59 protein-coding genes, 2 tRNA genes and 1 other annotated feature (2 of these 62 cut by a window edge) are annotated in these 54819 nt (G+C 72.9%); of the genes, 23 read left to right on the forward strand and 38 right to left on the reverse strand.

The annotated features are described in order from the left end of the window. The 3 genes from H508_RS15080 to H508_RS15085 form a co-directional block, all read left to right on the forward strand. Positions 1–338, forward strand: partial view of an alpha/beta fold hydrolase gene (locus tag H508_RS15080; RefSeq protein ID WP_051222916.1) — the final stretch only. The gene continues 493 nt to the left of window position 1, outside the view; only the last 338 of its 831 coding nucleotides appear in the window; its start codon lies off the left edge, out of view; its stop codon occupies positions 336–338. Beyond that, entirely contained in the window at positions 331–867 is a 537-nt protein-coding gene (locus H508_RS0106930; protein ID WP_026373519.1) for a TetR/AcrR family transcriptional regulator, read from the forward strand. The genes H508_RS15080 and H508_RS0106930 overlap by 8 nt, the downstream gene beginning before the upstream one ends. Positions 868–967: 100 nt before the next feature. Then, the gene (locus tag H508_RS15085; protein ID WP_021010050.1) at positions 968–2203 is read left to right on the forward strand and encodes a YihY/virulence factor BrkB family protein; all 1236 of its coding nucleotides are present in this window, start codon (positions 968–970) and stop codon (positions 2201–2203) included. 4 nt (positions 2204–2207) lie between these two features. Here H508_RS15085 and H508_RS0106940 read toward each other — a convergent pair whose 3' ends face one another. Further along, complete coding sequence (locus H508_RS0106940) at positions 2208–2609, reverse strand: DoxX family protein (protein ID WP_021010049.1); 402 nt, start codon at positions 2607–2609, stop codon at positions 2208–2210. Beyond that, positions 2609–3007: a DUF1304 domain-containing protein gene (locus tag H508_RS0106945; RefSeq protein ID WP_035254220.1), complete on the reverse strand. Its 399-nt coding sequence runs from the start codon at positions 3005–3007 to the stop codon at positions 2609–2611. Before H508_RS0106945 ends, H508_RS0106940 begins: the two co-directional genes overlap by 1 nt. A gap of 131 nt (positions 3008–3138) precedes the next feature. Here H508_RS0106945 and H508_RS0106950 point away from each other — a divergent pair, with 131 nt between their 5' ends. Beyond that, complete coding sequence (locus H508_RS0106950; RefSeq protein ID WP_026373521.1) at positions 3139–4089, forward strand: PLP-dependent cysteine synthase family protein; 951 nt, start codon at positions 3139–3141, stop codon at positions 4087–4089. A gap of 52 nt (positions 4090–4141) precedes the next feature. Here H508_RS0106950 and H508_RS0106955 read toward each other — a convergent pair. The 4 genes from H508_RS0106955 to gltX form a co-directional block, all read right to left on the reverse strand. Then, positions 4142–4213, reverse strand: a tRNA-Gln gene (locus H508_RS0106955). 102 nt (positions 4214–4315) lie between these two features. Continuing rightward, positions 4316–5062, reverse strand: a complete 747-nt coding sequence (locus H508_RS0106960) for a hypothetical protein (RefSeq protein ID WP_026373522.1) — start codon at positions 5060–5062, stop codon at positions 4316–4318. Positions 5063–5173: 111 nt separating this feature from the next. Beyond that, positions 5174–6091, reverse strand: coding sequence for an NAD(P)/FAD-dependent oxidoreductase (locus tag H508_RS0106965; RefSeq protein WP_026373523.1), 918 nt, complete (start codon positions 6089–6091; stop codon positions 5174–5176). After that, entirely contained in the window at positions 6091–7581 is a 1491-nt protein-coding gene (gene gltX / locus H508_RS0106970) for a glutamate--tRNA ligase (protein WP_245569473.1), read from the reverse strand. Before gltX ends, H508_RS0106965 begins: the two co-directional genes overlap by 1 nt. A 35-nt stretch (positions 7582–7616) precedes the next feature. On the opposite strand from gltX, the gene H508_RS0106975 reads away from it, so the two are divergent. Next, entirely contained in the window at positions 7617–8321 is a 705-nt protein-coding gene (locus tag H508_RS0106975; protein ID WP_026373525.1) for a permease prefix domain 1-containing protein, read from the forward strand. On the opposite strand, the gene H508_RS0106980 is transcribed toward H508_RS0106975, so the two are convergent. Genes H508_RS0106980 through H508_RS0106995 form a run of 4 tightly spaced genes read right to left on the reverse strand, consistent with a single transcriptional unit; the run spans position 8290 to position 11593 of the window. After that, complete coding sequence (locus H508_RS0106980; protein WP_026373526.1) at positions 8290–8616, reverse strand: helix-turn-helix transcriptional regulator; 327 nt, start codon at positions 8614–8616, stop codon at positions 8290–8292. The genes H508_RS0106975 and H508_RS0106980 overlap by 32 nt on opposite strands. A gap of 54 nt (positions 8617–8670) precedes the next feature. Next, positions 8671–9447, reverse strand: coding sequence for a fumarylacetoacetate hydrolase family protein (locus H508_RS0106985; protein WP_021010041.1), 777 nt, complete (start codon positions 9445–9447; stop codon positions 8671–8673). Next, positions 9447–10535 (reverse strand): branched-chain amino acid aminotransferase, encoded by a 1089-nt coding sequence (locus H508_RS0106990; protein WP_021010040.1) that lies wholly within the window; start codon positions 10533–10535, stop codon positions 9447–9449. Before H508_RS0106990 ends, H508_RS0106985 begins: the two co-directional genes overlap by 1 nt. Then, positions 10532–11593: a 3-isopropylmalate dehydrogenase gene (locus H508_RS0106995; protein ID WP_035254222.1), complete on the reverse strand. Its 1062-nt coding sequence runs from the start codon at positions 11591–11593 to the stop codon at positions 10532–10534. The genes H508_RS0106990 and H508_RS0106995 overlap by 4 nt, the downstream gene beginning before the upstream one ends. A gap of 171 nt (positions 11594–11764) precedes the next feature. Here H508_RS0106995 and H508_RS0107000 point away from each other — a divergent pair, with 171 nt between their 5' ends. Further along, positions 11765–12022 (forward strand): DUF6458 family protein, encoded by a 258-nt coding sequence (locus H508_RS0107000; protein WP_021010038.1) that lies wholly within the window; start codon positions 11765–11767, stop codon positions 12020–12022. 110 nt (positions 12023–12132) lie between these two features. Next, the gene (locus H508_RS0107005; RefSeq protein ID WP_021010037.1) at positions 12133–13332 is read left to right on the forward strand and encodes a sensor histidine kinase; all 1200 of its coding nucleotides are present in this window, start codon (positions 12133–12135) and stop codon (positions 13330–13332) included. 21 nt (positions 13333–13353) lie between these two features. Here H508_RS0107005 and H508_RS0107010 read toward each other — a convergent pair whose 3' ends face one another. Both H508_RS0107010 and H508_RS0107015 read right to left on the reverse strand, forming a co-directional pair. Further along, on the reverse strand, positions 13354–14079 hold the full coding sequence (locus H508_RS0107010) for an alpha/beta fold hydrolase (RefSeq protein WP_035254223.1): 726 nt from the start codon (positions 14077–14079) through the stop codon (positions 13354–13356). A 54-nt stretch (positions 14080–14133) separates the two neighbouring features. Beyond that, complete coding sequence (locus H508_RS0107015; protein ID WP_035254224.1) at positions 14134–15657, reverse strand: MFS transporter; 1524 nt, start codon at positions 15655–15657, stop codon at positions 14134–14136. A 49-nt stretch (positions 15658–15706) separates the two neighbouring features. Here H508_RS0107015 and H508_RS17915 point away from each other — a divergent pair, with 49 nt between their 5' ends. Beyond that, entirely contained in the window at positions 15707–16243 is a 537-nt protein-coding gene (locus H508_RS17915; RefSeq protein ID WP_026373530.1) for a TetR/AcrR family transcriptional regulator, read from the forward strand. Between the two features lie 18 nt (positions 16244–16261). Here the strand turns inward: H508_RS17915 and serA are convergent, their stop codons facing one another. Continuing rightward, positions 16262–17854, reverse strand: a complete 1593-nt coding sequence (serA, locus tag H508_RS0107025) for a phosphoglycerate dehydrogenase (RefSeq protein WP_026373531.1) — start codon at positions 17852–17854, stop codon at positions 16262–16264. 148 nt (positions 17855–18002) lie between these two features. On the opposite strand from serA, the gene H508_RS0107030 reads away from it, so the two are divergent. Next, a complete protein-coding gene (locus H508_RS0107030; RefSeq protein WP_026373532.1) occupies positions 18003–18398 on the forward strand; it encodes a DoxX family protein in 396 nt (131 codons plus the stop codon). Between the two features lie 18 nt (positions 18399–18416). Here H508_RS0107030 and H508_RS16690 read toward each other — a convergent pair whose 3' ends face one another. The 8 genes from H508_RS16690 to ilvD form a co-directional block, all read right to left on the reverse strand. Next, positions 18417–18764 (reverse strand): hypothetical protein, encoded by a 348-nt coding sequence (locus H508_RS16690; protein WP_051222918.1) that lies wholly within the window; start codon positions 18762–18764, stop codon positions 18417–18419. Continuing rightward, complete coding sequence (locus H508_RS16695; protein ID WP_021010030.1) at positions 18761–19153, reverse strand: hypothetical protein; 393 nt, start codon at positions 19151–19153, stop codon at positions 18761–18763. Before H508_RS16695 ends, H508_RS16690 begins: the two co-directional genes overlap by 4 nt. A 22-nt stretch (positions 19154–19175) precedes the next feature. After that, positions 19176–20162 (reverse strand): DUF2332 domain-containing protein, encoded by a 987-nt coding sequence (locus H508_RS0107040; protein WP_026373533.1) that lies wholly within the window; start codon positions 20160–20162, stop codon positions 19176–19178. Between the two features lie 36 nt (positions 20163–20198). Beyond that, positions 20199–21695, reverse strand: a complete 1497-nt coding sequence (locus H508_RS0107045; RefSeq protein WP_026373534.1) for an FAD-dependent oxidoreductase — start codon at positions 21693–21695, stop codon at positions 20199–20201. A gap of 194 nt (positions 21696–21889) precedes the next feature. Further along, positions 21890–22915 (reverse strand): ketol-acid reductoisomerase, encoded by a 1026-nt coding sequence (ilvC, locus tag H508_RS0107050; RefSeq protein WP_021010027.1) that lies wholly within the window; start codon positions 22913–22915, stop codon positions 21890–21892. A 27-nt stretch (positions 22916–22942) separates the two neighbouring features. After that, a complete protein-coding gene (ilvN, locus tag H508_RS0107055; RefSeq protein WP_021010026.1) occupies positions 22943–23458 on the reverse strand; it encodes an acetolactate synthase small subunit in 516 nt (171 codons plus the stop codon). After that, entirely contained in the window at positions 23458–25245 is a 1788-nt protein-coding gene (locus H508_RS0107060; RefSeq protein ID WP_021010025.1) for an acetolactate synthase large subunit, read from the reverse strand. The genes ilvN and H508_RS0107060 overlap by 1 nt, the downstream gene beginning before the upstream one ends. 29 nt (positions 25246–25274) lie before the next feature. Beyond that, positions 25275–26972, reverse strand: coding sequence for a dihydroxy-acid dehydratase (gene ilvD, locus H508_RS0107065; RefSeq protein WP_021010024.1), 1698 nt, complete (start codon positions 26970–26972; stop codon positions 25275–25277). Between the two features lie 91 nt (positions 26973–27063). Here ilvD and H508_RS15095 point away from each other — a divergent pair, with 91 nt between their 5' ends. Beyond that, positions 27064–27909 carry a sugar phosphate isomerase/epimerase family protein gene (locus H508_RS15095; protein WP_021010023.1) on the forward strand — a complete coding sequence of 282 codons (846 nt, stop codon included), beginning with the start codon at positions 27064–27066 and terminating at the stop codon, positions 27907–27909. 8 nt (positions 27910–27917) lie between these two features. Here H508_RS15095 and H508_RS0107075 read toward each other — a convergent pair whose 3' ends face one another. The 5 genes from H508_RS0107075 to H508_RS0107095 form a co-directional block, all read right to left on the reverse strand. Further along, positions 27918–29594 carry a long-chain-fatty-acid--CoA ligase gene (locus tag H508_RS0107075; RefSeq protein ID WP_026373536.1) on the reverse strand — a complete coding sequence of 559 codons (1677 nt, stop codon included), beginning with the start codon at positions 29592–29594 and terminating at the stop codon, positions 27918–27920. Positions 29595–29605: 11 nt separating this feature from the next. Next, positions 29606–31789: a hypothetical protein gene (locus tag H508_RS0107080; protein ID WP_026373537.1), complete on the reverse strand. Its 2184-nt coding sequence runs from the start codon at positions 31787–31789 to the stop codon at positions 29606–29608. Continuing rightward, positions 31786–34707: an MMPL family transporter gene (locus H508_RS15100; RefSeq protein ID WP_051222920.1), complete on the reverse strand. Its 2922-nt coding sequence runs from the start codon at positions 34705–34707 to the stop codon at positions 31786–31788. The genes H508_RS0107080 and H508_RS15100 overlap by 4 nt, the downstream gene beginning before the upstream one ends. Continuing rightward, on the reverse strand, positions 34707–35279 hold the full coding sequence (locus tag H508_RS17400; protein WP_051222921.1) for a TetR/AcrR family transcriptional regulator: 573 nt from the start codon (positions 35277–35279) through the stop codon (positions 34707–34709). The genes H508_RS15100 and H508_RS17400 overlap by 1 nt, the downstream gene beginning before the upstream one ends. Positions 35280–35359: 80 nt before the next feature. Beyond that, a complete protein-coding gene (locus tag H508_RS0107095) occupies positions 35360–36997 on the reverse strand; it encodes an HNH endonuclease signature motif containing protein (RefSeq protein ID WP_026373538.1) in 1638 nt (545 codons plus the stop codon). Between the two features lie 128 nt (positions 36998–37125). Here H508_RS0107095 and H508_RS0107100 point away from each other — a divergent pair, with 128 nt between their 5' ends. From H508_RS0107100 to H508_RS0107110, 3 genes are read left to right on the forward strand one after another with little or no spacing between them, the layout of a single operon-like run. Next, positions 37126–37353, forward strand: a complete 228-nt coding sequence (locus tag H508_RS0107100; RefSeq protein WP_026373539.1) for a hypothetical protein — start codon at positions 37126–37128, stop codon at positions 37351–37353. A gap of 4 nt (positions 37354–37357) precedes the next feature. Next, positions 37358–38236: a PfkB family carbohydrate kinase gene (locus H508_RS0107105; protein ID WP_026373540.1), complete on the forward strand. Its 879-nt coding sequence runs from the start codon at positions 37358–37360 to the stop codon at positions 38234–38236. Positions 38237–38271: 35 nt separating this feature from the next. Continuing rightward, positions 38272–39495 (forward strand): pyridoxal phosphate-dependent aminotransferase, encoded by a 1224-nt coding sequence (locus H508_RS0107110; protein WP_026373541.1) that lies wholly within the window; start codon positions 38272–38274, stop codon positions 39493–39495. Between the two features lie 231 nt (positions 39496–39726). On the opposite strand, the gene H508_RS16705 is transcribed toward H508_RS0107110, so the two are convergent. Both H508_RS16705 and H508_RS0107120 read right to left on the reverse strand, forming a co-directional pair. Next, on the reverse strand, positions 39727–40572 hold the full coding sequence (locus H508_RS16705; RefSeq protein ID WP_084155184.1) for a transposase: 846 nt from the start codon (positions 40570–40572) through the stop codon (positions 39727–39729). Further along, a complete protein-coding gene (locus tag H508_RS0107120) occupies positions 40532–41623 on the reverse strand; it encodes a hypothetical protein (RefSeq protein ID WP_026373542.1) in 1092 nt (363 codons plus the stop codon). The genes H508_RS16705 and H508_RS0107120 overlap by 41 nt, the downstream gene beginning before the upstream one ends. Positions 41624–41918: 295 nt before the next feature. Here H508_RS0107120 and H508_RS0107125 point away from each other — a divergent pair, with 295 nt between their 5' ends. The 3 genes from H508_RS0107125 (at position 41919) to H508_RS17150 (ending at position 43182) form a co-directional block, all read left to right on the forward strand. After that, positions 41919–42239, forward strand: coding sequence for a transposase (locus tag H508_RS0107125; protein ID WP_026373543.1), 321 nt, complete (start codon positions 41919–41921; stop codon positions 42237–42239). Beyond that, positions 42181–42588, forward strand: a complete 408-nt coding sequence (locus H508_RS18010) for an IS3 family transposase (RefSeq protein ID WP_425393453.1) — start codon at positions 42181–42183, stop codon at positions 42586–42588. Before H508_RS0107125 ends, H508_RS18010 begins: the two co-directional genes overlap by 59 nt. After that, positions 42203–42333 (forward strand) — a sequence feature (AL1L pseudoknot). It overlaps the preceding gene by 131 nt. Before the next feature lie 24 nt (positions 42589–42612). Next, positions 42613–43182, forward strand: coding sequence for an IS3 family transposase (locus H508_RS17150; protein ID WP_281168372.1), 570 nt, complete (start codon positions 42613–42615; stop codon positions 43180–43182). Between the two features lie 197 nt (positions 43183–43379). Here H508_RS17150 and H508_RS0107135 read toward each other — a convergent pair. Next, a tRNA-Lys gene (locus H508_RS0107135) sits at positions 43380–43452 on the reverse strand. Between the two features lie 107 nt (positions 43453–43559). Between H508_RS0107135 and bcp the strand changes: the two genes are divergently transcribed. Then, entirely contained in the window at positions 43560–44030 is a 471-nt protein-coding gene (bcp, locus tag H508_RS0107140; RefSeq protein ID WP_026373545.1) for a thioredoxin-dependent thiol peroxidase, read from the forward strand. A 9-nt stretch (positions 44031–44039) separates the two neighbouring features. On the opposite strand, the gene H508_RS15115 is transcribed toward bcp, so the two are convergent. Then, positions 44040–44438, reverse strand: a complete 399-nt coding sequence (locus H508_RS15115; RefSeq protein ID WP_035254229.1) for a hypothetical protein — start codon at positions 44436–44438, stop codon at positions 44040–44042. Positions 44439–44576: 138 nt separating this feature from the next. Between H508_RS15115 and H508_RS0107150 the strand changes: the two genes are divergently transcribed. Beyond that, positions 44577–44825, forward strand: a complete 249-nt coding sequence (locus H508_RS0107150; protein WP_021010012.1) for a WhiB family transcriptional regulator — start codon at positions 44577–44579, stop codon at positions 44823–44825. 69 nt (positions 44826–44894) lie between these two features. Here the strand turns inward: H508_RS0107150 and H508_RS0107155 are convergent, their stop codons facing one another. From H508_RS0107155 to H508_RS15125, 3 genes are read right to left on the reverse strand one after another with little or no spacing between them, the layout of a single operon-like run. Beyond that, positions 44895–46403, reverse strand: a complete 1509-nt coding sequence (locus tag H508_RS0107155; RefSeq protein WP_026373546.1) for a sensor histidine kinase — start codon at positions 46401–46403, stop codon at positions 44895–44897. Positions 46404–46407: 4 nt separating this feature from the next. Beyond that, positions 46408–47661, reverse strand: a complete 1254-nt coding sequence (locus tag H508_RS15120; protein WP_051222925.1) for a nucleotide-binding protein — start codon at positions 47659–47661, stop codon at positions 46408–46410. Next, on the reverse strand, positions 47658–48269 hold the full coding sequence (locus H508_RS15125; RefSeq protein WP_035254231.1) for an SAF domain-containing protein: 612 nt from the start codon (positions 48267–48269) through the stop codon (positions 47658–47660). The genes H508_RS15120 and H508_RS15125 overlap by 4 nt, the downstream gene beginning before the upstream one ends. Positions 48270–48378: 109 nt before the next feature. Between H508_RS15125 and H508_RS15130 the strand changes: the two genes are divergently transcribed. Continuing rightward, on the forward strand, positions 48379–48627 hold the full coding sequence (locus H508_RS15130) for a helix-turn-helix domain-containing protein (protein ID WP_035254233.1): 249 nt from the start codon (positions 48379–48381) through the stop codon (positions 48625–48627). A gap of 10 nt (positions 48628–48637) precedes the next feature. Here H508_RS15130 and H508_RS0107175 read toward each other — a convergent pair whose 3' ends face one another. Continuing rightward, complete coding sequence (locus tag H508_RS0107175; RefSeq protein WP_026373547.1) at positions 48638–49207, reverse strand: hypothetical protein; 570 nt, start codon at positions 49205–49207, stop codon at positions 48638–48640. A gap of 179 nt (positions 49208–49386) precedes the next feature. Between H508_RS0107175 and H508_RS0107180 the strand changes: the two genes are divergently transcribed. Next, a complete protein-coding gene (locus H508_RS0107180; RefSeq protein ID WP_211220848.1) occupies positions 49387–49779 on the forward strand; it encodes an Rv3235 family protein in 393 nt (130 codons plus the stop codon). 6 nt (positions 49780–49785) lie between these two features. Here H508_RS0107180 and H508_RS16710 read toward each other — a convergent pair whose 3' ends face one another. Continuing rightward, on the reverse strand, positions 49786–50097 hold the full coding sequence (locus H508_RS16710) for a hypothetical protein (RefSeq protein WP_051222929.1): 312 nt from the start codon (positions 50095–50097) through the stop codon (positions 49786–49788). Further along, the gene (gene mca, locus H508_RS0107190; protein ID WP_084155187.1) at positions 50097–51026 is read right to left on the reverse strand and encodes a mycothiol conjugate amidase Mca; all 930 of its coding nucleotides are present in this window, start codon (positions 51024–51026) and stop codon (positions 50097–50099) included. The genes H508_RS16710 and mca overlap by 1 nt, the downstream gene beginning before the upstream one ends. A gap of 19 nt (positions 51027–51045) precedes the next feature. On the opposite strand from mca, the gene H508_RS0107195 reads away from it, so the two are divergent. Both H508_RS0107195 and greA read left to right on the forward strand, forming a co-directional pair. After that, positions 51046–51438, forward strand: a complete 393-nt coding sequence (locus tag H508_RS0107195; protein ID WP_035254235.1) for a DUF4307 domain-containing protein — start codon at positions 51046–51048, stop codon at positions 51436–51438. A 55-nt stretch (positions 51439–51493) separates the two neighbouring features. Beyond that, the gene (gene greA, locus H508_RS0107200) at positions 51494–51982 is read left to right on the forward strand and encodes a transcription elongation factor GreA (protein WP_026373551.1); all 489 of its coding nucleotides are present in this window, start codon (positions 51494–51496) and stop codon (positions 51980–51982) included. Between the two features lie 40 nt (positions 51983–52022). Here greA and ilvA read toward each other — a convergent pair whose 3' ends face one another. Continuing rightward, a complete protein-coding gene (gene ilvA, locus H508_RS0107205; RefSeq protein ID WP_026373552.1) occupies positions 52023–53255 on the reverse strand; it encodes a threonine ammonia-lyase in 1233 nt (410 codons plus the stop codon). Then, positions 53242–54399, reverse strand: a complete 1158-nt coding sequence (locus H508_RS0107210) for an AI-2E family transporter (protein WP_026373553.1) — start codon at positions 54397–54399, stop codon at positions 53242–53244. The genes ilvA and H508_RS0107210 overlap by 14 nt, the downstream gene beginning before the upstream one ends. 70 nt (positions 54400–54469) lie before the next feature. On the opposite strand from H508_RS0107210, the gene H508_RS15140 reads away from it, so the two are divergent. Then, positions 54470–54819: the beginning of a winged helix-turn-helix domain-containing protein gene (locus tag H508_RS15140; RefSeq protein ID WP_035254237.1), read on the forward strand. 877 nt of this gene lie beyond the right edge of the window; 350 of the gene's 1227 nt are visible here — the first part of the coding sequence; the start codon lies at positions 54470–54472; the stop codon falls past the right edge of the window.

Here is a 54819-nt window from a genome sequence, read left to right on the forward strand (position 1 = left end):
GCGACCACCGCCGCCACATCGTCGCCTCGATGCGGCGTCCCCACGGCACCGCCGCGCTCCGGGCGATGGGCGAGGGCAGCGGGAAGGACGCGCGCGACGCCCGAGCGACGCAGACCGCCCCCGTCGCGGTCGTGATGGGCGAGCGCGACCCCGACTTCCGCGACCCCGCGGCCGAGGCGAATGCGTACGCCGAGGCCTTGCCCGCGGGCGTCGCCGAGGTGCGCACGGTCGCCGGCGCGGGGCACTACCCGCACGCGGAGCGACCGGTCGAGACGGCGGATGCGGTGCTCGCCCTCGCGCGCCGCGTCGGGTGGGCCGTGGGCTCGGCGCGTGCCTAGGGCGGGCCTCTCCCCCGCCGCGCTCGTCGACGTCGCGCTCGAGGAGCTCGACGCGGGCGGCGGTCCGCTGTCGATCGGCGCGATCGCCGCGCGCGCGGGGGTCAAGCCGCCCTCGATCTACAAGCACGTCGCGGGCCTCGCCGAGCTCGAGGCGCTCGTCGGCGCGCGCATCTACGACGACCTCGGCCACGAGCTCGAGGCGGCGACGGCAGGGCTCGAGCGGGCGGATGCCGCGCGGGCGTTCCTGCACGCGTACCGCGCCTTCGCCGTGCGGCACCCGGAGCGCTACCGGGCCCTCCCGGTGCATCCCCTCGGCCATCCGCTGCTCGAGGCGGCGGGCGAGCGCGTGCTCGGGATCGCCGCGCGCGCCGTCGACGGCCTCTCGGGCGACGACGCGATCCACGCGCTCCGGGCGCTCCGCGCGGCCGCGCACGGCTTCGCGACGCTCGAGGCCGCGGGCGGCTTCGGCCTCGCGACCGACGTCGACGCATCCTTCGACCGCCTCGTCGACCGCCTCGTGGCGCCCTGACGCCTCTCGCGCGACGTCCTGTCGACTCCCAAGTTCGGGCCGGTTCGCTGGGGTACAGTCGCCCGCACCGGGGGCTCCCGGAGGACGATGGGAGAACCGCATGTCGGACAGCAGCGACCGCCTCGACGCGACACTCGATGCCGCAGACGCGCCGGCGCCGGATCACGACGCGAAGCCCGACTCCCCGCCCAAGCTCGAGGGCGCGAGCTGGAAGTACGCGCTCAAGCGGGCCATCAAGGAGTTCGGCACCGACGGCGGCACCGACCTCGCCGCGATGCTCACCTACTACATGGTGCTCTCGCTCGCGCCGGGACTGCTCGCCGTCTTCTCGATCATCGCGCTCGTGCTCGCCAACAACGCGAGCACCGTCACGAGCCTCGTCGACGACCTCGCTCAGCGCGTGCCGGAGGACTACCGATCGCTCGTCGTCGACCTCGTCGAGACGATGACGAGCTCGGCCACCGGCGGCGTGATCGCGCTCATCATCGGCATCGCGACGGCCGTGTGGTCGGCCTCCGCCTACGTCAAGGCGTTCTCGCGCTCGATGAACATCATCTACGGCATGGAGGAGGGTCGCGGCCTCATCAAGCAGACCGCGACGATGCTCCTCATCACGATCGCGCTGCTCGTGGGCGTCGTGCTGCTGCTCGTCTCGCTCGCCCTCAACGAGTCGCTCGTCGAGGGCGTGCTCGGGCCGATCGCCGAGCCGCTCGGCCTCGGCGGGCTGCTCGCCTTCATGCTGCAGACCTTCCTGCCGATCTGGGCATGGGTGAAGTGGCCCGTGATGCTCGCGATCGTGATCGCGATGATCGCGCTGCTCTACTACCTCGCCCCGAACGTGCAGCAGCCGAAGTTCACGTGGGTGAGCCTCGGCTCGATCTTCGCGATCGTCGGCATCGCGATCGCTGCAGTGGGCCTCTACCTCTACTTCACGCTCCTCACCGGCTACAGCGCCTACGGCACGATCGGCACGGTCATGGCGCTGCTGTTCGCGCTCTGGATCTTCAACATCGTGCTGATCCTCGGCGCCGAGGTCGACGCCGAGACCGAGCGCGCGCGGCAGCTGCAGACCGGCATCGAGGCGGAGGCGACCATCCAGCTGCCGCCCCGCTCGACGAAGAAGGTCGAGAAGAAGGCCGAGGCGCGCGACAAGCTCGAGGCCGAGGGCCGCGAGATCCGCGAGGAGCACAGCGACGACACCGAGGACGACGATCGGGCGGATGCGCGGGGTCGCGACGACGACGGCGGTCGCGGCGATCGCGCCGGCGTCCGCGCCTCGAGCGAGGCGCGTCCCGCCAAGCGCAAGTTCCTCGGGATCTTCCCCCGGAAGGACTGACCGGTCAGCGGCGCGGAGGCCGCGTCGACCACAGCGCCCACGCGATGAGCACGGGCTGGAAGAGCAGTCGCGTGAAGCGCTTGTCGTCGGTGTCGAGCCCGAACGCATCCCGCCGGTGCAGCCACTGGGAGATGTTGCCGGGGAAAACGGCGGCGAAGAACGCCGCCGCGACGCGGCCGACGGCGCGGCGCCGCCCGTGCGGGGCGAGCAGCAGCGCGCCGCCGAGCGCGACCTCGGCGACGCCGGAGCCGAGCACGACCGCGTCCTCGCTCACGGGCGCGAGCTCGGTGACGAGCTCTGGCACCTGGGCGCGGAACTCGTCTCGCGCGAACGTGAGGTGGCTGACGCCGGCGAAGACGAGCGAGGCGCCGAGCAGCACGCGAGCGGCGGTGCGGATGCCGGCCATCAGACGCTCTGACCGAGGGCGACGAGGCCGGTGACGACCGCGACGAGCGGGAAGAAGCCCTGCACGACGGCGGCCCTCCCCTTCGAGCGGTCGCTCACGACGAGGTAGAGCGCTGCGGCGAGCATGATGCCCGTGATCGTCAGCAGCAGCGTGAGTCCCGGGCCGCGGAGGCCCGTGACGATGAGGATGACGCTCGCGACCGCGGCGATGCCGAGCAGCAGGTTGTAGACGCCCTGGTTGGCGGCGAGCTGCTTCGAGAGCGCCGCCTGCTCGGGCGTCGTGCCGAAGACGCGGCGCGTGCCCGGCTCCTCCCAGCGGAGCGTCTCGAGCACGAAGATGTAGCCGTGCACGGCTGCGGCGAGCGCGGCCGCGATGCACGCGATGACGGCGAGGTCCATGCGCCGCAGTCTAGGCAGTCGGGCTCGGATCGTGGCCGAGCGAAGCGCAGGCTTGCCGCGGACGCGCTCGTGTGGCATGACTGGAGCGAGCGCCGCGCTCGAGTGGCGCACACTCGCGGGAAGCAGGGCGCATGGGCGAGCACGGCATCCTCTCCTCGCCGCTCGATGCGATCGGCGGCACGCCGCTCGTGCAGCTGCGCCGCCTCGTGCCGCCGCGGGCGGCGCGCGTGCTCGTGAAGCTCGAGGGCGGCAACCCGACCGGCAGCTACAAGGACCGGATGGCGAGGGCGATCGTCGAGGCGGCCGAGCGGCGCGGCGACCTGCGGCCGGGCAGGCGCCTCGTCGAGTACTCCGGCGGCAGCACCGGTTCGTCGCTCGCCTTCGTGTGCGCGGTCAAGGGCTACGCGCTCTCGATCGTCTCGTCCGACGCCTTCGCGAAGGAGAAGCTCGACACCATGCGCGCGCTCGGCGCCGAGGTCACGCTCGTCGACAGCGACGGCGGGCGCATCACCCCCGACCTGTTCGTGCGGATGCGCGAGGAGGTCGAGCGCATCGTCGAGCGCGAGGACGCGTGGTGGGTCGACCAGTTCCACAACGCGGATGCGCTCACGGGCTACGCGGCGCTCGGCCGGGAGATCCTCGAGGCGGTGGGCGCGAGCGGCGGTCGCGTCGACGCGTTCTGCGCGGGCGTCGGCACCGCGGGCATGCTCGTCGGCGCCGCCGGCGCGCTGCGGCGGCAGTCCGCGCCCGTGCGGGTCGTCGCGCTCGAACCGACGACCTCGCCGATGCTCACCGAGGGCAGAGCGGGGCCGCACCGCGTCGAGGGCATCGCGACGGGCATCGTCCCGCCGCTGCTCGCGCCCGGCACCTACGACGCGGCGGCGACGGTCGACGAGGCCGAGGCGCGCGCGCTCGCACGTCGGCTCGCGCGCGAGGAGGGCGTCTTCGCCGGCACGTCGAGCGCGGTCAACGTGGCGGGAGCGCTGCGCCTCGCCGAGCGGATCGGTGAGGGCGGCACCGTCGTGACGGTCGCGACCGACTCGGGGCTGAAGTACCTCGCCGGGGACCTCTACCGCGCCTGAGGAACCGTGCCGCGATAACGGAAGAAGCCCCGCTTCCGCGGGGCTCCGAACGCTGGGGTACCTGGACTCGAACCAAGAACAAAGGTACCAGAAACCTCCGTGTTGCCAATTACACCATACCCCAATGGTCGCGCGCCGAGGCACTGCGAACCAAGAGTCGAGCATAGCAACTCCCGCCGCCGAGCGCGAATCCCGGTCGGCCGCGACCGCGGTCGGCGCGCCGGCGTCAGTCGCCGACGGACTGCCCCGAGACGTCGACCGAGTAGCTCACGACGCACAGTCCCTCGCCCGAGCAGCTGACCGCGCCGCTGACGGGGACGCCCATGGCGCCGGCCGCGCCGATCTCCCACGAGATGGGCTCGCCCTGCCGCACCGACTCCGCGGTGCGCGTCGTGAAGGCGTCGATGTCGGCCTGGTCGACGTCCCAGCCGAAGGCGACCGCGCCGAGCTCGACGGCGTTCATCGCGCTCGGGAACTCCGCCCAGCCCACGGGCGCGCGCTGCATGTCGATGCGGGTCACGGTGCCGCGCTCGGTGGTCGCCGCGACCGACGACATCATCTCCGAGAAGTAGCCCTGGCCGTTGATGCCGCCGCCCTCGCCGACGTACATCGTCGTGTCGAGGAAGCCGTAGCCCGGCGCGATGACCGCTTGGGCGTCGTCGGCCATCGACAGGTCGGCGGCGGCGATGGGCCGCTCGCTCAGGTTGAGGGTCACGACCTGGTACTGCACGGCGTACGAGGTTCCCGCCTCGCCGAACTGGGTCGTGTTGTTCGCCGAGACCTCCTCGGGCAGCGCCTCGCGGGGCTGGCCGAGGCCGTTCGCGAGCAGGTGCTGCGTGAGGAGGAAGAGGCCGGCGATGAGGGCGACGCCGATCGCGGGCAGCACCCACGACAGGATGCGCTTGCGGCGCGCCTTCCGCTCGGGCGGCGAGAGCTTCGTCGCCGACGAGGGTCGCTCCTCGGTGATCGTCATCGGTGGCCTCCTCAGCGGCGGTGGCCGCGCGCTCACCAGGGTACAACCGGGGCCCGTCATCTCGATACGGCCCTTCGGGCCTACTCGATGAGCGGAGGAGGAGCGAGGAGGCTAGAGCTCGCGCGCGATGAGGTCGCGGTTGATGACCGACGCGGCGATCGTGCCCGCGCCCGCGGCGACCGAGAGCTGCCGGAAGCCCGGCGTGATGTCGCCGGCCGCGTAGATGCCCTCGACGGAGGCCCGCTGGGCCCGGTCGACGACGACGAGCCCGTCGTCGTCGGTGTCGAGGCCGAGCGGCTCGGCGAACTCGAGCTGCGGGTGCCACCACGGGCGCACGAAGCCGCCGGTGCGCTCGCTCCGCCGGCCGTCCTCGAGCACGATCGCGCGCATGCCGTCGCGGTCGCCCTCGATCGCGGCGATGGGCGTGCGCTCGAGCGCGACCCCGTGCGCGGCGAGCCGCTCCGCGCCCGCCTCGCTCACCGCATCCGACCCGTTCGTGAACACCGCGAGGTCGTCGGTGTGGCGGCGGATGACCATGGCGCGGTCGACGAGGTCGGGCGTCTCGCCGATGAGCGCGAGCGCCTGGCCGCGCTTGTCGTACGCGTCGCAGTCCATGCACGAGTGCAGGCTCGTGCCGTACCAGGGGCGCACGTGCTGCGACGCGGGCAGCGTCTCCGACAGCCCCGTCGCGATGAGCACGGCCGACGCCCGGGTCTCGCTCTCGGCGCTCGCGCCGCGCTGCTCGGCCTGCACGGCGAAGCCGCCGTCGACGCGCACGACCTGGCGCACCGTCGTGCGCTCGAACGACACGGTCGGGTAGCGCAGCACCTCCTCGCGGCCCATGCCGCGCAGCTCGAGCGGCGAGATGCCGTCGCGCGTGATGAAGCCGTGCGACTGGAGCGTCGCCGCGTGCCGCGGCCGGTTCGAGTCGAGCAGCGCCACCGAGCGCTGCGCGCGCGCGAGGTTGAGCGTCGCGGCGAGGCCCGCGGGGCCAGCGCCGATGACGACGACGTCGACGTCGGGCTGCATCAGGCGCTCGCGGCCAGCCGCTCGATGCGGCGCAGCGTCGACTCGCGGCCGAGCAGCTCGATCGACTCGAACAGCGGCGGCGAGATGCGCCGGCCGGTGACCGCGACGCGCAGCGGCGTGAAGGCGAAGCGGGGCTTGATGCCGAGGCCGTCGATCAGCACCTCGCGGAGGACCGCTTCGATCGACGCGGTGTCGAACGACTCGAGCTCCGCGAGCGCGCGGCGCGACGCCTCGAGCACCGCGAGCGCGTCGTCGCCGAGGCTCGCGACCGCGTCGGCGTCGTGGCGGATGTCCTCGTCGTCGAGGAAGAGGAAGCCGAGCATGTCCTCGGCCTGGCCGATGAGCTGCATGCGCTCCTGCACGAGCGGCGCTGCCTTCGCGAGCAGGGCGCGCTGCTCGTCGCTCGGTGCGCCGTCGAAGACGCGGCCGAGGTAGGGCTCGAGGCGGGCGGCGAAGTCGTCGGGCGCGAGCATGCGCACGTGGTCGCCGTTGATCGACTCGGCCTTCTTCGGGTCGAAGCGCGAGGGGTTCGGGTTGACGTCGGCGACGTCGAAGGCGGCGATGAGCTCGTCGCGCGAGAAGACGTCGCGGTCGGGCGCGATCGACCAGCCGAGCAGCGCGAGGTAGTTCAGCAGCCCCTCGGGGATGAAGCCCGCCTCGCGCAGCAGGAAGAGGTTCGACTGCGGGTCGCGCTTCGAGAGCTTCTTGTTGCCCTCCCCCATGACGTACGGCAGGTGGCCGAAGCGCGGGATCGCGGTCGCGACGCCGATGTCGGCGAGCGCGCGGTAGAGCGCGATCTGGCGCGGCGTCGACGAGAGGAGGTCCTCGCCGCGGAGGACGTGCGTGACCCCCATGAGCGCGTCGTCGACGGGGTTCACGAACGTGTAGAGCGGCGCGCCGTTCGGTCGCACGACGACGAAGTCGGAGAACGAGCCCGCCGGGAAGGTGATCTCGCCGCGCACGAGGTCGTCGAACGAGAGGTCCTCGTCGGGCACCCGCAAGCGCAGGCTCGGCTGGCGCCCCTCGGCACGGAGCGCGGCGCGCTCGGCGTCGGAGAGGTCGCGCTCGAAGTTGTCGTAGCCCTGGCGCGGATCGCGGCCGCGCTCGACGTTGCGCGCCTCGATCTCCTCCGCGGTCGCGAACGACTCGTAGAGGTGACCGGCGGCCTGCAGCCGCTCGATGAGCTCGGCGTAGATCTCGCCGCGCTGCGACTGCCGGTAGGGCTCGTGCGGGCCGCCCGTCTCGACGCCCTCGTCCCAGTCGATGCCGAGCCAGCGCATCGCCTCGAGCAGCTGCTCGTACGACTCCTGGCTGTCGCGCGCCGTGTCGGTGTCCTCGATGCGGAAGACCATCTTCCCGCCGTGGTGGCGCGCGTACGCCCAGTTGAACAGCGCCGTGCGGATGAGTCCGACGTGCGGTGTGCCGGTGGGCGAGGGGCAGAAGCGGACGACGACGTCGCCGCCCGTGGCGGTCGAGAAGGGGACGCTCATGATGCCTCCCATCCTAGGCGTGGGAGGATCGATCGGTGCCCCGCTCCCGCCCGGTCTCCCGCGCCGCGGCCGACCCCGTCGGCGAGCTCGTCGACCGCCTCGAGCGCGCCGTCGTCGCGTCGCCGCGCCGGCGCGCCGAGCTCGCTCGAGAGATCGAGGGCGACCTGCGCGAGGCCGTCGCCGATCGCGTCGTCGCCGGCGCGGCGGAGCCAGCGGCAGCCGCCGCCGTCGTCGCGGAGTTCGGCGACCCGCGCGCGATCGCCGCGGAGCTCTCGCGGGAGCTGCTCGCGGCGCACGGCCGCCGCTTCGCCCCGCTCGCCGCCCTCGCCGCGGTCGCGCTGCTCGCCGCGTGGTTCGCGGGCATGACGTCGCTCGCCGCGATGCCGGGCTTCGGCGTGCCCGTCGAGGCGGGGTGGATGCTGCGGGTCTCGCGCGCGCTCGACGTCGCGGGGCCGTTCGTGGCGGCTGCCGCGCTCGCCGGCTGGGTCGCGCTGCGCCGCGCCGATTCGCTCGCAGCGCTCGTCGCGGTCGCGGCGCTCCAGCTCGCCTTCGCGGTCGCGCTCGTCGCGGGCGCGATCGCGATGGTCGGCGCCGTCGCGGTACCGCCCGCTGGGGTCGGCCTGCTCGTCGCGCTCGTGGCGCTCACGCTGACGCTCGGCGGCGCGCTCGCGGCCGCCGCGGCGGCGCTGCTCGTGCGGTGGGGCGCCGTCAGGCTCGCGCCGCGCCGAGCACTCGGCTGATCACCGTCGACGTCGCGGCCCAGTCGCTGCGCTCGTCGGCGAGGGCGCGCGTGCCCGCCGGCGTCAGCCGGTAGACGCGCTTCGAGCGGCCGCTCGAGGCCCACTCCCCCTCGATGAGCCCGCGGCCCTCGAGCCGCTTGAGCGCGGGGTAGACCGTGCCGCTCGGGAAGTCGAGCGTGCCGTCGGAGCGCTCGCGGATGCGCTCGATCGCACCGTAGCCGTGCACGGGCCCGTCGGCGAGCACCGACAGCAGCATCGCGTCGACGTGGCCGCGGAGGGCATCAGGGGAAGCCATGCGGGCAGTCTAGCCGTGGGCTGCCTCCATATGGAGACAGCCTGCACGCAGGCATCAGCCCGCGACGGCCTGCGCGACGACGGGGTTCCGCAGCGTGCCGACGCCCGGCACCTCGACCTCGACGGTCTCGCCGGCGCGGAGCGGCCCGACGCCCTCGGGCGTGCCCATGAGCACGACGTCGCCGGGCAGCAGCGTCATCGACGCGGTGATCCACTCGAGCACCGTCGGCGCGTCGAAGATCCAGTCGCTCGAGACGCCGTCCTGCTTCACGTCGCCGTCGACGCGCGTGATGAGCCGCAGCGCGTCGTAGTCGGGCTCCGTCTCGATCGCCGGGCCGAGCGGGCAGAAGGTGTCGAAGCCCTTCGCGCGCGCCCACTGCGGCTCGCGCTGCTGGAGGTCGCGCGCGGTGACGTCGTTCGCGACCGTGACGCCGAAGACGGCGTGCATCGCGTTCGCGCGCGTGAGGCGGCGCGCGACCCGGCCGATCACGAGCGCGATCTCGCCCTCGAAGTGCACGTCGGTCGACTCGGGCGGCAGCACGATCGCGTCGTTCGGCCCGATGACGGAGGTGTTGGGCTTGAGGAAGACGAGCGGCTCGCTCGGCACCTCGTTGCCGAGCTCGGCGGCGTGCTTCGCGTAGTTGCGGCCGACGGCGACGACCTTCGAGCGCGGGATGACCGGCGCGAGCAGCCGCGCCTCGGCGAGCGGCACGCGCTCGCCGGTCGTGTCGAAGCCGGCGACGATCGGGTCGCCGACGAGCACGACGAGCGCGTCGTCGTCGACGACGCCGTAGCCGATGCGCTCCCCGTGGGCGAAGCGGGCGACGCGCATCAGCGGGCCTCCACCATCTGCACCATCCAGCCGTGCGGGTCCTCGGCGCGGCCGTACTGGATGTCGGTGAGCTGCTTGCGGAGCGCGAGCGCGACGGGCCCCGCGGGCGCGTCCGGGTCGCCGATCGTCTCGGTCGGGCTCTTGAGCGCGGCGATCGGCGTGAGCACCGCGGCGGTGCCGCACGCGAACGCCTCGGTGATCGAACCGTCGGCGATGCCCTCGCGCCACTCCGCGAGCGTCACGGCGCGGCGCTCGACGGCGTGCCCCGCGTCGGCGGCGAGCTGCAGCAGCGAGTTGCGCGTGATGCCGTCGAGGATCGAGTCCGACTCCGGCGTCACGAGCGTGCCGTCGGCCTTCACGAGCACGACGTTCATGCCGCCGAGCTCCTCGAGGTCGCTGCCCGACTCGTCGAGGAACAGCACCTGGGCGCAGCCGTGCTCGGCCGCCTGCTGCGTCGGCAGCAGGCTCGCGGCGTAGTTGCCGCCGCACTTCGCGGCCCCCGTGCCGCCCTTGCCGGCGCGGTTGTACTCGGTCGAGAGCCAGATCGAGACCGGCTTGACGCCGCTCGCGAAGTAGGGGCCCGCGGGGCTCGCGATGACCATGAACCGCACGGTCTGCGCGGCGCGGACGCCGAGGAACACCTCGTTCGCGATCATGAATGGCCGCAGGTAGAGCGAGTCCTCGCCGCCCGCGGGCACCCACGCCTCATCGACCTCGACGAGCTGGCGGACCGCCTCGACGAAGAGCTCGACCGGCAGCTGCGGCAGCGCGAGCCGCGCCGCCGAGCGCTGCATGCGCTTCGCGTTCTCCTCCGGCCGGAACGCCCACACCGAGCCGTCGGCGCGGCGGTAGGCCTTCATCCCCTCGAAGATCTCCTGGCCGTAGTGCAGCACCGCCGAGGCGGGGTCGAGCTGCAGGGGGCCGTACGGCTCGACGCGCGCGTCGCTCCAGCCGCCCTCGAGCGTCCAGTCGATCGAGACCATGTGGTCGGTGAAGTGGCGGCCGAAGCCGGGCTCGGCGACCACCGCCGCGCGCGCCTCGGCGGAGGCGGGGCTCGGGTTGCGCGTGAGGGTGAACTCGAGGGTCATGCGTGCTCCTTCGCGGTGGCGCGGATGCGGTCGGCGATGGCGTCGCCGACCTCGCTCGTGGTGCGGCGGCTCCCGTCGCGCGCGTCGATGTCGGCGTCGACGGCGTCGCGGATGCGCTGGGCCGCGTCGCGCAGGCCCGAGTGCTCGAGCAGCAGGCCGGCCGAGAGGATCGCCGCGGTGGGATCGGCGATGCCGCGCCCCGCGATGTCGGGCGCGGAGCCGTGCACGGGCTCGAACATGCTCGGGAAGGCGCCGGACGGGTTGAGGTTGCCGGAGGCCGCGAGCCCGATGCCGCCGCCGACGGCGCCCGCGAGGTCGGTGAGGATGTCGCCGAAGAGGTTGTCGGTCACGATGACGTCGAAGCGGCTGGGGTCGTCGACGAGGAAGATCGTCGCGGCGTCGACGTGGAGGTAGTCGACCGACACCTCCGGGTGGTCGACCGCGACCTCGTCGACGATCCGCTGCCAGAGCGCGCCGGCGTGCACGAGCACGTTCTTCTTGTGCACGAGCGTGAGGCGGCGACGGCGCTGCTCGGCGAGCTCGAACGCGAAGCGCACGACCCGCTCGACGCCGAAGGCGGTGTTGACGCTCGTCTCGTTCGCGATCTCGTGCTCGGTGCCGACCCGCAGGGCGCCGCCGTTGCCGACGTAGGGGCCCTCGGTGCCCTCGCGCACGACGACGAAGTCGATGTCGCCCGGCTCGCGGAGCGGGCTGCCGATCTTGGGGTGCAGGCGCGTCGGGCGGAGGTTGACGTGGTGGTCGAAGGCGAAGCGCAGGCGCAGCAGCAGTCCGCGCTCGATGATGCCGCCCGCGAGCCGCGGGTCGGCCGGGTCGCCGCCGACGGCGCCGAGGAGGATCGCGTCGTGCTCGGCGAGCGACGCGAGGGTCGCATCGTCGAGGATCTCGCCCGTCGCGAGGTAGTGCGCCGCCCCGAGGTCGTACTCGGTCTCGACGAGCTCGACGCCGTCGAGCGCGGCGCGCATCGCCTTCCGGGCCTCGAGCGTGACCTCCTGCCCGATGCCGTCCCCACCGATCACCGCGAGCCGCAGCTGCTGCACAGTTCCTCCCAGGCGCACGCGAGGTGCGCGTCGACCGGCGCCGCACCCGCGCGGAGCCGTGCTCCCCAGCCTACTGGCGGCCTCGGATCCCCCACGACGCTCGCAGGTTCGGTCGGTATGTTCCGCGGCAGGCGCGCTGGTCCCGGGGCGCCCGGACGAATGGAGAGCACCTTGAGCATCGGCTTCGGCATCTTCCTCATGGCCGTCGGCGCGATCGTCGCGTGGGCGCTGCCGGGTCTGTGGCAGGTCGAGGGCGCCAACTGGACCCTCATCGGCTACATCCTGCTGGGCGCGGGCGCCCTCGTGACCCTCTTCGGCATCATCATGGCGGCGCGCTCGGGCCGCTCGAGCCAGGTCTCGCGCTCGCGCGTCGACCCGGACACGGGCATGCGGGTCGAGCGCACGGAGCGCCGCGACGACGTCATCTGACGCGCGACGGCGACCCGGGACCGGCTCCGGCCGCGTCCCGGGCGCGCCCGCGCCCCGGCATCGGCCAGGATGGAGCCGACCGAGCGGAGGCTCGGACGGAGGGAGCCCGCGTGCCGAACGCCCAGGATGTCGTCCGCGCGGCGGCGATCGCCGACTACGGCGTGCTCGCCGAAGCGCCTGCCGCCGACGCGGGAGGTGCCGACCTGCGGGGGCTCACCGAGCTCGCCGCCGCGGTCGCGGGCGTGCCGAACGCGGTCATCAACATCATCGACGAGCGGCAGCAGCACCAGATCGCCGCGGTCGGCTTCGAGGCGTCGGTGTGCTCGCGCGAGGACTCGATGTGCAGCCGCGTCTTCGAGGGCCCCGACCAGACGATCGTCGCCGATGCGCGCGCCGACGCGCGGTTCGCGCAGAACCCCTTCGTGACGGGTGAGATCGCCGACGTGCGCTTCTACGCATCCAGTCCACTCCGCACGCCCGGCGGCCTGCCGATCGGGAGCCTGTGCGTCTTCGACGACGAGGTGCGCGAGCTCGACGAGCACGGCGCTCGCAGCCTCGGCCTGCTCGCCGAGCAGGTCGTCGACGTGCTCGAGCTGCGCCGCCTCACGCGCGAGCTGCGCCGCTCCAACGAGCAGCTCGCGCAGTTCGCGGGCCAGGTGAGCCACGACCTGCGCAATCCGCTCGCGGCGCTCACGGGCTACCTGGAGCTCGCGGCCGACAGCCCCGAGCTCGCGGGCGCGCCGGATGCGACGAAGGCGCTCTCGCGCGCGGAGTCGGCGGCCGAGCGCATGGCCGCGCTCGTCGAGGACCTGCTCGACTTCGCCCGCATCGGCGGCAGCGCCCGCCGGCGGCCCGTGGCGCTCGGCGACGTCGTGCGTGCCGCGATCGCCGATCTCGATGCGCAGATCGACGCGGCGGGCGCGACCGTCGACGTCGGGGAGCTGCCGGTCGTGCAGGGCGACGCGACGCTCCTGGGCGCGCTCGCGCAGAACCTGCTCGCGAACGCGGTGAAGTTCGCGTCGGCCGACGGCGCCCGGCCGCGCGTCGAGGTGCGCGCGGAGCGCCTCTCGGGCGGGTGGCGCCTGACGGTCGACGACGACGGCCCTGGCGTGCCGGCCGAGGAGCGCGAGCGCGTGTTCGGACTCATGCAGCGCGGCGACCGCGCCGAGGTCGAGGCGGGCGTCGAGGGGCTCGGCATCGGGCTCTCGACGTGCCGTCGCATCGCGCAGGCGCACGGCGGCCGGATCGGCATCGACGACTCGGCGCTCGGCGGCGCGAGCGTCTGGGTGCTGCTGCCCGCAGGGGACTGAGCCCGCGACCGCCGTGGCCGGTCAGGCGCGTCCGGCGACCTCGGCGATGCGCTCCGCGAGCTCGCGCGGCTTCGACCACATCGGCCAGTGGCCCGTCGGCAGGTCGACGAGCTCGAGCGCGCGGTGCTCGAGCACGCCCGCGAGGAACGGCACGCCCTGCTCGGCGTAGGCGCGGTAGTCGGCCGCCGAGAACGCCGTGCAGATGATGGTCGCCGGCACGTCGAGCCGGCGGTCGTCGCGCAGCGCGACGGCGTCGCGCACGGCTCCCGCGGGCTCGGGCACGGCTCGCTCGCGGAACTCGTCGAGCTGCTCGTCCGTCAGCCCCTGCATCGAGCCCTGCTCGAGCTCGTCCTCCCACGCGGCCTCGAGCGGCATCTCGTCGCCCTCGAACGAGGGGTCCATCGCGTGGCCGTCGACGACCGGCGCGGTGTCGACCCACACCGAGCGCGAGACGCGGTCGACGTGGCGGTCGATCGCGACGGTCGCGGGCGAGGCGGCGCCGCTGTGGGCGACGAGCACGACCGGTCCCTCCCCCTCGAGCGCCGCCTCGATCGCGGCGACGTGGTCGTCGAGCCGCACGCTCCCGCGGTCGGCGTGGTCGGGCTCGAGCCCCGGCAGCGTCAGCGCGGTGACGTCGTGGCCGCGCTCGCGCAGCAGCGCCGCGACCTCGTCCCACGCCCAAGCGCCCAGCCAGAAGCCGGGGACGAGCACGATTCGGGCGCGCACGGCGCCTCCGGTGGTGTCCATGGCGAGACGCTAGCCCGCGCCGCCCACGTGCGCCAGGCGCCCCGGGCAGGCGGCTCAGTGCGCGGGGTGCCGCAGGGTGCGGAACGCGACGAGCATCGCGACGAGCATGAGGCCGGCGCCGAGCGCGCTCGTGGCGACCACGCCGTGGTCGAACGCCGTCCGCGCGGCCTCCACCACCGCATCCGCCGCGCCGCCCGCCCCGGGCGCGGCCGCGATCGCCCCGCCGAGCGTCTCGCGCGCGGCCGCCGCGACGTCGGCGTCGATGCCGGCCGGCAGCGCGAGCGTCGAGCGGTACACCGCCGTGACGAGGCCGCCGAGCAGCGTCGTGCCGAGCACGGCGCCGAACTCGTACGCCGTCTCGGAGAGGGCGGATGCGGCGCCCGCCTTCGCGGGCGGGACGGCGCTGAGCACGAGGTCGTTCGAGACGGTCTCGGCGGCGCCGATGCCGATCCCGAGCAGCGCGAAGGCGCCGACGATGCCGGCGATGCTCACGTCCTCGCCGAGCACCGCGAGGATGCCGTAGGCCGCCGCCGAGCCGCCGAGCGCGACGACGACCGCGATGCCGGGGTCGACGGCGCGGACGACGCGCACGACCGCGAGGCCCGAGACGATCATCGCGACGACGCCCGGGACGAGCACGAGCGCGGCGTCGAGCGCCGGGAGCCCCTCGACGAGCTGCAGGTGCTGGGTGACGAAGAAGAGGAAGCCCGTGAGCGCGACGACGCTCAGGAGGTTGACGACGAGCGCGCCGGAGAACTGCGGCACGCGGAAGAGCGCGACGTCGAGCATCGGGTTCGCCCGGCGGCGCATGCGGCGCACGAAGAGCCAGCCCGCGAGCGCGGCGACGGCGACGAGCGCGATGCCGATCGGGTCGAGGCCCGCGACCGCGAGCTCCTTGACGCCCGCCGCGAGGCCGCCGAGCGCGAGCATCGAGAGGACGATGCCGATCGGGTCGATGGGGCCGGGCGCGGGATCGCGCGACTCGGTGATGAGCAGCGGCGCGAGCACGAGGAGCGGCACGAGGAACGGCACGGCGATGAGGAAGATCGAGCCCCACGCGAAGTGCGCGAGCAGCAGTCCGCCGACGACGGGGCCCGCGGCGGCGCCGACCGAGAACGCCGTCGCCCACACCGCGACCGCGAGGCGGCGTTGGCCGCGGTCGAGGAACGTCGTGCGCAGCAGCGCGAGCGTCGCGGGCATGAGGGTCGCGCCGAACAGGCCCAGCGCGGCGCGCGCGGCGATGAGCAGCTCGGCCGTGGGGGCGAACGCCGCGAGCACCGAGACGACGGCGAAGCCCGTCGCGCCGATGAGCAGCAGCCGGCGCCGGCCGACGCGGTCGCCGAGGTTGCCCATCGCGACGAGCAGGGTCGCGAGCACGAGCGAGTAGGCGTCGACGATCCAGAGCTGCTGCGCCGAGCTCGGCTGCAGCGCGACGGCGATCTCGGGCAGCGCGAACGCGAGCGCCGTCGTGTCGATCGAGATGAGGAGCACCGGGAGCATGAGCACCGCGAGCGCTCCCCACTCGCGCGCTCCCGCTCGGGCGGGTGCGGCGATGGCGGAGGGGTTCGATCGAGTCACCCGATTACTGTACCGTCCGGACGGTTTGGTGGCAAGGTAGGGTGAGGGCGTGAGCAAGGCAGCCGACACCCGCGATCGCATCCTCGACGCGTTCGAGGCGCTCGTGATCGAGCGCGGCGAGCGCGCCGGCACGCTCGCCGCGACGGCCGAGGCCGCCGGCGTCTCGAAGGGCGGGCTGCTCTACCACTTCGGCTCGAAGGCCGCGCTCGTGGCCGGGCTCGCCGAGCGCCTCGATCGCTTCGGTGAGGCGGAGGAGGCGCGGCTGCGCGGCACCGACGAAGCCGTCGCGGTCTTCCTCCGCGAGTCGGTCATCGCCGACCAGCCGGTCGACCGCACGCTGCTCGCGCTCCTGCAGCTCGGCCAGCTCGAGGAGCACGCGGCCGCGCGCGACGCCCTCACGCGGCTCGACGACCACTACCTCGCGGCGCTCGAGTCGAGCATCGGCGACCGCGACCTCGCGCTCGTGATCGTGCGCTTGAGCGACGGCATCTACTTGCGGTCGGCGCTCGGCGGCAGCGAGTCGATCCCTGCCGACTCCGTCGACCGCGTGATCGCGCGGCTCGACGGCCTCATCCGCGGCGCTTGAGCGAGCCGGAGCGACCGCTCAGAGCTCGCGGATCGAGATCTGCCGGATCGTCTTCGCCTGGATGGTCGCGCCGAGCTGCTCGACGAGCGCGTCGGGCGCCGCCTGGTCGATCGTGATGATCGAGAGCGCCTCGCCGCCCGCGCGCGTGCGCGCGATCTGCATGCCGGCGATGTTGATGCTCGCCTCGCCGAACGCGGCGCCGTAGGCCGCGACGATGCCGGGCCGGTCCTCGTACTCCATGACGACGAAGTGATCGGCCATCGGCACCTCGACCGACTGCCCGTTGACGCCGACGATCTTCTCGACCTGCTTCGGGCCCGTGAGGGTGCCCTCGACGCTCACGCGGCGGCCGTCGCTGCGCGCGACGACGACCTCGACGACGTTGCGGTACTCCTCGCTGCGCTCGTCGGCCGAGAGCTCGCTCGTGACGCCGCGCGACTCGGCGATGACGGGCGCGTTGACGAACGTCACCTGCTCGCTCACGATCGACGAGAAGAAGCCCTTGAGCGCCGCGAGCCGCAGCACCTTGACGTCGTAGGCGGCGAGCTCGCCGTGCACCGCGACGTCGACCGCCTCGACGGGACCGGCGGCGAGGCCGGCCGCGAACTGCCCGAGCCGCTCGGCGAGCGCGATGCCGGGGCGCACGTACTCGTCGATCACGCCGCCCGCGACGTTGACCGCATCCGGCACGAGATCGCCCGAGAGCGCGAGCCGCACGGAGCGGGCGACGGCGATGCCGGCCTTCTCCTGCGCCTCGTCGGTCGAGGCGCCGAGGTGCGGGGTGACCTGGATGTTGGGGGCGCTCGTGAGCGCGTCGTCGGTCGGCGGCTCGGAGACGAACACGTCGATGCCCGCGCCCGCGATCGTGCCGCTGCGGAGCGCCTCGGCGAGCGCGGCCTCGTCGATGATGCCGCCGCGCGAGGCGTTCACGATGCGCAGCGTCGGCTTCGCGAGCGCGAGCTCCGCGGCGCCGATGAGGCCGACCGTCTCGGGCGTGCGCGGGATGTGGATCGTGATGAAGTCGCTCTCGGCCATGAGCTCCTCGAGCGAGCGCAGCTCGACGCCGAGCTGCGCGGCGCGCGCGGGGCTCACGAAGGGGTCGAAGGCGATGAGCTTGGTGCCGAAGGCCGCGAGCCGCTCGGCGACGAGCACGCCGATGCGGCCGAGGCCGACGATGCCGACCGTCTTCTCGTAGAGCTCGACGCCCGTGAACGCCGACCGCTTCCACTCGCCTCGCTTTAGGGACGCATCCGCTGCCGGGATGTGGCGCGCGAGCCCCAGCAGGTGGGCGATCGCGAGCTCGGCGGCCGAGACGATGTTGGAGGTCGGCGCGTTGACGACCATGACGCCCGCCTTCGTCGCGGCGGGGATCTCGACGTTGTCGAGGCCGACGCCCGCGCGGGCGACGACCTTGAGGCGCGGCGCGTGCGAGAGCGCCTCGGCGTCGATGCGCGTCGCGCTGCGCACGAGCACGGCGGATACGTCGGCGAGGGCGGCGAAGAGCGCCTCGCGGTCGGTGCCGTCGACGTGGCGCACGTCGAAGTCGGGCCCGAGGGCGTCGACGGTGGCGGCCGAGAGCTCCTCGGCGATCAGGACGACGGGCTTGGTCATGCGGGGCTCCTTGCACGGGTGGAGGGATCGCGATCGCGGGCAGCACCTCGTCGTGCTGAGCACAGCCTACTGAGCGTCGCGTGCCGCACCGCGCGCGTGGCGGCCGTGGCGGACCGGGCGGGCCTGCGGGTGCTGGAGAATGGAGGCGATGGACGCCTTCGCTCTCGCGCAGCTCGTGCTGCGCATCATCCTCGCCCTCGTCTTCGTCGGCATGGGCATCACCCACTTCGTGCCGCGCGTGCGCCGGGCGATGCAGGCGATGATCCCGGCAGCGTTCGCCGGCCCCGAGCGGCGCTGGGCGCCCGCGCTCGCCGCGATCTCCGGCGTCGTCGAGATCGTCGCCGGTGCTGCGCTCCTCGCGCCGTGGTGGGGTGTGCGCTTCGCGGCCGGCATCGCGCTCATCGCGCTGCTCATCGCGGTCTTCCCCGCCAACGTGCAGGCCGCGCGCGAGCCCGAGCGCTTCGGCGCCGCCGCGGTGCCGATCGCACCGCGCGCCGTCGGGCAGGTCGTGCTCGGCGCGCTCGTGCTCGTCTCGGTGATCTGAGCCGGAGCCCGCGCCGGCTCAGCCGCCGAGCGCCGCGATCGCGATCTGGCGCGCGAGCTGCTCGGCGAGCAGGCTCGCCTGCGCGCTCACCGCGAGCGCGACGAGCATGACGCCCGCCTTGCCGACCAGCCGCATCCGCCGCCCGATCCAGAGCGACAGCGCGAAGAGCACGGCGGGCAGCGCGACGCTCGCGATGAGCAGCCACCACGGCGTCGACGCCTCGATGCCCGCGCTCGCGTAGAGCAGCGGCAGCTGCTGCAGGTTCGTGACCGCCTCGACCGTGTCGTAGCCGAATGCGAGCGCGAACAGCAGCGCGACGATCCACGCGTCGCCGGGGCGCTCCTCGTGCGGCTGCCGCGCGCTCACGCGAGCACCCCCGCGACGAGCGGCCACGGTGCGGTCACGACGAGGCCGGCGATCCACCACGGCGCGCGGCGCTCGAGCGGTGCGAGCCGGTCGACGCACCACCACCACAGCAGCGGTGCGATCACGGCGAGCAGCTCGCCGAGCTGGTACATCACGAGGCCGAGCAGGCTCGGCTGCTGCACGGGGTTCGCGAACATCACGACGATCCAGCCCACGGTGGCTGCGAGCGCGAGCACGAGCGCGAGCCAACCGAGCGGGCCGCGGGGCCGCGCCTCGCGCGCGGCGGGGGCCGCCGCGCCGGATCGCGCGCGATCGCCGTCGTCGGCGGAGGGCTCGAGGTCGAGGTCCTCGTCCCCCTCCCAGCGGAGGGCGTCGTCGTCGCGGCTCACTCGATCCAGCCTAGCCGCTGGCTCACCTCGCGAGGTCGGCGAGCCAGGTGATCGAGGCGCCGTGCGGATCGGTGACCGCGATCGGCACGGCGTCGCGCCGGAGCACGAAGTCGCCGGCGTCGGCCCACGGGGCGGGCGGGCCGATCTCGAGCGACGCTCCCTCGTTCGCGACCCACGTGACGGGCAGCTCGCCCATGAGATCCGCGAACGTCGCGCGCTCGAGCGCGGAGACGTACGCGAGCACCGCGGAGTGCCAGACGACGACCGTCGGCGCGTGCCGGGCGGCCTCCTCGACGATCGCGCGCGCATCGACCGTCAGGTCGCCGCGCCGCACGTGGGCCGGCTCCCGCCGGGCGATCGCGAGCGCGGTGCGCAGCCGGTCGACGCGGGCGCCGTCGAGCCCACCCGACGCATCCGGCCACACGAGCGCCTCGAGCCACGCCCTGGTCGCCGGGTCGGCCGGATCGAGCGGCTGCAGGTCGATGCCGCCGCGCCATGCCACGACGGGTGGCCTCGCGGGCAGCGGGGTCGACGGCGAGGCATCGGTCTCGAGCAGCGGCAGGCCGGCGTCGCCGACGTACTTGCCGGCGCCGAAGCGGTAGCGCCAGCGGTCCGGGTAGAGGCACAGCCCAGCCGAGGCGCCCACCTCGACGAGGGCGATCGGCCCCTCGAGGTGCGCGATCGCCGGCAGCAGGGTCGCCATGCGCCTCGCCTCGTTCGTCTGCGTCATGCGGGCGAGCATCGTCGAGCGGATGCGCTCCCACCCGCGGGCGAGCAGGTCGCGCGCGTCGCTCCACGGCACGAGCGGGACGCCCTCGAAGCGCGCGGCCGCGAAGAGCAGGTTGGGCTGCCGCTTGATGGGCTCGAGCTGCGCGAGCGCGGCACACAGCGGCTCGTCGTCGGCGACGCCGCGCGCCCACTCGGCGTAGAGCGGCGAGCGCCCCGCCTCGACCTCCGCCCAGCGGCGATACGAGGCGGCCACGGATCCCGGCTGGGTGACGTCGTCCACGGCGACCACCCTGCCACGGTCCTCGGAGGTCGGCCCTCAGCCCGCGACGGGCTCGCGCGGCGCGCGGCGGAGCGCGCGCAGCGGGCAGTCGGCGGGCCCCTCGAGGCGCGACCCGTCGGGCGCGAAGCGCGAGCCGTGCGCGACGCAGTCCCAGCTGCGGTCCTGCGTGTTCCAGGCGACGAGCGCCCCGACGTGCGGGCAGTGGGCGGAGACCCGCCGGGTCTCGCCGTCGACCGTCGAGGTCGCGACGAGCCGGAGGCCCTCGCGGCCGAGCTCGCCCTCGCCCTCCGCGGGCGTGCTCGCGGGCTTGAGCGCCGACGCGGTCGCGCGCGCATCGGCCGCGACGACGGCGCCGAACGCGCCCGCGGCCTGGCCGAGCGCCGCGATCGTCGTGCCGCGCCGGCGCAGGGTGCGCGCCCACTCGGGCTCCTCCCCCGCGATGCGGCCCGCGAGCGCGATCGCGCTCATCGCGCCGCTCGACATGCCCCACTTGTCGAAGCCGGTCGCGAGCAGCACGCGCCCGCGCGAGCCCGGTCGCGCACCGATCCACGGCAGCAGGTCGGGCGTCGCGTAGTCCTGCGCGCTCCACACGTGCGTGCGCTCGGCGTCGGGCCAGTACGACCGCACCCAGCGGTCGAGCTCGTCGACGAGCCGCCGTGGGTCGGCGTGCCGGCCGACGGCGTGGCCGGGGCCGCCGGCGACGAGCACCGCACCGCCCGGGCCGGCGGCGCTGCGGATCGAGCGGCTCGGCGAGTCGACGCTGATGGCCATCGGCTCGGGCAGCGGGGCGCTCGTGCGGTACGCGGCGGCGTAGGAGCGGCTCGCGGTCAGCAGCGCCGATGTCGCGCGCGCCGGCACCGGCGAGCCGGTCGCGAGCACCGCCGTGCCCGCGCGCCAGACGCCGCTGCCGGTCTCGAGCTCGACGCCGCGCCCGACCGTGCGCACCGAGCGCACCGCCGCGCGCACGATGCGCCCGCCGTGCTCGCGCAGCTCGGCGGCGAGCGCGGCGAGCATCGCGACCGGCTGCACCTGCGCCTGCTCGATGAGCTGGATCGCGCCGGCGACGCGGAACGGCAGCGCCTCCGCGCCGCTCGACTCGACCGGGATGCCGAGCCCGCGCGCGGCTTCCACCTCGCGCTCGAGCGCCGCGACGCCCGCGGGGGTGAACGCGAACGAGATCGCCGTGCGCTCCTCGGCGGGCGCGCCGCGAGCGGCGAGCAGGCTGCGGAGTCGAGACTGGCCCGCGATCGATCCCTCGACGAAGGCCTCGACCGCGTCGCGCCGCGCGAGCCCGAGCGCGCGGTGCAGCCGATCGCCCTGCAGGAGGCTCACCTTCGCGGTCGTGTTGCCGGTCGCGACGGCGCCGACGTGGTCGCGCGCCTCGAGCACGACGACGCGAGCGCCGCGTCCGGCGAGCAGCGCCGCGGTCATGAGGCCGGTGATGCCGGCGCCCACGACGGCGACGTCGGCGTCGCGCCGGCCCGCCTCGTCGAAGCCGATCGGGGGCGCGGTGTCGAGCCAGAGCGAAGCCATGCGGCCCACCCAAGCGCGCTTGGCTGTGAGCGAGCCGCACCGAGCGCCATCGCCCGATCATGTGCACGCTCCTGCGGCCTCTGCGCGCGCCGGACCGCAAGAGCGTGCATCTCGCGGGAGGCCGGTGGTCACCGTGAGTGCGGATGCGAGGAGGGGACCCCGCTCGGGGTCCCCTCCTCGTCAAGAGCCGGTCGTCAGCGGGCGGCCGAGCCGTCCGTGTAGTCGGCGTCGGGCTGCTCCCAGGCGAAGAGCGCGCGCAGCTTCTTGCCGGTCTCCTCGATCGGGTGGCCCTGCTGCTGCTCGCGGAGCTTCGTGAACTCCGGCGCGCCGGCGTCCTGGTCTTCGATGAAGCGCTTCGCGAACGCACCCGACTGGATGTCGGCGAGCACGGCCTGCATGTTCTGCTTCACGTCGGGGCTGATGACGCGCGGGCCCGAGACGTAGTCGCCGTACTCGGCGGTGTCGGAGATCGACCAGCGCTGCTTCGCGATGCCGCCCTCCCACATGAGGTCGACGATGAGCTTGAGCTCGTGGAGCACCTCGAAGTAGGCGATCTCGGGCTGGTAGCCGGCCTCGATGAGGGTCTCGAAGCCGTACTGCACGAGCTGCGACGTGCCGCCGCACAGCACGGCCTGCTCGCCGAACAGGTCGGTCTCGGTCTCCTCGGTGAAGGTCGTCGTGATGCCGCCCGCGCGGAGGCCGCCGATGGCCTTCGCGTACGACCACGCCGTCTGCCACGCCGAGCCCGACGCATCCTTCTCGACGGCGACGATCACGGGCACGCCGCGGCCGGCCTGGAACTCGCGGCGCACCGTGTGGCCCGGGCCCTTCGGTGCGACGAGCACGACGTCGACGCCCTCGGGCGCCTCGATGTAGCCGTAGCGGATGTTGAAGCCGTGGCTGAACAGGAGCGTCTTGCCCTCGCCCATGTGCTGGGCGACCTCGCCGCTGTAGATGTGGCGCTGGTGCTGGTCCGGGGCGAGCAGCACGACGACGTCGGCCCACTCGGCGACCTCGGCCGGCGTGCCGACCTCGAAGCCCTGCTCGGTCGCCTTCTGGCGGCTCTTCGACTCGGGCTGGAGCCCGACGCGGACCTCGACGCCCGAGTCGCGCAGGTTCTGCGCGTGCGCGTGGCCCTGCGAGCCGTAGCCGATGATGGCGACCTTCTTGCCCTGGATGATGCCGAGGTCGGCACCGTCGTCATAGATGACCTCAGTCATGCTGTCTCCTTCGTCTGGTTCTGTGGATCAGGAGCTCTGCTTGAGCGCGCGCTCGCTGATGGACTTGCCGCCGCGGCCGATGGCCAGCAGGCCCGACTGCGCGATCTCCTTGATGCCGTACGGCTCGAGGAGCCGCAGCAGCGCCTGGCACTTCGGGGAGTCGCCCGTGACCTCGATCACGAGCGCATCGGTCGTGACGTCGACGACGCGCGCGCGGAAGAGCGTCGCGGCCTCGAGGATCTGCGACCTCGTCGAGTTGTCGACGCGCACCTTGATGAGCATGTGCTCGCGCTGCACCGACTGGGCCGGCTCGAGCTCGACGATCTTCACGACGTTGATGAGCTTGTTGAGCTGCTTCGTGACCTGCTCGAGCGGCAGGTCCTCGACGTCGACGACGGCGGTGATGCGGGACAGGCCCGGCACCTCGGTCTTGCCGACCGCGAGCGACTCGATGTTGAAGCCGCGGCGGGCGAACAGGCCCGCCACACGGGTCAGGAGGCCCGGCTTGTCCTCGACGAGGAGCGACAGGACGTGCGTGCTCATCACTCCTCCTCCCACACCGGGCTGTGCTCCTTGGCGTACTGCACGAAGGAGTTCGAGACGCCCTGCGGCACCATGGGCCACACCATCGCGTCCTTCGAGACGATGAAGTCGATCACGACCGGTCGGTCGTTCGTCTCGAGCGCGAGCTTGATGGCCGGGTCGATCTCCTCCGGCTTCGTCACGCGGATCGCGAGGCAGCCGTAGGCCTCGCCGAGCTTGACGAAGTCGGGGATCATCTTCGCGTCGTCGCCGGTCTCGAGGTCGGTGAACGAGTGCCGGCCCTCGTAGAAGAGGCTCTGCCACTGCCGCACCATGCCGAGCGACGAGTTGTTGATGACCGCGACCTTGATCGGGATGTCGTTGAGCGTGCAGGTCGCGAGCTCCTGGTTGGTCATCTGGAAGCAGCCGTCGCCGTCGATCGCCCACACGACGCGCTCGGGCTCGGCGACCTTCGCGCCCATCGCGGCCGGCACGGCGTAGCCCATCGTGCCGGCGCCGCCGGAGTTGAGCCACGCGTTCGGGCGCTCGTACTGGATGAACTGCGCCGCCCACATCTGGTGCTGGCCGACGCCCGACGCGTAGATCGCCTCGGGGCCGGTGAGCTCGCCGATGCGCTGGATGACGTGCTGCGGCGAGAGCTTGCCGTCGCTCGGCTCGGGGAAGCCGAGCGGGAAGCGCTCCTGCAGTCCGTGCAGCCGCTCCCACCAGTCGGTGAGGTCGGGGCGCTCGTTCGCCGCGAGCTCCTGGAACGCGATCGAGAGGTCGCTCAGCACCTCGCGCACGTCGCCCACGATCGGCACGTCGGCGGTGCGGATCTTCGAGATCTCGGCGGGGTCGACGTCGACGTGGATGACCTTCGCGTTCGGCGCGAACTCGGCGACCTTGCCGGTCACCCGGTCGTCGAAGCGAGCGCCGAGCGCGACGATGAGGTCGCACTCCTGGAACGCGAGCACCGCGGGGACCGTGCCGTGCATCCCGGGCATGCCGAGCTGCTGCGGGTGCGAGTCGGGGAAGGCGCCGCGCGCCATGAGCGTCGTCACGACCGGCGCCCCGGTCGACTCGGCGAACTCGAGCAGCTCCGCCGACGCCTTCGCGCGGATGGCGCCGCCGCCGACGTAGAGCAGCGGGCGCTCGGAGCTCGCGAGCAGCTGCGCCGCGGCGGTGATCTGCTTGCCGTGCGCCTTGACGACCGGCCGGTAGCCGGGCAGGTCGACGCGATCGGGCCACACGAACGGCGCGGAGTCCTGCTGCGCGTCCTTCGTGATGTCGACGAGCACGGGGCCGGGACGACCCGTGGATGCGATGTGGAACGCCGCGCGCAGCGCGCCCGGCACGTCCTCGGGGCGCGTGACCTGGAAGGTGTGCTTCGTGATGGGCATCACGATGCCGGTGATGTCGGCCTCCTGGAACGCATCCGTGCCGATGAGGTGGCTGAACACCTGGCCGGTGATCGCGACCATCGGGACCGAGTCCATGTAGGCGTCGGCGAGCGCGGTGACGAGGTTCGTCGCGCCCGGACCGCTCGTCGCGAGGCACACGCCGACCCGGCCGGTCGCGGCCGCGTAGCCCTCGGCGGCGTGGCCGCCGCCCTGCTCGTGGCGCACGAGGATGTGACGGATGGCCGACTGCTGCATGAGCTCGTCGTAGAAGGGGATGATCGCGCCGCCGGGGATGCCGAAGACGTCGGTGACGCCGAGCAGCTCGAGCGACTTGAGGACGGCTCCCGAGCCGGTGAGGGTCGGGGGCTCGGCGCTGCGCGGCGGCGCAGGCCTGGCGGTGATGGGCATGGCTCTCCTGGCTGCTGACGGACGTGTCGTCAGCCCGTGACGGCTCCGCGAGCGGCGGACTGCACGAGACGGGCGTACTTGGCGAGGACTCCGCGCGAGTAGCGCGGGGGCAGCGGCTCCCAGCCCTCACGCCGGGAGGCGAGCTCTGCCTCGTCGACGATCAGGTCAAGCGAGCGAGCGGCGATGTCGACCCTGATGCGGTCTCCGTCGCGCACGAAGGCGATCGGACCGGAGTCGACCGCCTCAGGGGCGATGTGGCCGATGCACAGGCCGGTTGTGCCGCCTGAGAATCTGCCGTCCGTCAACAGTAGTACATCGCGGCCGAGCCCAGCGCCCTTGATGGCGGCGGTGATCGCGAGCATCTCGCGCATGCCGGGGCCGCCCTTCGGGCCCTCGTAGCGGATGACGACGACGTCTCCCGCGCGGATCTCGCCGTTCGTGAGCGCGTCCATCGCGGCGCGCTCGCGGTCGAACACGCGCGCGGGGCCCTCGAAGACCTCGGCGTCGAAGCCGGCCGTCTTGACGACGGCGCCCTCGGGCGCGAGCGAGCCGTCGAGGATCGTGAGGCCGCCGGTCGCGTGAATGGGGTCGTCGAGCGCGCGCACGACGGTGCCGTCGATCGGCGCCGGGTCGAGCTCGGCGAGGTTCTCGGCGAGCGTGCGGCCCGTGACGGTCAGCGCGTCGCCGTGCAGCAGGCCCGCGTCGAGGAGCGCCTTCATCACGACCGGCATGCCGCCGACGCGGTCGAAGTCCTGCGCGACGTAGGCGCCGAAGGGCTTGACGTCGGCGAGGTGCGGCGAGCGCGCGCCGATGCGGCGGAAGTCCTCGAGGTCGAGCTCGACCTGCGCCTCGTGCGCGATCGCGAGCAGGTGGAGCACCGCGTTCGTCGAGCCGCCGAGCACCATGGCGACGGTGATGGCGTTCTCGAACGCCTCCTTCGTGAGGATGTCGCGGGCGGTGATGCCGCGGCGGAGGAGCTCGACGACCGCCTCGCCCGAGCGGCGGGCGTAGTAGTCGCGGCGGCGGTCGGCCGACAGCGGCGTCGACGAGCCGGGGAGGCTCATGCCGAGCGCTTCGGCGATGCACGCCATCGTGTTGGCCGTGTACATGCCGCCGCACGCGCCCTCGCCGGGCGCGAATCCGCACTCGATGCGGTGCAGGTCCTCGGCCGAGATCTTGCCGGCCTTGTATGCGCCGACGGCCTCGAAGGAGTCGATGATCGTCATCGACTGCGGGATGGTGCCGTCGCTGAGCTTCGCGAAGCCCGGCGCGATCGAGCCGGCGTAGACGAAGACGCTCGCGAGGTCGAGCCGCGCGGCGGCCATGAGCATGCCGGGGAGCGACTTGTCGCAGCCCGCGAGCAGCACGGTGCCGTCGAGGCGCTCGGCGTTCACGACGACCTCGACGGAGTCGGCGATGACCTCGCGGCTCACGAGCGAGAAGTGCATGCCCTCGTGGCCCATCGAGATGCCGTCCGAGACCGAGACGGTGCCGAACTGCAGCGGGTAGCCCCCGCCCGCGTGCACGCCCTCCTTCGACGAGCGCGCGAGGCGGTCGAGCGAGAGGTTGCACGGCGTGATCTCGTTCCACGAGCTCGCGATGCCGATCTGGGGCTTCTCCCAGTCGCCGTCGCCCATGCCGACGGCCCGCAGCATCCCTCGGCTCGTCGTGGCCTCGACGCCGTCCGTGACGGCGCGCGAGCGCGGCTTGATGTCGATCTCAGGCATGGCCCGATCCTACGCCGCGAGGGATGTCAGATCAGCGCCGCGGCCGCTGCCTGGAACGCGGCACTCACCCGGAGGGTCTACCGTCGTGACCATGATCACGGTGGGGCTGAGCACGATCTCCGTCTTCCCCAAGGGCGTCGAGGACGGCTTCCGCCTGTCGGCCGAGGCCGGCTACGACGGCGTCGAGGTGATGGTCACGACCGACGCGAAGACGCGCAGCCCCGAGCGGCTGCTCGAGCTCTCGGCGCAGTACGAGCAGCCGATCATGGCGATCCACGCGCCCGTCGTGCTGCTGACGACGTTCGTGTGGGGCCGCGACCCGTTCGTGAAGCTCGACCGCTCGGCCGAGCTCGCCGTCGCCGTCGGCGCGCCGACGGTCGTCGTGCATCCGCCGTTCCGCTGGCAGGGCAAGTACGCGCGCACGTTCGAGGATGCGGTGCGGCAGACCGAGCGGAAGCACGGCGTCGAGGTCGCGGTCGAGAACATGTTCCCGTGGGCCGCGGGCGGCATCGACCGGCAGGCGTACCTGCCTGGCATCGACCCGAGCGAGATGGACGTCGAGCACGCGACCCTCGACTTCTCGCACTGCGCGCTCGCGAAGCGCGACTCGATGGAGCTCGCGCTCGACCTCGGCGACCGCTTGCGGCACCTCCACCTCACCGACGGGGTCGCGGCCGAGGGCGGGCGCATCTTCGACGAGCACCTCCTGCCGGGCCGCGGCAACGAGCCCGTCGCGGAGGTGCTGCGCATGCTCGCCGAGCGGCGATGGACGGGGCAGGTCGTCGCCGAGATCAAGACCCGCTACGCCCGCAACGAGCGCGAGCGGCTCCGGATGCTCACCGAGACGCTCGAGTTCGCGCGCGAGCACCTCGCGGTCGATGCGTCGGCGGACGCCGCCGACGACGCCAGGTCCGCCGCGGATCCCGCCCAGCCGTAGCGCGCGCGTCAGTCCGCGAGCAGCCGCTCCCGCACCTCGCGCCGCAGCACCTTGCCGATCTGCGAGCGCGGCAGCTCGTCGACGACCTCGATGCGCCGCGGCACCTTGTAGGCGGCGAGCGATCCGCGGCAGTGCTCGCGGAGGGCCTCGAGGTCGACGTCGCCGTCGACCGTCACCGCCGCGACGACCTGCTCGGAGCCGTCGTCGCGCGGCAGGCCGACGACCGCCGCATCCGTCACCCCCTCGAACCGCACGAGCGTCGCCTCGACCTCCGAGGGCATGACGTTGAAGCCGCCGGAGATGATGATCTCCTTGATGCGGTCGACGATCGTCACGAAGCCGTCGGCGTCGACCTCGACGATGTCGCCCGTGCGGAGCCAGCCGCCCGGCAGCAGCGTCGCCGCGGTCTCGTCGGGCTTGCCCCAGTAGCCGCCGAACACCTGCGGCCCGCGCACGAGCAGCTCGCCGGCCTCGCCGGGCGCGCGGTCGCGGCTCGGCTCCTCGGGGTCGACGACGCGGATCTCGGTGCTCGGGAAGGGCACGCCGACCGCGCCGGGCCGACGCGAGCGGCCGACGGGGTTGCCGAGCACGACGGGCGATGCCTCGGTCATGCCGTAGCCCTCGACGAGCAGGCCGCCCGTCGCGGCCTCCCACCGCTCGAGGATCTCGGTCGTGAGCGGCATCGCGCCCGAGATCGCGAAGCGTGCCGAGGAGAGGTCGATGCCGCGCTCGACCGCGGCGCGCGCCAGCCGGTCGTAGATCGGCGGCACCGCCGGCAGGAAGGTGGGCGGATGCTTCCTGGCGGCCGCGAGCACGAGCTCGACGTCGGGCTTCGGGAAGAGCACGAGCCGCGCTCCGATGCTCATCGCGAAGGTGAGGCACAGCGTGAGCCCGTAGGCGTGGAACATGGGGAGCACCGCGTAGACGGTCTCCCGGCCCGCGACGAGGCCGGGCACCCACGCGCGGCCCTGGGCCGCGTTCGCGCCGAGGTTGCGGTGCGTGAGCATCGCGCCCTTCGGCGAGCCGGTCGTGCCGCTCGTGTACTGGATGACGGCGAGGTCGTCGGCGCCCGGGCGCGCGTGCGACTCGAAGATCGCGCCCTGGTCGAGCAGCCGCGGCCACGGCATCGCGCCGCGAGCCGGCGCGGTGAGCTGAGCGCGGGCGGCGCGGGCCTTCGCGATCGGCAGGCGCAGCGCGAGGCGCTTGGCGAGCGGCATGCTCGAGGTCATGTCGACCGCGACGACGTGCCGCACGCCCGGCATCTCCTGCACGAGCGGCGCGACCTTGTCCCATGCGATCGCGACGGCCGCGCCGTGGTCGCGGAACTGGTGCTCGAGCTCGGCGCGCGTGTACAGCGGGTTGTGCTCGACGACGACGGCGCCGAGCCGCAGCGCGGCGTAGAAGGCGACGATGTGCTCGGGGCAGTTCGGGAGCACGAGCGCGACGCGGTCGCCCGCGGCGACGCCGAGCCGCCGCAGGCCCTCCGCCGCTCGGGCGACGCGGCGGCCGAGCTCGGCGTAGGTCGTCTCGGCGCCGAAGAACTCGAGCGCGACGCTGTCGCCGAACCGCCGCACCGCGTCGTCGAGGAGGTCGAGGAGCGAGCCGTCGGGCACCTCGATCTCGGCCGGCACACCCTCGCCGTAGTGCCGCAGCCACGGCCGCTCGGCCACGCCTCCACCGTCCACGTCGCCCTCCCTCACGCGCTCGCCGGCGCCAGGCTATCGAGCGCCCTGATGCGCTCGGCCGTTTCCCGCCTGCGCATCGACCGCACGGCGAGCAGCGACGCGAGCAGCCCGATCGCGAGGAAGAGCACGAGCATCGCGATCGAGCCGCCCGACCAGCCCGAGCCCGCTGCCGCCGCGACGAGCGCGTCGACGGCGTGCGTCATCGGCAGCGCGGGAGCGATCGACGCGAAGGCGGAGCCGAGCACGTCGCGCGGCAGCACGCCGCCCGCGGCGACCGCCTGGAGCGCGAGCAGCACGAGCGAGACGACGGCACCCACCGGCCCGAGCCACGCGGTGAGCGCGAGGTTCGCGAGCGTCGCGACCGCGCCGAGGAGCACCGAGACGGTGAGCGTGATGGGCAGCGCCGACCACGCGACGCCGCCGACCGCGTGCACGACGAGCGCCGCGAGCACCGCCTGCAGCGCGACGATCCACGCGGAGCGCACGAGCAGCGCGGCGAGCACGCGGCCGTCGGTCTCGGCCGACGCCGCCACGCGGCGGGCCGAGCGCGCCATGACGAGCACGAGCGCGAGCGCCCCGAGCCACAGCCCGATCGGCACGGCGAGCGAGCCGACGCGCGCCTCGCCGCTCGGGAGCGCGCGGCGCTCCTCGAGCTCGAAGCCGACGGGATTCGTCGCGACGTCGGCGAGGTCGTCGAGCTCGCGCTCGCTCAGCTGCGGGAGCGCCTCGACGCCCTGCCGGAGGCCGTCGCCGAGCTCGCGGGCACCGTCGCCGAGCTCGTCCGCGCCGGACTGCGCGGAGCGCGTGCCCGTTGCGAGCTGGCCGACTCCGGAGCCGAGGTCGCCGAGCCCGGCGGCGAGCTCGTCGGCACCGCCGGCGAGCTGCGAGGCGCCGGAGACCGAAGCGCCGAAGCCGCCGTCGAGCTGCGAGAGCCCGGTCGCGAGCTGCGAGGCGCCCGAGCGGAGCGCCGGCGAACCCGCCGAGGCCTGTGCCGCCCCGTCGGCGAGCTGCGCGGCGCCGTCGCGGAGCGGCGCGCCGCCCGCGACGAGCTGCTCGGCTGCGGTGTCGAGCGCCGAGAGGTCGGCGGTCGCCGCGAGCAGGCCGGCGGTGAGCTCGCCGCTGATGTCCTGCTGCGAGAGATGCCCGAGCGCGCCCGCGAGCTGCTGCGCCTGGGCGAGCGCAGCGGGATCGGTCGCGGGGTCGGCCTGCAGCGCGTCGAGGAGCGTTGCCGCGAGCGCGGCCTGGCCGTCGAGCGCCGCCTCGAGGTCGTCGATGCCGCCTGCCTCGGCGGCGCCGCCGAGCCCGGCGCGCAGCTCGTCGCCGGCTTGCTGCACGCCGCGCGCGAACTGCTCGGCGCCGTCGGTGTAGGCGTCGACGCCGTCGCTGAGCGACCTCGCGCCTTCGGCGAGCGCGTCGACGCCGCCGGTGTAGTCGTCGAGGCCGTCGCGCAGCTGCGCCGCGCCGCTCGAGAGCTGACCGATGCCGGCGTCGGCGCCCCCGAGCCCGGTCGCGAGCTGCCGCGCGCCGTCGGCGAGCTGGTCGGCGCCGTCCCGTGCGGAGCCCGCGCCGGTGCCGAGCTGATCGAGGCCGTCGGCGAGGTCCCCGAGCCCCGACTCGAGCTCCCCGCCTCCCGCGCCGAGCGCATCCGCCCCGTCGGCCGCCGTGCCGAGCTGCTCGCCGAGCGTGCCGAGGCCCCCGTAGAGGCCCGAGATGAAGCCGCTCGTGACGACGTCGCCGAACGAGGCGACGATCGACTCGCCCGTCTCGCTCGCGAGGCTCGTCGCGAGCCCGCTCGAGGCGGCGTCGGTGACGATCTCGATGCCGGCCTGCCGCGGGTCGTCGCCCTGCAGGCTCAGGACGCGCTCCGAGAAGTCCTCCGGGATCGTGACGACGGCGCGCACGTCACCCTCCGCGAGCGCCTCCTCGGCGTCCTCGGCGTTCAGGATGCGGAACTCGAAGCCGTCCTCCTCGTCGCCGACGAGGTCGGTGACGACCTGCCGGCCGGCGAACATGACCGACTCGGTGCCGTCCTCGGCGGTCGTCGTGAGCATGCGGTCGCTGTTGACGACGGCTGCGGGCACGTCGCGGTCGCCGTCGAGGGCGGGGCCGATCGACCACGCCGCGAGCGCGGCGACGGCGAAGGGCGTGACGGCCGCCGTCGTGAGGGCGACGGCCTTCTTGAGCGAGGTGGTCATCGGTCTGCTCCCGTGGTCGCGAGCGCCTCGGTGGGCGGGTCGTCCGGCTCCGCGCCGGTGGCTGCGGTGGACGCGGCGGATGCGGCTTCGGCGGCGAGGCGGTCCTCCTCGGCCGCGTCGGCGGGCTCGACATCGATCGCGGCGCGGCCGTGCGCCTCCGGCGCGGCCTCGCTCGTGACGATCGTGGTGTCGGGCCCCATGAGGCGCGCCGCGACGCCCGCGGCGCCGGTCGGCGCGCCGGCGGCGGCGTCGATCCACACGAGGCTCGGGCTGCGCAGGGCCGCGGTCGCGAGCAGCACCGCGGCCCGCTCGAGCGGCGTCAGGCGCGAGAGCGGCGCGGCGGCGTCGATCGGCGCGCCGAGCGCCTCGGCGGCGCGATCGACGAGCGCCTCCGCCCGGCGGTCGAGCACGGGCCCGGGCGCGAAGGGGCTGCGGAGCGCGAGCGCGGCTCGCGCGGCCTGCTGCGCCGACTCGACGTGCCCGTCGAGGTCGACGATCGCGACGCGGCCCCGGATGGTCGCGACGTCGCCCGGCAGCGCGGCGCCGCCGAGCTGCGCGCGACCGGCCGCGTCGACGTCGCCGACGAGGGCGTGCGCGAGCCGCTGGCGGTCGGCGAAGGCGCCGCCGAGCCGCACGACCGCGCCGCGCGGGGCGGTGAGCGTCCACGACGCGTCCCCCGGCTGCCGCCAGTCCACCTCGGGACGGAAGCGCTCGAGCGCGAGGTGGCCTCCCGCATCCGCCGCCCACGACAGCGCTTCGCGGTGCCGGCCGAGGGCCTCGCCCTCGACGTCCATCTCGGGCATCGCGCGGTCGAGCCAGCGCGGCAGCCACCACGCGCGCTCCCCCATGAGCGTCATGAGCGCGGGGATGAGCGTCATGCGCACGAGGAACGCGTCGACCGCGACGCCGACGGCGAGGCCGAGCGCGATGGCCTTGATCATCGCCATGCCCTCGGGCACGAAGGCGAAGAAGACGAAGAACATGATGAGCGCGGCGGCGGTGACCACTCGAGCGTTCGCCGCGAAGCCGTGGCGGACGGCGCTCACGGCGTCGTGGCCGTGCGCGTGAGCCTCGCGCATGCCCGAGACGAGGAACATCTGGTAGTCCATCGCGAGGCCGAAGAGCACCGCCATGAGCAGCACGGGCATGAACGACAGGATCGGCCCGGGCTCGGCATGCAGGAGCTCGATGCCCCAGCCCCACTGCATGACCGCGACGACGACGCCGAAGGCGGCGAGCACCGAGCCGATGAAGCCGAGCGCGGCGGTCACGGGCACGAGGATCGAGCGGAAGACGAGCATGAGCAGCACGATCGCGAGCGAGACGACGACGATGCCGAAGGGCAGCAGCGCGTCCTGCAGCCGCTGCGAGACGTCGATCTGCACGGCCGTCGCGCCCGTGACGGCGATCGCGGTGCCGTGCTCCTCCTCGAGCGCGGGGGCGGCGTCGCGGATGGCCCGCACGACGTCGGCGGTCGCGGGGTCGGCGGGACCGGTCTCGGCGATCACCTGCACGATCGCGGTGTCGACCGTCTCGTCGGGGAAGGCGCTGCCGATGCGCTCGACGCCGGGGATCTCGGCGAGGTCGTCGGCGAGCGCCTCGAGCACCGGCAGCACGTCGGTGACCTGCGTGATGTCGGCCATCACGACGAGCGGGCCGGTGACGCCCTCGCCGAAGCCCTCCTGGAGCGTGTCGTAGGCGATGCGCTGCGTCGAGCCCTGCGCCTCGCGGCCGTTGTCGGGCAGTGCGAGCTCGAGGCTCGCGGCGGGGATGGCGGCGACGCCCACGATGGCGAGCACGCCGACGACGGCGAGCCACGGGCGCTTCGTGATGCCGGTGACCCAGCGCATGCCGAGCGTCGGCCGCTCGTCGACGTCGCGCTCGGCGAGCCGCGCTGCGCGGCTGCCGGGCTTCGGCCGGAGCCGCTCGCCGAGCAGCGCCATGATCGCGGGCAGGAGCGTGACGGCGGCGGCCACGGCGATCATGACCGAGATCGCGGCGCCGATGCCCATGATCGAGAGGAACGGGATGCCGACGATCAGGAGGCCCGCGAGGGCGACGACGACCGTGAGCCCCGCGAAGAGCACCGCGGTGCCCGCGGTGCCGACCGCGAGGGAGCCGGACTCGACCACGCCCATGCCGCGAGCGAGCTGCGAGCGGTGCTTCGAGAGGATGAAGAGCGCGTAGTCGATGCCGACGGCGAGGCCGATCATGAGCGCCATGAGCGGCGCGGAGTTCGAGACCGTCACGAGCGCCGAGGCGCCGAGCACGCCGCCCATCGTGATGCCCACGCCGACGAGCGCGGTGATGAGCGGGAGCCCGGCGGTCAGCAGCGACCAGAAGGTGACGAACAGCACGATGCCGGCGAAGAGCACGCCGACGCCCTCCACCCAGGAGATGGGCACGCTCGAGGCCTGGAAGACCTGGCCGCCGAACTCGACCGTCAAGCCCGTCTCGCGCGGCGCATCCGCCGTCGCGACGAGCTCGTCGAGGCCGGCGGGGGTGCCGCCGGCGTCGCGCGGCTCGAACTGCACCTGCGCGTAGGCGATGCGGCCGTCGTCGGAGATCTGGTCGGCCGCGTACTCGTCCCACGGCGCGACGGCAGTCGCGATGCCGTCGATCGCGGCGATCTCGTCGACCTGCCGCTCGATCGCGTCGCGGTGCTGCTCGATCGAGTCGCCCTCGGGCGCCTCGTAGACGACCTGCACCGCGGCACCCGCGACTTGCGGGAAGACGCTGCCGAGGCGGTCGAGCGCCTCTTGCGACTCGGTGCCGGGGATGTCGAACGACTCCTGCATGTCGGGGCCGAGCGCGAAGGCGCCGCCGAGCACGGCCGCGACGGCGATGAGCCAGGCGACGATGACGAGGCGCGCGCGGCGCATCGATGCTGCGCCGATGCGGGAGAGCCACGTGGCCATCAGCGGATCCTCTCGAGGGACTGGGGCTGCGGGAGGCACAGCTCGAGGAGCGTGTCGATGAAGATCTCGCGCATCTCGGCGGGGTCGACGTGCTCGCGCTCGTCGTCGAGCCCATCGCCGAGGATGAAGGCGACGCCCGCGAGGCCGATCGAGACGCGCGTGAGCACGCGAGCGCTCGGGGCCTCCTGGACGAGGGTGCTCGCGATCTCGTCGACGAGCGCGTTGGCGCGGCCGATGACGGGCACGTCGCGGAGCGCGCCGCGCTGGGTGACGAAGACCGAGACCGCGGCGCTGTGGGCCATGAGGACGTCGACGAAGCCGGTCGCGAGCGCCGGGATCGCCTCGAGCTTGTCGGGGCCGGTCTGCGGGAGCGCCGCGACGAGCGCCGACATCGCGTCGATCGCGGGCTGCATCGCGGCCTCGAGCAGCGCCTCCTTCGACTCGAAGTGGTAGAGCACCGACGACTTCGAGGTGCCGACGTCGTCGGCGATCTGCTGGATCGAGCTGCCGAGGTATCCCGTGCGGGCGAAGCGCTCGAGCGCCGCCTGCAGGATCGTGTCGCGAGTGGTCACGAGCGACCATCGTACTGACCGATCGGTCAGAGCTTGACCGATCGGTCAGCGAGGAGGCTGAGCTCGGCGTGGCTGGCGGATCAGAACGGCAGCGGCGGCGCGTTCGCGTGGTCCTGCGCTGCTGGCTCGACCGGATTCCCGTACCACTCGCGGAGCACGGCGGGATCGGGCTCGGGCCAGGTCGTCGGATCGTCCCAGCGGCCGAGGCGATCGAGCGCTGCGCGCTGATCAGCGCGCCGCTGCGCGGGAGTGCGCTTCGGTGGCCTGGCTCTCGTGCGAGGCAGGTCGGTGAAGACCGGCCCGACCGGTTCCGGCAGGTCGTCGATCACCTGCCCCAGCGGCGAGGTCCACCGCAGCACGCCTCCGGGCAGCTGCTCGACGGCCCAGCGGGAGTCGTGCTTGAGGCAGTGGTCGCGGCGGCAGATGTGGGCGAGGTTCGACAGACTCGTCTCCCCTCCCTGCGACCACGGTCTCGTGTGGTCGAGGTCGGCGCGTCGGGCCGGCCGGTCGCAGCCGGGCGCTCGGCAGCGCACGTCGCGGCCGAGGAGCGCGTGCCGCTGCGCCGCAGTCGGCGTGTACGAGTCGACCGTGACTGCGACGCCGGTGACCGGGTGCGTGAACAGCCGCAGCCACGTGGGCGCCTCCCCCGCCAGCCGGCGGGCGGTGTCGAGATCGACGATCACCTTCCCGTCGAGCATCGCCGGGAACCGGTGCCCGGCCGCCTCGGCCTCCGCCGCCGTGCCGTCGAAGCACAGCGCGTCCGCGGGCATCACGATCATCGGCCTGACCTGGATGCCGGAGGTGCCGTGGAGATCCTCCGGGACCACCCCGCCGAGCAGCAGCTCTTCGAGAGCATCCGCGCGGAATTGATCGATCGTGCGCGGATCGTCCTTCGACCTGGCCCTGGCGGCCTGCGTCAGCCGGTCCATCGCCGCGTTCGCCTTCACCGCCGACATGAAGGCGTAGAAGTGCACCATCCCGTCGCCCGCATCGCTCACCTCGACCCGGCGCCGCTGCCTGGCGGTCTCGTGCCGGATCTGCAGCGGCGTCGTGAGCGCGTCGTTCACGAGCTGCTTCGCGCGCGACCGCAGCCGGCTCACGCTCGAGCGCTCCGCCTCATCGACGAGCGCCGCCACGACGCGCTCGCGATCAGCGGCCTCGAGCCGCTCGTCCTCGCGCAGCGGCCGTGTCTCAGCCTCGATGACCCGCAGGTGGCTCGTCGTGATGCGGCCCTCGGCCGCCGCCTCGTGCGCGGCCGGCAGAGTGGTCACGATCGACCAGGCATCGCTCATGCGCCGCTCGACGGTCGTCGACGCGAGCCCGACCTCGACCGCCGCGAACGATGCGAGCTCGCGCAGCATCGCGCCGGTGTCGCCGGGCTGGTCGATCATCCGCTGCAGGTGCTCGGCCATGAGCGCCCGCCGCTCCCCCTCGATGCGCGACGTCTCGGCCTCGAGCGCCGCGAACCGCTCCACGAACTCCGCGTCGAGCCGCAGCCGCCGCTCGGCCGTCGACTCCGGCGGGCGCGGCAGCGGCGGGATCGGCGCGCCCCGCTCTGCCGCGGCCTGCACCTGCTCCTCGGACATCGCGTCCACCTGCGCCGACAGCTCGAGCCAGAACGCGTCGAGCTCCGCATCCGCCGCGATCTCGGCCGCCGAGCGCGGCTGGAGCGGCGGCGCCTCCAGCGCCTCCGTCCCCTCGCCCGGTCTCGTCGTCATGCCCCGATTCTCCTCGGCACCGCCCACACGCGCGCGGCCCGGACGGGCACCTGTGGAGAGCGCTCGCGAGGGCGGTCCAGGCATCCGCGCATGCTCGCGCGCTAGGTTTGCTCGGACGAGGAGGCGGCATGCGCAAGTACCTGTTCAACCCCGGAGTGCTGTCATCGGTGGCGAGCGGCATCGGTGTCGCGAAGGCGACGACGAAAGGCCCCCGCGATTGGCGGCTCGCCCTGCTGTGGGTCAGCTGGGGCATCGGCGTCGCGCTGGCGATCGGCGCCGTGAACCAGCGCGACGAGGGCACGCGGCAGCAGGAGCTCGAGCGCGAGCTCGAGAAGGCCGCCAAGAAGCGCCGCTGACGCGATGGCGGCGTCACGGGAGGACGCGCGCGTCGTGGTCATCGGCGATGCGCTCGTCGATGCGATCGACGGCGCCTCGCACCCGGGCGGCGCCGCGCTCAACGTCGCGATCGGCCTCGCACGCCTCGGCGTACCCGCGCGGCTCGTCGCCATGGTCGGCGACGATGCGCCGGGCAGGGTGCTGCGCGAGCACTGCGAGCGCCACTGCGTCGACGTCGTCGCGACACCCGCACCGCTCGGCACCGCCGTGGCGACCGCCGTCCGCGACGGCGACACGATGCGCTACGAGTTCAACGCTGCGGGCGTCGGACGATTCGTCGAGCTCGCGGGGCTCGAGCCGCTGCTCGACGAGGCGCCGCTCGTGGTCGTCTCGTGCCTCGCGCTCGAGCACGAGCAGCAGGTCGCGCCGCTCCTCGCCCTCGAGCGCTCCTCCGAGCGGCTGCTCATCGACCCGAACGCCCGCCCTGCCTACTTGCGCGAGGCCGGCGCGGTCGCGCGCTTCGCGCAGGGCCTCGACTCCCTCGCCGCCCGGGCGCTGCTCGTCAAGCTCTCGGACGAGGACGCCGAGCTCGTCTACGGCGAGGACGCGGATGCGACCGCCGCGCGGCTCGTCGCAGCCGGCGCCCGCGCGGTCGCCGTGACGCGCGGCCCGGCCGGCGCGACGATCGTGACCCGCGACGGCGCGGTGGACGCGGCAGTGCCCGCCCTTGCGGCGCCCATCGTCGACACGATCGGAGCCGGTGACAGCGTGCTCGCGTCCCTCACCGCATCCGTCATCTCCGGTGCGCACGAGGGCGGATGGGTCGGACCGCTCGAGCGCGCGATGGCGGTCGCGGCCGCCACGACCCGCTCCCCGGGAGGGCTGCTGCAGCTGCCGGGCTGACGGGAGCGGCTCGGGAGCGCGCCTAGCATGGGGCAATGGCTCTCAAGTCGCTCGACCAGTCGTCGAAGCTCAAGCACGTGCTCTACGAGATCCGCGGCCCGGTGGCCGCCGAAGCGGCGCGGCTCGAGGCGGAGGGCCACCGGATCCTGAAGCTCAACATCGGCAACCCCGCGCCGTTCGGCTTCGAGACGCCCGACACGATCGTGCAGGACATGATCGCCAACCTGCACGCCGCGCAGGGCTACTCCGACTCGAAGGGCGTGCTGCCCGCGCGCCGCGCGGTCGTCGCGCGCTATGAGGACGTGCCGGGCTTCCCGCAGCTCACGGTCGACGACGTCTACCTCGGCAACGGCGTCTCGGAGCTCATCACGATGACGATGCAGGCGCTGCTCGACGCGGGCGACGAGGTGCTCATCCCGGCGCCCGACTACCCGCTCTGGACGGCGATGACGGCGCTCGGCGGCGGCACGCCCATCCACTACCTGACGGATGAGTCGGCGGGCTGGGCGCCGGACCTCGCCGACGTCGAGGCCAAGATCACGCCTCGCACGAAGGCGATCGTCGTCATCAACCCGAACAACCCGACGGGCGCCGTGTACTCGCGCGAGGTGCTGCAGGGCATCGTCGACCTCGCCCGGCGGCACTCGCTGCTCATCCTCGCCGACGAGATCTACGACCGGATCCTCTACGACGACGCCGAGCACGTCTCGATCGCGACGCTCGCGCCCGACCTGCTGACGCTCACCTACAACGGGCTCTCGAAGACGTACCGCGCCGCGGGCTTCCGCGCGGCGTGGCTCGCGATCACGGGCCCAAAGGACCACGCGCAGGGCTTCCTCGAGGGCCTCACGCTGCTCGCCTCGACGCGGCTGTGCCCGAACGTGCCGGCGCAGTACGGCATCCAGGTCGCGCTCGGCGGCCACCAGTCGATCGAGGACCTCATCCTGCCCGGCGGGCGCCTGCTCGAGCAGCGCGACGCCGCGGTGCAGGGGCTGAACGCGATCCCCGGCGTGAGCGTCGTGAACCCGAAGGGTGCGCTCTACGCGTTCCCGCGACTCGACCCCGAGGTGCACGAGATCCACGACGACGCGCGGCTCGCGCTCGACCTGCTGCGGCAGGAGAAGATCCTCGTGACGCACGGCACGGGCTTCAACTGGCCCGCGCCCGACCACTTCCGGATCGTGACGCTGCCGTGGAAGCGCGACCTCGTCACCGCGGTCGAGCGGATCGGCAACTTCCTGTCGTCGTACCGGCAGTAGCGCCCGCGGCATGACGAAGGGCCCGGCAACACGCCGGGCCCTCTCGCTGTACACCCCCCGGGACTCGAACCCGGAACCAATTGTTCGAGTCCGCGCTCATGCGACCTCTCGAAACCCGCGTGATTCCGCCAATGTTGGGCACGCGCCGATCTTGCCATGTCCCTCGATATCCCGGCGTGTCCCTGCGTAGTGGACACCAGGTGTCCACTACGACTGCGGTTGCAGGGTCGGTCAGTTCACGTCGAAGCGGGCGAACGTCCCAAGCGACACGAGCCCCTTCAGGAACGACTCTGCGGTCGTCGGGTCGAGCAGCACAACGCTCTCCCCTGTCGGGACTGGCGTATCGGTGTACGGCGCGTACTCGGATGCGAGCAGGTAGAGCGGGATGTCGGCGTGGGGCCAGTCCTCGATGCCCAGATCCCTCGTGACCCTGCGCGCCCTCTCTCGCTCGCGCTCGTCTTGAACGCGAATGTCCCGGGCGAGCCTCCGGGAGGTGACCGCCTGGATGACCTCCTCGCCGATCAGATAGTCGTACAGCCTGCGCCGGATCTGGTGCGGCTGGTGTTCGGCCAACAGCAGGCGCAGGCGTTCCTTGACGGCATGCGCGGCGGCGATCTCGTTGGTCGGATCCTCGGCGGCGAGGGCGGCGTTGAACCGGGCCTCTTGCTTGACGGTGAGGTGCTCGTAGCCGGTGAGCAGCAGTTGCCGGCTGGCCCAGACTTTGTCGGTGGCGGTGCCGCGGCGGCCGTGCAGTTGCCGGGTGATCCGTTGACGGACCTGGGTGACCATGAGGTTGGCGAGGGCGACGAGATGCCACTTGTCGACTGCGATCCGCGCGTCCGGCAGGGCGGTGCGGATCCCGGATCGACAGGTACAACAGCGCCCGCCCGCACACCCGCCTCGGCAACGCCCCACCCGCCGAGTACGAGGCAGCGCACTGCGCTGAGCCCACCAAGTCATCGCGACCGGCAATGACACCTGCATAGACGTGGCATCAACGCGTAGATGTTTCAGTTTCTTCTGTGCTGGGGCTGTGTCAGGTGCTGGACCGGGTGTAGGCAGCGGCGCGCACCACATCTTCGTCCTCCAGTCCAGCTCCTAGTGCTCCGCCCACGGTGGCCAGGCTGGCGGTGAGCCAGCTGATCTTCGCGTAGTCCAAAGCGTTCACTGGGTGACCGGCGACACCGGCCAGTACCTGCTCGTCGATAAGCAGCAGCGCGCCGACCCAGGACAGGATGAATAAGACGAGGTAGAACACCGCAACCCCGATGGCCACGGTCGCGGTGGTGGCCAAATTGAACAGGATCACCTGCTCACGTTGGGCTCGCCGCCGTGGGCGCTCCCACAAGTCGGCTCCCAGGATCAGGGTGGCACTCACCGCCCCGATCGCCATCACCGCCAGCAGGACCAGGCGCACCGGCCCGTAGGCCATGGCCAGTACCCATAGGTCCGAGGCCACCAATGTCAGCATGCCGGTGGCCGCTGCCACGACCAGCGCCCGGGAGAGCCGGGCCACGAAGGCCCAAGGCTGGTTGGCGCGGATCATGCCCAGCAGCAACCGCACGTTGCCGCTCAGCACTCGGGCCGTGAACTGCACGACGTTGTCGTCCGGGCGTTCGTCGAGATCGGTGGACAGCTGGTGGGCTCTTCGAGCAAGATCCCGCTGGGCGTTGAGGTCTTCGGCGTCGTAGCCCAGGAGCTGCCCGACCACGTGCACGGTGGTCTCTTGCACCTTCTGCCGCACGTGCACGGGTCCCAGGGTTGGGACGGAGACCAGTCCTACCCCGTGCACGGGGCTGAGCTGGGCGAGCACCGGACGTCGGCCGGTCTTCAGGGGGATCTCGGTGAGCACCACGGCCAGATCCCAGTTCTCCTCCAGCACGCGGTTTCGGGCCGCCTCCAGCAGGTCCAAGGTCTCGGTGGGTGGATCGACCAGCCGGTCTTCGGCCATCTTCAGTTGCCAGCGCACTCCCGGATACCGCTGCACCAAGATCTTGCGCACCGAGGTGGTGACCTCGGGGCCGAGCACCGCACTCAGGGATGGTGAGACCACCAGGCCGATGAGCAGCTCGGCATCGGAAAGGGGTTCGGCAGGATCGGCGGTGGATCGGCGACGCTCAGCAGTCACCGCTCCATGATGAGGCAACCACGGGCCGGATTGCTACTGGCTCGATGGAGCCCCCAAGGTTTCGTGCAGCACCGCGGGCCGGATTCGGTGGTCGCCTCGATCCCGGAAAGAGCAGTGCTGCTCACTGCGAAATCCTCTCCCCGCCGACGCCGCCAGCGCGAAGACATCACAGCCAGCGGGTCCGGGACCTGCCGGTGTCGAGGACGGCTTCTCGATGATGCTGCAGTGACGGATCGGTTGAAGTGGATCGCCCCGGGGATTGTAGAGAGTCTCATCCAACAGGAAGGATGGGCTCATGCCCGCACCACACAAGTACTCCTCCGACGTCCGTGAGCGCACCGTGCGCATGGTCAACGAGAAGCTGAACGAGAACCCCGGCATGACAACAGCGACCGCTTGCCGGCCCATCAGTGAGCACGTCGGAATCAACAAGAACACGATCCGGAACTGGGTCAAGCAGAATCATGTCGATACCGGCAAGACGCCCGGGGTCACGACGGAAGAGAAACAACGCGTTCTCGAACTCGAGAAAGAGAACCGCGAACTGCGCCGCGCGAATGAGATCCTGCGGAAAGCGAGCGCGTATTTCGCACAGGCGGAGCTCGACCGCCGCTGACAGACATCGATGCTTTCATCGACGAGCACAAAGACGAGCTGGAGTCGAGCCGATCTGCCGCATTCTGAGCGATGCAGGAGTGCAGGTCGCTGCCAGTTCGTATTACGCGCGAAAGAACCGCACGGAATCCGCAAGAAGCATCGCGGACAGGAAATGGGATACCCGCATTGTCGAGACCGATGAGGCTAATCGCGGGCTTTACGGAGCGCGAAAGATGTGGAAAGTGCTGGGCGCGATGTACCCGGAGGACCGGGTGGCTCGCTGCACAGTCGAGCGGCGGATGGCCGCCCTAGGTCTGTCGGGAGTCGGGAACTCCCGCACGACACGCACGACACGGCCCGCCCTGTAGGGAGCCTCGCACCCCGGCGACAAGCTGGAGCGGAACTTCACCCCTTCTGCCCCGAACATGAAATGGGTCGCCGATATCACGTATGTGTCGACGTGGTCGGGTTTCGTGTATGTCGCGTTCATCATGGATTTGTTCTCACGGGCGATTATCGGGTGGAATGTTGATACAACTTTGCGCGCCGATCTTGCATTGGATGCTTTGGAGCATGCGATGTGGGAACGAGGGCGCCGCAAGCACGACGTACGTGGAGTCATTCACCACAGCGACAAAGGGGCACAATACACATCAATCACCTACACGAGTCGTCTTGTAGAAGCCGAGATTGAGGCGTCTGTCGGATCGACTGGCGATTCATATGGTAACGCAGCAGCTGAAGCGCTGATGAAGCTTTTCAAGAAGGAGGTGGAGTGGAGAAACGGGCCATGGTCAGGTCGTGATTCTGTCGAATACGCGGTGACGGAATGGGTTCATTGGTACAACAACTCGCGGATTCATTCCCGATGCAGTGACATGGCCCCGATGGCGTTCGAGGCGCTGCACTACACTCGGTCCCGCCGGCCTGTTGAGGCTCGCGTACTAGAACCAGCTCTCTAGCAAACCCGGGGCGATCCAACCGGCGTCGAGTCGCGTCCGGCACGCGCCCAAGGGACACACCGGGACATGCAGGGGCGTCTGTGCCCGAGATCCCTCGAAACGGGGCTCAGAGCCGCGTTGTGGTCTCGTAGTGGACACTTGGTCCCGCGCACGCAAAAGCCCCGGAGTCCGTTTTCCGCGGAACTCCGGGGCTGTCGTACACCCCCCGGGACTCGAACCCGGAACCAATTGATTAAGAGTCAACTGCTCTGCCAATTGAGCTAGAGGTGCATGGTCTCTCGACCGAGGAACAACGATAGCACAGACGGCGGGCCCGCCTCCACCGGGCCGGCTTCCCGGGGCCGGCCCGACGCATCCGCTCTGCTTGGATGGACGGGATGACCCACCTCCAGCCCGGCATGTCCGCACCCGACTTCACCCTCCCCGACCAGGACGGCTCGAGCGTCTCGCTCGCCGACCTCCGCGGGCAGAAGGTGATCGTCTACTTCTACCCCGAGGCGCTCACCGTCGCGTGCAAGCAGCAGGCGTGCGACTTCCGCGACGCGCTCCCCGACCTCGGCGAGCACGGCTACGCGGTCGTCGGCATCTCGAAGGACCCGATCGAGAAGCTCGCGAGGGCGCGCGACAAGGACGGCATCACGTTCCCGCTGCTGAGCGACGAGAGCCTCGAGGTGCACCGCGCGTGGGGCACGTTCGGCGAGAAGAACAGCTACGGCCGCATCGTGGAGGGCGTGCGCCGCTCGACCTTCGTGCTCGACGAGGACGGCGTCATCACGCACGCGTTCTACAACACGAAGGCCAAGGGCCACCTCGACATGCTCGACAAGCGGCTCGCCTTCCGCGGGTGAGCTGCCGGCTCACTCCTCGCGGCGCAGCCACCCCGTCACGCTCGCCCGCAGTGCGGGGATGAAGATCGCGGCCGAGAGCCCGGCGAGGATGAGCGCGAGCCACACCGGGCCCTCGCCGCCGTCGAAGGTGCCGAGGGCCACGCCGAGCTGCAGCACCGACCACACGACGGCCGCCGCGCGCGACCACGCGCGGCCGTCGAGCATCGCCTTGCCGGCGAGCGCGAGGAAGAGCGCCGCACCCGCCGCGAGCACGGCGAGGAACAGGCCGCCGGCGATGTGCTCGGCCGCGCTCCCGAGCGCCCCGATCGCGAGCCAGACGGCCAGCGCGATCATGCCGAGACCCTCGACGAGCAGCAGGATCCCGACCGTCGTCGCGGTCTTCGGGCGCACCCTCGCGTCATCGCTCACAGCAGAAAACCCTTGCCTCTCCGGAGTGCCTGTGGAAGCATGGAACGTCGGGCGGCAGTGCTGCAGCGCCCAAAGACTTCTGCGCTGCGGCTGTTCCGCGAGCGCGCTCTCCCCCTCCAATGTACAAGGAGCACATGTATGGACTGGCGTGATGACGCTGCCTGCCTGACGGTAGACCCCGAGCTGTTCTTCCCGGTGGGCAACACCGGCCCCGCGCTCGAGCAGATCGAGAAGGCGAAGGCGGTCTGCGCGACGTGCCCGGTCACCGAGATGTGCCTGCAGTACGCCCTCGAGACGAGCCAGGACTCCGGCGTGTGGGGCGGCCTCTCCGAGGACGAGCGCCGCGCGCTCAAGCGCCGCGCCGCGCGCGCCCGCCGCGCCGGCTGACGCAGCAGCAGCATCGAGAGCGGGGTCGTCTGAGGACGGCCCCGCTTCTTGTGGGCGGATGCCTTGGGCTCAGTCCTCGTCGGGCTCGCGGATGTAGGCGAGCGGCACCCGCACCGTCACCTCGGTGCCCTCGACCGCGCGGGCTCCCCAGTCGATCGTGCCGGAGAGCTCCCCGGTGACGAGCGTCTTCACGATCTGCGTGCCGAGCCCGGAGCCGACGCGCCCCGCGGGCAGCCCCACCCCGTTGTCGCACACCTGCACGGTGAGCCAGCCGGCCTCGCGCCGCGCGGTGATCCGCACGAGCCCGTCCTGCTTGCCCGAGAGGCCGTGCTCGACGGCGTTCGTCACGAGCTCCGTGAGCGCGAGCGCGAGCGGCGTCGCGTAGCCGCTCGGCAGCACGCCGAACGATCCGATGCGCTCGGTGCGCACTCGCGCCGCGTGCAGCGACGCGAGCTCGCTCGTGAGCTTCATCGCGCGATCGAAGACGGCGTCGAAGTCGACCGACTGGCTCAGCCCCTCCGACAGCGTGTCGTGCACGACCGCGATCGACGAGACGCGGCGCTCCGCGTCCTGCAGCGAGGTGCGCGCCTCGTCGCTCTTCGTGCGGCGCGACTGGATGCGCAGGAGGGCAGCGACGGTCTGCAGGTTGTTCTTCACGCGGTGGTGGATCTCGCGGATCGTCGCGTCCTTCGTGATGAGCGTCTGCTCCTGCACGCGGAGGTCGGTCACGTCGCGCACGAGCACGATCGCGCCGAGCCGCTGGGAACCCGCGCGCAGCGGCACGGCGCGGAGCGAGAGCGTCACGTGCCGCGTCTCGATGTCGGTGCGCCACGGCGCGCGGCCGGTGACGACGAGCGGCAGCGCCTCGTCGACCTCGTGGGAGTCGTCGAGCAGCTCGGTCGTGATCTCGGCGAGCGACTCGCCCTCGAGCTCGCCGTCGAAGCCGAGCCGGGTGAACGCCGAGAGCGCGTTCGGGCTCGCGAACGTGACCACGCCCGCTTGATCGAGGCGCATGAGGCCGTCGGATGCGCGCACGGCACCGCGCCTGGGCTCGGTGGGCGCGGCCTGGTCGGGGAAGTCGGCGCCCGCGATCATCCGGAAGAGCTCGTCGGCGCACTCCTTGAAGGTGCGCTCGAGCCGGCCGGCGCTGCGCGTATCGGCGTAGTTCGAGTGCCGGGTGATGACGGCGAGCGGGCGTTCGACCACGCGGGTCGAGGGCTCGAGCTCGCGGCGCCGGACCGGGATGGCGCGCACCTTGGCGTCGCCCTCGGCGCCCCACACGGGCGAGTCGCCCGTGAGCGCGACGCCCTCCTCGAACGCGCGCGACACCTGCTCGCGCCACGAGTTCCGCACCGGCTGCCCCACGATGTCGCGGTAGAAGAGCGTCGCGGCGCCCGCGGGGCGCGCGTGCTGCGCGGCGATGAAGCCGTCGTCGTCACCGGTCGGCAGCCACAGCACGATGTCGCCGATCGCGAGATCGGCGAGCAGCTGGAAGTCGGAGACGAGCCGGTGCAGCCAGCGCAGATCGTCGTCGCTGACGGTCCCGTACCGCTGGGCGATCGACGTGAGGCTCGTCACCCGATCAGCGTAGCGCGGCGCTCCACGCGCGCCGGGGCCGCTCGGCCGCGCGCAGCGACGCGCGGCTCGGCTGCGCCGGCTGCGGCTGGAGCGCGAGCGCGAGCTCCTGCACGCGCCGCCGCAGCCGTGAGCGGCCCGCGACGTCGACGAGCGGCCGCCCCTCGAGCAGCGCCGCGTCGGCCGCCCGGCCGTCGAAGGGCCAGCACGCCGCGGGGCTCACCTGCGCGAGCCGACGCAGCGTCTCCTGCACCGCCCGCTCCGGTGCGACGCCGATCGCCGACGGCCGCACCTTGTTGACGACCACGCGCGTGCGTGCGCTCGGCGCGACGGCTCGCAGCTCCGGCAGCGCCCGCACGAGTCGCGCGATCCCGACCGCGTCGCCGCCCGCGACGACCACGACCTCATCGGCCGCCTCGAGCGCGGCGAGCGTCGCCGCGTGCCGCCGCGGCGCGAACATGTCGCTCGAGATCTCCTCGTCCTGCTCGAGGCTCGCGGCGACGTCGACGACCGTCGCCTCGGCCCAGTCGCGGCAGCGCTCGAGCACCTCCGCGACGCGGTCGGCGCCGAGCTCGGGCCAGCGGCTCGCGCGCCCGATGCCCGTGAGCACCCGCAGCACGCCGCCCATCGTGGGGACCTGCTGCGCGATGCGGTCGAGCTCGTCGACCGTGAGGCTGCCCGCGCGGGCGAGCCGCGCGGCCGCCGCGAAGCCGGGCGACTCGTCGAGCAGCCCGAGCGCCGGCGCGATCGAGGCGCTCGTCGTGTCGGCGTCGACGAGCGCCGCCTTGCGGCCGAGGAGCGCGAGCTCGGCCGCGAGCGCGATCGCCGTCGTCGTGCGGCCCGGCGCTCCCGCCGGCCCCCAGACCGTGATCACCCGCCCGCGGGAGCGCGAGCGTGCGGGAGGCGACGCGCTCGACGGGGCCGCGGCAGCCTCGACGGCCGCGAACCCGTCGGCCCACGCGACGGCGTCGAGCCCGAGCGTGTGCGCCCTCGCCCGCTCGGCGGCGTCGTCGGCGAGCGCGATGAGGCGGAGCCCGCGCGCATCGCATGCGTCGACGAGGGCGCGGCTCGCGTGGTGCTCGTCGGCGACGACGACCACGAGGTCGATCTCGGGCTCAGCGTCGGCAGGTCGAACGGCGAGCCGATCGACGAGGTCGGCGGCGGTCGCGGCGCGGATGGCCACGCGGTGGCCGTGACGCGCCGCCTCGCGCACGATCGCGTCCTCGCGCTCGAGCGGCGCGGAGACCGCGAGGACGCTCACGGCGCCGCCTCGACCGGCTGCGCGAGGGGGACGACGCTGAGCGCGTGCTCATCCGCGATCGCCTCGAGCAGCGCCGCGGTGGCGTCGCTCGGCACGAGCAGCTCGAGCTGCGTCCCCGCCGAGGCGAGGATCCCGTCGTCCTCGACGACGCCGACGACGATCGCCTCGTCGACGAGCACCGCGGGCGCCTCGAAGCCGTCGTCGGCCGGCGCCGCCGCCCACACATCGACGAGCGCGCCGGCGCGCACCGCCGTCGGGAGGGCGCCGTCGAGCTCGACCACGACGGCCGATCGCGACCCGGAGTCGGCGCCGCCCACGGCGCGCACGGGCAGCACCTCGCCCTCGCCGACCGTCGAGGCGACGACCATGCCGATCGGCTCGGCGCTCGAGTCGAGGTAGCGATCGAGCGACCGCGGGAGCCGCACGTCGACCGGTGCGACGTCGCCCGCCGCGATCGTCTCGCCCGGCAGGAGCGTGCGCGTCGCCGCCCACGCGCGGTCGCTCCTCGCCGACTGCTGCACCACGAGCCAGACGCCCGCGAGCGAGGCGAGCACGAGGGCGACACCGATCACGAGCCTCGGATCCATCCACGTGCGGCGAGCGGACACGGCGTCCTCCCCTCTCGGATCGCTCGAGCGTCGCAGACCCGCGCGCGGCTTCGCTGAAGTTCTCCACAGGCTCGCCGCGCTTCCACCCGGACTGGCCCACAATGGGGCCATGTCGATCCCACCGCGGCGATTCCTCGCCGTCGCCGATGTCGCCGAGGTGCTCGGCACCTCGCCGACCGCGGTCGTCGAGCTGCTCGAGGCCGGCGACCTCGTCGGCGTGCGCGTGCGCGGGGCGTGGCGCATCGCCGACGACGAGGTGCAGGCGTGGATCGACCGCGAGCTCGAGCTCGAGCGCCGCCGCGGGCTGTGGCGACAGGCCCAGTCGGCGAGCGTCGCCGACCTCTTCGGCCAGCACTAGGCGAGTCCCGTCAGGGCAGCCGCACCCAGTCGAAGGCGGTGAACGGCACGAGCCGCCACGCGCGCACGCTCGAGCGGCGCGGCCGCTCCCCCGGCTCGTGCACCGCGAGGTCGAGGTGGTCGCGGCCGACGCGGTCGATCGTGCCCGCGACGGGCGCGCTGCCCTCGAGGATGACGGTCGCGCGGCGCCGGGCGAGGTCCCGCAGCGCGAACCCGAAGCTCAGCCGCGCCTGCAGGTCGCCGGGCTCGCGCGCCGCTCGCGCGGACGCGACCGCGCCGTCGTGATCGAGCTCGATCCCGACGATCGCGTGCAGCGGCACGATCGCGCCGCTCTCGGCGGGCGCACCCTCGAGCACGAGGCCGTTGAGCCAGTCGCGGCCGAGCGCCATGCGTCGCAGCCGCAGCCGGCCGCCCGCGCGGAGCGCGAGGTCGAGCGTGCGCGGAGCGGCCGCGATGCGGTCGCGCAGCTCGAGCCGGCCGATGCGGAAGCGCTCCTCCTCCGCCTCGAGGTCGCGCCGCTCGGCGCCCAGCTCCGCCTCGAGCTGGCTCTCGAGATCGTCGAAGAGGTCCTCGAACCGCACCTGGCGAAGGTAACCACCACGGCACCGCATGCGCACCGCGTTCTCCACAGGGCAGAAGTCCCCATCACGCGCAGAACGCCGTTACGGCTATCTTCGCCCCCACGACGGTGCCAGCTCGGGCCGCCGCTGGGGGACGGCGGATGCGAGGGGGGCGGCGCGTGGAGATCCACAGACGACGGATGACGTCGGTCGACGCGGAGGAGTTCTTCGACTTCCAGCCGTGCTCGTCGGCCGAGCTGCCCGACCCGGTGCCGCTGCTCGAGAACCTCACCGCGCGCGTCGTCGAGATCCTGCTGGGCGTGCGCGACGTGCAGCAGATCGCGCGCTGGGTGACCGAGTCGACCTACGACCAGCTGACCGAACGGGCGCTCGCGGCGCGCCGCCGCCGCGGCCGGCAGCTCTCGCGCACTGTGCCCGGGTTCGAGGTCAGCAGCGTGCGGGCGTGCCATCCGGCCGACGGCGTGGTCGAGGGCGCCGCGGTCGTGCGCTCGGCCGGTCGCACGCGCGCCGTGGCGATCCGGCTCGAGGGCCTCGACGGCAAGTGGCGCGCCACGTCCGTCAACGTGCTCTGATGCGCGTCAGGCGCCCGCGCGGCCGGAGTCCCCCTGCGGCGGACCCAGGTCGGCGGCGCGGTCCTGCTCGGCGTCGCCTCCCGATCGCTCCTCGGGTCGCGGCTCGGCGCCCGCGAGCTCGGCATCGCGCGCCGCGAGCTCCGCCTCGATGCGCTCCTTCGCCTCGGCGCGGTTGTTGATGCGCCGCACGCGGCGGTTGAAGTCGAACAGCAGCAGGATGATGACCAGGCCGACGAGCGCGGTCGCCGTGAAGCCGATCCAGCCCGGCGTGACCTGATTGGGGTCGAAGCCGAGCTCGTCGGGTGTGCGCAGCAGCATCAGTCCTCCTCGACGCCCGCGAACAGGTCGTCCTCATCGTCCGCCGCGGCGATGCGCGATCGCACCAGCTGGTAGTCGTCGGTCGGCCACGTCGAGCGCAGCAGCTCGTTGGGCCAGAAGAAGAAGCGCGACTCGGGGTCGACCTGGCTCGCGTGGGCCCGGAGCGCGACGTCGCGCGCCTCGAGGTGGTCGGCCACGTGCACGCGGGTCGTCATGGTGGCGGGGCGCTCCGCGAGCCGGGCGGCCCACTCGCGCACCATCGGCAGCCGCTCGTCATCGGGCGTCGCCGCCTCGAGCGCGGCGAGGAGCGCCTGCAGCCGCACGCCCGTCATCGAGCGGTCGAAGTAGACCTTCTGCACCTCCCACGGCTCGCCGAGCTCCGGCATCCCCTCGGCCGCGTGCTCGACCGCCCACATCGTCACCTCGTGGCAGCGGATGTGGTCGGGGTGCGGGTAGCCGCCGGTCTCGTCGTAGGTGACGACGACCTGGGGCTTGAGGCGACGGATGAGTCGCACGAGCGGGCGGCCGGAGACCTCGACCGGGATGGTCGCGAACGAGAGCGCGCGCAGCGGCTCCCCCTCGTCGGGCAGCCCCGAGTCGACGTAGCCGAGCCAGACGTGGTCGATGCCGAGCGCCTCCTGCGCCGCGCGCATCTCGAGGCGGCGGAGGCCCGCCATGTCTCGCGCCGCGCGAGCGCGATCCTCGAAGCGCTCGTTGAGCACGCTCCCGCTCTCGCCGCCCGTGCACGACACGACCGTCACCTCGGCGCCCTCCGCGGCGTACCGGGCGAGCGTGGCCGCGCCCTTGCTCGACTCGTCGTCAGGGTGCGCGTGCACCGCGAGCAGCCGTCGCACGGCCTCTCCCTTCCCCACAGCCCACAGCCCCGCGGCGCCGATCGGCGCGACGAGTAGGCTGGATCCACCGTCCATCCTCCCACGACAGGCCCCGATGACCCATCTCGAAGCGCGCTACGGGCGCACGCGCGCCTGGTCGCGCCGCGAGCGGCTGCTCGGCATCGTCGCGGGGCTCGCGGTGCTGCTCACCGCGACGCTGTGGGTGTGGTGGGTGGGCACCGACCCCTCCCGCACGGTGCTGCAGACGCGAGACATCGGCTTCGAGATCGCCGACGACTCGACGATCGAGGTGATCTTCGAGGTGACGGTCGAGCCGGGCACCCCGGTGTCGTGCGCGGTCGAGGCGCTCAACAGCTCCTACACGATCGTGGGGTGGCGGGAGATCGACCTGCCGGCCGCCGAGGCCCGCACATCCACCCACGTGCTCGAGGTGCGCACGACCGAGCGCCCGACCACGGGATTGGTCTCGGAGTGCTGGCTGTCATAGACTGCGTGGTGGACCGGCCCACTCGGGGCCGGTTCTGTGCATATCAGGAGACGACATGAACGGCACCACGGAGACCTGGCTCTCGCAGGAGGCGTACGACCGCCTGCAGGCTGAGCTCGAGCACCTCCAGGGCCCCGTGCGCGCCGAGATCGCCAAGCGCATCGAAGAGGCTCGCGACGAGGGCGACCTCAAGGAGAACGGCGGCTACCACGCCGCCAAGGACGACCAGGCGCAGGTCGAGGCCCGCATCGCGCAGGTCGTGCAGCTCCTCCGCACCGCCAAGGTCGGCGAGGCGCCCGAGGCCGACGGCATCGTCGAGCCCGGCACCGTCGTGACCGCGACGATCGCCGGCGACGAGACGACGTTCCTCGTCGGCAACCGCGAGATCGCTGAGGCGGGCGACGACCTCGACGTCTACAGCGAGGCGAGCCCGCTCGGCCGCGCGATCATCGGCAAGCGCATCGGCGAGAGCGCGACCTACGAGACGCCCACGGGCGCAACGATCGAGGTCGAGATCAAGGACGTGCAGACGTACCGCGGCTAGGCCCGCGACCGCTCGAGCACAGAGGCGCTCGCGCGCGCGGCTACAGCACCTGCGGCTCGTAGCCCGCGCGTCGCAGCGCCTCGAGCACCCGCTCGGCGTGCTCCGGACCGCGCGTCGTGACGGAGATGTCGATCGAGACGTCGCTGATCGACGTCCAGGCGTTGTGCTGCGAGTGGAGCACCTCGACGACGTTCGCCTGCTCGTCCGAGACGATCTGCGCGATGATCGCGAGCTGGCCGGGCCGGTCGGGCAGCGCGATGCGCACCTTGAGGTAGCGCTGCGACGCGGCGAGGCCGCGGGAGATCACCCGCTCCATGAACAGCGGGTCGATGTTGCCGCCCGAGAGCACGGCGACGGTCGGGCCGTCGGATGCGACGAGCCCCGTCATGATCGCCGCCGTCGCGACCGCGCCGGAGGGCTCGACGACGAGCTTCGCCCGCTCGAGGAGCATGATCATCGCGCGCGCGATGTCGTCGTCGGTCACGGTGACGACCTCGTCGACCGTGTCGCGGATGATCGCGAAGGGCAGCGCGCCGGGCCGCGCGACCGCGATGCCGTCGGCGATCGTCGGGAGCGCGTCGATCGTGGTCGGCTCCCCCGCCGCGAGCGACGGCACGTAGCTCGCGGCCCGCTCGGCCTGGACGCCGACGATGCGGACCTCGCGGCCCTCCACCGCCGCCCGCAGCCGGATGGCGGATGCCACCCCGGCCGCGAGCCCGCCGCCGCCGATCGGCACGACGACCGTGGACGCATCCGGCACCTGGTCGAGGATCTCGAGCCCGACCGTGCCCTGTCCCTCGATGACGTCGCGGTGGTCGTAGGGCGGCACGAAGGTCGCGCCGGTGCGCTCGACGTGCTCGAGCGCCGCGGTGAGCGCGCTCTGGAAGTCGAGCCCGCGCAGCTCGACCGCCGCCCCGTAGTCGCGCGTCGCCTGCAGCTTGGGGAGCGCGACGCCGACGGGCATGAAGATCGTCGCGGGCATGCCGAGCGCCGTCGCGGCGAACGCGACGCCCTGCGCGTGGTTGCCGGCCGAGGCGGCGACGACGCCGGGCTCGCGCGCCTCGGGCGGCAGCTTCGCGAGCATGTTGTACGCGCCGCGGATCTTGTAGGCGCCCGTGCGCTGCAGGTTCTCGCACTTGAGGAAGACGTCGGCGCCGTGCATGCCGCTCAGGTAGCGCGAGCGCTCCATCGGCGTCTCCTGCGCGATGCCGACGAGGCGCTCGCGGGCCGCCTCGAAGTCGGCGAGCGCGAGCGCCGGCTCAGCGCTGCGCATCGGCCACGTCCTCCACGGAGGGGCGAGGGTTCGAGCGCCACGAGCCCGAGGCGATCGTGGCGATGAACACGTTGAGGAACGCGACGACCGGCACCGCGAAGAAGGCGCCCGCGATGCCGGCGATCGTCGAGCCCGCGCCCACGGCGAGCACGACGGCGAGCGGGTGCACCTTGACGGCCGTGCCCATCACGATCGGCTGCAGCACGTTGCCCTCGAGCTGCTGCACGAGCAGCACGATGCCGAGCATGATCACGGCCGGCCAGATGCCGAACGAGATGAGCACGACGAGCACGGCGATCGCCCCGGTCACGACGGCGCCGATGATCGGGATGAACGAGCCGAGGAAGACGAGGATCGCGATCGGCACGACGAGCGGCGTGCCGTCGTAGAACAGCCCGAGGATCCAGGCGCCGAGGCCGATGCCGATCGCGTCGATGAAGGCGACGAGCACCTGCACCCGCACGAAGTTGCCGAGCGTGACCCAGCCGGCGTGGCCCGCGCCATCGGTCGCCGGGCGCGCGGCGCGCGGCAGCACGCCGATGATCCAGCGCCAGATCGGCCGGCCGTCCTTGAGCGTGAAGATGAGCGCGAAGATCGTGAGCACGGCGCCGGCGAGCACCTGCCCGACCGTCGAGCCGACCGAGACCGCTTGCGAGACGATCGACGACAGGTCGTCCCGGAGCGTGCCGAGGATGTTCGTGCCGAAGTCGCCGAGGTCCTGCTGCGTGATGCCGAACGGGAGCGAGAGCAGCCAGTCCTGCGTCTCGCCCCAGAAGTCGACGGCCTTCTCCTGCAGCTCGGGGTACTCACCGCGGATCTGCGACACCGCGAGCCAGCCGAGGCCCGTGACCGCGATGAGCAGGGCCACGATCGTGACCGCGACCGCGAGCCCCCTCGGCCAGCGAGCGCGGTGCAGGCGGTCGACGATCGGCATGAGCGCGGTCGTGAGGAGTGCCGCGATCACGAGCGGGATCACGACGATGCGGAACACCACGACGAGCCACAGCACGATCGCGGTCGCGGCGGCGATCGCGACGATCCGCCACGCCCAGCTGCCCGCGATGCGCATCCCGTCGGGCACCCCGAGCGGAGCGGGCGTCACGATCGGCTGGGGCTGCGCCTCGCGCGCGCGTCCGAAGATCATTGGTCGATCCTACGGTCGGGGAGCCTGCCGCGACCGGCATGCGTCGGCGGCCCTTGCTAGGTTGCCTCGCATGGCGCGCCCCACGAGCATCTCCGCCGCGCAGGCCCGGCGCATCGCCGTCGCAGCGAGCGGCCTCGACGGCGCGGTGCCGGGGGCGCGGGGCCGCACGGGAGCTCGGACGCTCGAGCGCGCGATCTCGCGGCTCGGCCTGCTGCAGCTCGACTCGGTCAACGTCTTCGAGCGCAGCCACTACCTGCCGCTGCTCGCGCGCCTCGGCCCCTACGACCGGTCGGCGCTCGACCGCCTCCTCCACCACGACCACGGCCGCTCGCTCGGCGCCTACACCGAGTACGTGGCGCACGAGGCGGCGGTCATCCCCGTCGCCGACTGGCCGCTGTGGGCGTGGAAGCGCCGCGAGCC

Source organism: Agrococcus lahaulensis DSM 17612 (genome assembly GCF_000425105.1).
GTDB classification, from domain to species: Bacteria; Actinomycetota; Actinomycetes; order Actinomycetales; family Microbacteriaceae; genus Agrococcus; species Agrococcus lahaulensis.

Coding starts and splice junctions, on each gene's coding strand:
- H508_RS15085 (WP_021010050.1), top strand. CDS start 968: ATGTCGGACAGCAGCGACCGCCTCGACGCGACACTCGATGCCGCAGAC.
- H508_RS0106940 (WP_021010049.1), bottom strand. CDS start 2,609: ATGGCCGGCATCCGCACCGCCGCTCGCGTGCTGCTCGGCGCCTCGCTC.
- H508_RS0106945 (WP_035254220.1), bottom strand. CDS start 3,007: ATGGACCTCGCCGTCATCGCGTGCATCGCGGCCGCGCTCGCCGCAGCC.
- H508_RS0106950 (WP_026373521.1), top strand. CDS start 3,139: ATGGGCGAGCACGGCATCCTCTCCTCGCCGCTCGATGCGATCGGCGGC.
- H508_RS0106960 (WP_026373522.1), bottom strand. CDS start 5,062: ATGACGATCACCGAGGAGCGACCCTCGTCGGCGACGAAGCTCTCGCCG.
- H508_RS0106965 (WP_026373523.1), bottom strand. CDS start 6,091: ATGCAGCCCGACGTCGACGTCGTCGTCATCGGCGCTGGCCCCGCGGGC.
- gltX (WP_245569473.1), bottom strand. CDS start 7,581: ATGAGCGTCCCCTTCTCGACCGCCACGGGCGGCGACGTCGTCGTCCGC.
- H508_RS0106980 (WP_026373526.1), bottom strand. CDS start 8,616: ATGGCTTCCCCTGATGCCCTCCGCGGCCACGTCGACGCGATGCTGCTG.
- H508_RS0106985 (WP_021010041.1), bottom strand. CDS start 9,447: ATGCGCGTCGCCCGCTTCGCCCACGGGGAGCGCATCGGCTACGGCGTC.
- H508_RS0106990 (WP_021010040.1), bottom strand. CDS start 10,535: ATGACCCTCGAGTTCACCCTCACGCGCAACCCGAGCCCCGCCTCCGCC.
- H508_RS0107010 (WP_035254223.1), bottom strand. CDS start 14,079: ATGGACACCACCGGAGGCGCCGTGCGCGCCCGAATCGTGCTCGTCCCC.
- serA (WP_026373531.1), bottom strand. CDS start 17,854: ATGACCAAGCCCGTCGTCCTGATCGCCGAGGAGCTCTCGGCCGCCACC.
- H508_RS0107030 (WP_026373532.1), top strand. CDS start 18,003: ATGGACGCCTTCGCTCTCGCGCAGCTCGTGCTGCGCATCATCCTCGCC.
- H508_RS0107045 (WP_026373534.1), bottom strand. CDS start 21,695: ATGGCTTCGCTCTGGCTCGACACCGCGCCCCCGATCGGCTTCGACGAG.
- ilvC (WP_021010027.1), bottom strand. CDS start 22,915: ATGACTGAGGTCATCTATGACGACGGTGCCGACCTCGGCATCATCCAG.
- ilvN (WP_021010026.1), bottom strand. CDS start 23,458: ATGAGCACGCACGTCCTGTCGCTCCTCGTCGAGGACAAGCCGGGCCTC.
- H508_RS0107060 (WP_021010025.1), bottom strand. CDS start 25,245: ATGCCCATCACCGCCAGGCCTGCGCCGCCGCGCAGCGCCGAGCCCCCG.
- ilvD (WP_021010024.1), bottom strand. CDS start 26,972: ATGCCTGAGATCGACATCAAGCCGCGCTCGCGCGCCGTCACGGACGGC.
- H508_RS15095 (WP_021010023.1), top strand. CDS start 27,064: ATGATCACGGTGGGGCTGAGCACGATCTCCGTCTTCCCCAAGGGCGTC.
- H508_RS0107080 (WP_026373537.1), bottom strand. CDS start 31,789: ATGACCACCTCGCTCAAGAAGGCCGTCGCCCTCACGACGGCGGCCGTC.
- H508_RS15100 (WP_051222920.1), bottom strand. CDS start 34,707: ATGGCCACGTGGCTCTCCCGCATCGGCGCAGCATCGATGCGCCGCGCG.
- H508_RS0107095 (WP_026373538.1), bottom strand. CDS start 36,997: ATGACGACGAGACCGGGCGAGGGGACGGAGGCGCTGGAGGCGCCGCCG.
- H508_RS0107100 (WP_026373539.1), top strand. CDS start 37,126: ATGCGCAAGTACCTGTTCAACCCCGGAGTGCTGTCATCGGTGGCGAGC.
- H508_RS0107105 (WP_026373540.1), top strand. CDS start 37,358: ATGGCGGCGTCACGGGAGGACGCGCGCGTCGTGGTCATCGGCGATGCG.
- H508_RS0107110 (WP_026373541.1), top strand. CDS start 38,272: ATGGCTCTCAAGTCGCTCGACCAGTCGTCGAAGCTCAAGCACGTGCTC.
- H508_RS16705 (WP_084155184.1), bottom strand. CDS start 40,572: ATGTGGTGCGCGCCGCTGCCTACACCCGGTCCAGCACCTGACACAGCC.
- H508_RS0107125 (WP_026373543.1), top strand. CDS start 41,919: ATGCCCGCACCACACAAGTACTCCTCCGACGTCCGTGAGCGCACCGTG.
- H508_RS18010 (WP_425393453.1), top strand. CDS start 42,181: ATGAGATCCTGCGGAAAGCGAGCGCGTATTTCGCACAGGCGGAGCTCG.
- bcp (WP_026373545.1), top strand. CDS start 43,560: ATGACCCACCTCCAGCCCGGCATGTCCGCACCCGACTTCACCCTCCCC.
- H508_RS0107150 (WP_021010012.1), top strand. CDS start 44,577: ATGGACTGGCGTGATGACGCTGCCTGCCTGACGGTAGACCCCGAGCTG.
- H508_RS15130 (WP_035254233.1), top strand. CDS start 48,379: ATGTCGATCCCACCGCGGCGATTCCTCGCCGTCGCCGATGTCGCCGAG.
- H508_RS0107180 (WP_211220848.1), top strand. CDS start 49,387: ATGACGTCGGTCGACGCGGAGGAGTTCTTCGACTTCCAGCCGTGCTCG.
- H508_RS16710 (WP_051222929.1), bottom strand. CDS start 50,097: ATGCTGCTGCGCACACCCGACGAGCTCGGCTTCGACCCCAATCAGGTC.
- mca (WP_084155187.1), bottom strand. CDS start 51,026: ATGGACGGTGGATCCAGCCTACTCGTCGCGCCGATCGGCGCCGCGGGG.
- H508_RS0107195 (WP_035254235.1), top strand. CDS start 51,046: ATGACCCATCTCGAAGCGCGCTACGGGCGCACGCGCGCCTGGTCGCGC.
- greA (WP_026373551.1), top strand. CDS start 51,494: ATGAACGGCACCACGGAGACCTGGCTCTCGCAGGAGGCGTACGACCGC.
- ilvA (WP_026373552.1), bottom strand. CDS start 53,255: ATGCGCAGCGCTGAGCCGGCGCTCGCGCTCGCCGACTTCGAGGCGGCC.
- H508_RS0107210 (WP_026373553.1), bottom strand. CDS start 54,399: ATGATCTTCGGACGCGCGCGCGAGGCGCAGCCCCAGCCGATCGTGACG.